Here is a 40960-nt window from a genome sequence, read left to right as displayed (position 1 = left end):
GCACGCCGTCGGCGTGGGCGCGCCCTGAAGAACAGCAGCGCCCAAACCGCACGACGCAACGAACAGCAGAGCAAGGCGTCATCTCAGGGGACCAGCTTCCACTGGCCCTTCTCGAGCTTCACGACCACACGCGAACGTTCATCCGATCCATATCGGTCGGTCGGCTTGAAGTTGTAGACCGAGTGCGTGCCCACCAACTCCTTGGTGCTCACGATCGCGTCGCGCAATGCCAGGCGGAACTGCGGCGTGCCCGGCTCGGCCTTGGTCGCCAGGGCGCGCTGGGCGGCGTCCAGGTACAACAGCCATGCGTCGAAGGTGTAGGCCGAGAACGCGTCGGTCGGCGGCGCGCCGTTGGCCTTCTGGTAGGCGGCACGGAAGTCCATCGAAATCTTGCGGATCGGGTTCTCGTTCGGCAACTGCTCGGCCACGATCACCGGGCCGGTGGGGGCCAGCAGCCCTTCGACCGCCGTACCGCCCACGCGCACGAAGTCCGGGTTGATGAGCGCGTGCATGCCGTAGATCTGGCCCTTGTAGCCGCGCTCCGCAAGCGCCAGGTAGGGCAGCGCGCCGGGCGTGCCCGAGGTGCCGGTGATCACCGCGTCGGGCCGCAGCGCCACGATCTTCAGCACCTGGCCCGTGACCGACGAATCGGCGCGCGCATAGCGCTCGTTCGACACGATCTTGATGCCCGCCGGACCCGCGCTCTTCTGCAGCGCGTCGTACACCAGGTCGCCCCAGGCATCCGAGAAGCCGATGTAGCCGACCGTCTTCACGCCCGACTTCTTCATGCGCTCGACCACCGCGCTCACCATCAGCGGCGCGGGCTGCGGCAGCGTGACCATCCACGCGCCCTCTTCGCCCGGCAGGTTCGCATTGGCAATGGAAATCAGCGGCGTTTTTGTCTCGCGCGCCACACCGGCAATGGCCAGCGCGCCCGGCGAGCCCGCGGTGCCGATGATGACGTCGACCTTGTCCTCATCGATCATCTTTCGGGCATTGCGCGCGGCCGTGGTGGGGTCGGACGCATCGTCGAGCTGCACCAGTTGGATCTTGCGGCCGCCCAGGTCTGCCTTGTAGGCCAGCGCTGCCTTCATGCCCTTCTCGTACGGAATGCCGAGCGACGACACCGGGCCCGACAGCGACGTGATGAAGCCGACCTTCAGATCGGCCGCCATCGCGCCTCCGGCTGCGCTCAAGGCACCCACGGCCGCGGCAATGCCCGCGAGGGCTCGGAATCGGGTCAGGACTTTCATGGCGATGCTCCAGAGGTGGTGAAGTTTTTTGAACGGAACTGAACGGAACGAACGAAAGGAAGGAGGAAAGGAAGAAAGAAACGCTGAAATGAAACCTAGAGCGCCAGGCTGCCGACGCTGGTGCCGCCGCAGACGTACAGCACCTGGCCGGTGACGAAGCTGTTCTCGGGGGCGGCGAAGAAACGCACGGCACGTGCCACGTCGGCCGATTCGCCGAGGCGCTTGACCGGCACGGAGGCCGCGAGCGCGCGCTCCTTCTCGCTGCCGGCTTCGACCACGTCGTAGAACATGTCGGTGCGAATCGGGCCCGGCGCCACCACGTTCACCGTGATGCCGTCCGCGGCGAGTTCCAGCGCCCAGGTGCGCGCCATGCCCAGCATGCCGGCCTTGGTGGCCGAATAGCTGGTGCGCGTGGCCAGTCCCAGCGCGGCGCGCGACGACAGCAGCACCACGCGGCCGAAGCGTTGCGCGCGCATGGCGGGCAGCGCGCCTTGCACGAGCTGGATCGCGCAGCCCAGGTGCAGGTCGACCAGCGCGTCGAGGTCATCGAGCTTCACATCGGGCAGCAAGGCCGCGCGGATGACGCCGGCGTTGTGGACGATGGTGGTCGGCGCGAAGCGCTCGACCAGCTCGCGCACGGCCTCGCCCGTGGCGGCCCGATCGCTCAGGTCGACTTCGATGCTGTGCAGCTTCGGATGCTTGATCTCGGCCTTGCGGCGCGCCAGCGACACGACTTCATAACCTTGTGCGAGCAGGTCTTCGCAGATGGCCTTGCCAATGCCGGCACTGCCGCCAGTAACGGCCGCGACTTTCGGTGAAGTGCCGCTCATGCGCACGCTCCCCGCATTGCTCCCTCTCCCGCTCGCGGGAGAGGGTTGGGGTGAGGGTGACCCCCGCAGCCTTCGCAAGCCCCCTCATCCCCCGCCTTCTCCCGCACGCGGGAGAAGGAGCCAAAACCAATGCGGGAACAGCAAGTCATAGCGATGCTCCCACCAGTGCCAGCACGCGCAGCGGGCTGCCGCTGCCCTTCTCGATCTTCAGCGGCGGGCAGATCAGCACCGCGCCCGACGGCGGCAGCAGGTCGAGGTTGCTCAGGCATTGCAGCCCATAGCGCCCCGCGCCATGCATGTAGTAGTGGCAGGGGTACGGCGGCCGCAGGTGGTAGCCCTGCCCGGCATCGGTGCCGATGGCTTCCGAGCCGAAGCCCAGCACGTCGCGCTGCTCCACCAGGAAGCGCACGGCCTCGGTGCTCGGGCCGGGCGTGTGTTGGCCAGTCTCGTCGAAATTCTGGTAGGCCTCGGGGTCGCTGCGCTTGGACCAGTCGGTGCGCATCAGCACCCACGCGCCCTTCGGAATGCGGCCATGCGCGGCTTCATAGCGTTCGATGTCGGCCACGCTCAGCAGGTAGTCGTCGTTGGCCTGCACGTCGGCCGAGCAGTCGATCACGCAGGCTGGCGCCACGAAGTTCTGCACGGGAATGGTGTCGACCGAGTTATTCGGCAGATCACGGCCCGAGATCCAGTGAATGGGTGCATCGAAGTGCGTGCCGGTGTGTTCGCCACAGGAAAAGTTGTTCCAGTACCAGCCCGGTCCGCGCTCGTCGTACTTCGACACTTCCTCGATGCGGAAGGGCCAGCACTGGCCCATTTCGGGCGGCAATGCGATCTGGGGAAACTCCGGCGTGAGCGTCTGCGTGAGGTCGATCACGCGGATGCGGCCGCTGGCCATCGCGGTCACGAGGCCGCCGAGAATTTCGGCGGCGGACATCAGTTCGGTTGTCGTGGTCATCGTGTGCTTCCTGTCTGTTCTCAACCGCCCGCGGCCAGCTCGCGCTCGAGCACCTTCGGGTTGTCGCGCCAGCGCTCCAGCCATTCCTGCGCCACGTCGCCCGGGTAGACGTCTTCGACGCCATCGCGCAGCGCCTTGACGATGGCGTTGGCCAGCGCGGTGGGCGCCAGCTTGGGCGGCGGCGTGTGCTGGTTCCATTCGTCGTCGATGGGCCCCGGAAACACGTTGATCACGCGGATGCCGGCCGGCCGCATCTCGGCGCGCAGGCACTGCGCGAGCGAATGCGCCGCGGCCTTCGAGGCGCTGAAGGTGCCGTGCGGCGGAAAGTTGCTGAGCGCGTAGATCGACAGCAGGTTGACCCACGCGGTCGCACCCGTTTCTCCATCGGCCGAGCGGCCCTTGAGCGCCGGACCGAACTCCTGCGCCAGGCGCAGCAGGCCGAAGTAGTTGATGTCCATCTCGGCCTTGGCCACGTCGGTGCCGCGGCGCGCGCCGATGCCGAAGGTGCGGTGCACCTCGGCGTTGTTGATGACGATGTCGACCTTGCCGCCGATGGAGCCCGCAAGCTCCGTCACCTGCCGGCCGTTGGTCAGGTCGAGCGGCACCAGCGTCACCTGCGGCAGCGCCGAGATGTCGTCCAGCCCGTCGCCCATCTTCTTCCAGGGCTCGGCATGGCCGACCCACACGATGTCGGCGCCGGCCTTCACCAGCGCGCGCACGATGGCCTGGCCGGTCTCGGTCTTGCCGTCGGTCACCAGCGCCTTGCGGAACTTGGGGTCGCTGGTCATTTCACGCAGCATCTTGTCGTCGGCCATGTGGGCACTCCCTTCATTCGGAAAACCAATGAGAACGGCCTGGCCCGCGCGGTCGAGCCGGGCGCCGACGCGAACGCGGGTGGGCGCGTCGCCGACCTCGCCGTGCAGGTGGACCATGAGCGTCGGGCCTGCGTCCAGGTGCACCAGCCCCAGCCGCCAGGGCAGCCGCTCGCGAAAGAACAGGTCGTTGCTGTGGTGCAGCGTGGTGCTGCCCAGCAGCTGGCCCTCGCCGCTCTGCTGGCGCCAGCGCAGGGCCGCCGACAGGCACTTGTGGCAGACCTCGCGCGGCGGGTACTGCACGGTGCCGCAGTCTTCGCAGGCCTGCAGTTCGAAGCGGCCTTCGGCGGCGGCGGCGGTAAGGCCGAGCGCCACGCGGCCCCGCGCGCCGGGCGGCAGGTTCATCTGCCGGGTGCGCAGCACCGGGTTCTTGCGGGGGGGCCGCATCATCGGCATGGTCATAGCGCCTCCGCCGGGCCGCCCCAAGGCAGGCGCGCGGCCCCCTCGGGGGGCAGTGCAGCCGCGAAGCGGCAAACGTGGGGGTACATCATTCCGGTCTCCCCAGGATGACTGCGCCTGTGCACAGGCAGCGGTCGTAGGTCACCATGCCGAAGCCGGCGACGAGGCCCAGTTGCGCATCGGGTACCGCGCGTTTTTCGGCCTGGTCCGTCAGTTGGCGGATCGCCTCGACCATGCCGAGAAAACCACCCGCCGCACCGGCCTGCCCGGCGGAGAGTTGTCCGCCGCTGGTGTTGTTCGGAAAGCTGCCGTCGAAGGTCATGGTGTTGGCCTGCACGAAGGCGGGGCCCTCGCCCTTCTCGCAGAAGCCCAGGTCTTCGAACTGCATCATCACGATCACCGGGTAGTCGTCGTAGGTCTGCACGAAGTCGAGTGCCGCGGGCTGCACGCCGGCCTGCGCGTAGAGGTCATCGCGGTCCTTGCGCCAGCCGCCCTGCACCATCACCGGGTCTTCGGCATAGGCGTTGTGGCGCTCGATGGCGCCGCGGATCACCACGTGCGCCAGGCCCAGGTCGCGCGCGCGCTCCTCGCTCATCACCAGGAAGGCATCGGCGCCGGCGCAGGGCATCACGCAGTCGAACAGGTGAATGGGGTCGGAGATGGGCCGCGCGGCCATGTACTCGTCGAGCGTCAGGCCCTTCTTGAACATCGCGTTCGGGTTGCCCAGTGCGTTGGTGCGCTGGTCCACGCAGATGCGGCCGAAGTCTTCGCGCCTGGCGCCATAGGTGCGCATGTAGTTGGCGGTGATGAACGCGAAGATCGAGTTCGGCCCGCCCGAGCCGTAGGGGTAGCTCGCATCGCGCGCAAAGTTGCTGAAGCTGCCGAGCGTCTGGCGGAAGGAGTCGACGTGGTTGGTGTCGGCGCCCACGCAGGCCACGATGTCGGCATCGCCGGCCTGCACGGCGCGCGCGGCGCGGCGCAGGCACATCACGCCCGAGGCGCCTCCGGTGGGCACGTGGTCGAGCCAGCGCGGCGAGAGCCCCAGGTGCTGCGTCACGCCCACGGCCGTGTCGGGCGCGAGCGAGAAGCTGCTCAGGCACAGGCCGTCGATCTGTTCCTTGGCAACACCGCTGGCCTGGACCAGCGCCTCGATGGCCTGCCCGATGAACCAGTGCGCGGTGCGCGTGGAGTAGCGAACGTAGGGCACGGTGACGGGCACCGCGACGGCAACGCCTTCGTAGGAGAGTCGGTTGCGGGTCATGCCTGGCCCACCTGTCGCTTCTTCATCGCGCGTGTGTCGATGCAATGGCCCTGCCCCGGCAGCGACTGCGCCATCTCGCGCAACTGGCCGCGCTGGATCTTCTGCGACGGCGTGAGCGGCAGCGCATCGACGAAGGCGACGTAGCCCGGCGCCTTGTAGTAGGCGAGCTGGTCCAGCGCATGCTGGACGATGCTCGCGGCGAGCTGCTCGCGCTGCGACGCGTCGGCGTCTTCGCGCATCACGATGCAGGCCAGCACTTCGTCGCCGCGCACCGCGTCGGGCGTGGCGGCCACGGCCGACGTCTTCACGGCCGGGTGCTGGTTGAGCACGCTCTCGACCTCGACGGCCGAGATGTTCTCGCCGCTGCGGCGGATCACGTTCTTCTTGCGGTCCACGAAGAAGAAGTTGCCCTCGGCATCGCGGCGCACGAGGTCGCCGGTATGGAACCAGCCGTCGGCCCAGGCCTCGCGCGTGGCCTCTTCGTCTTTCAGGTAGCCGGAGAAAAAGTAGCGCTTCGCATCGTCGCCCGCGGAACGCACCAGCAACTCGCCTGGCATGTCGGTGGCAACGTCGCTGCCGTCTTCGCCCGCCAGGCGGATCTGCACGAAGTCTTCCTGCCGGCCGAAGCAGCTGGTGCCCACCAGGCGCGGCTCGCGGTTGGCCATGATGCAGGCGGCCGCGCCGGTTTCGGTCATGGCCCAGGCCTCGACCAGCGGAAAGCCGAAGCGCTCTTCAAACGGTGCGTGGTTCTTGCGGTCCACGCCGGCGCCGAAGCCCCAGCGGATTGCATGGTCCCGGTCGGCCGCCGATGCCTGTGCGGACAACAGCATGGCCGGCATCACGCCCAGGTAGTGGACGATGGTGGCGCCACTTTCGCGAGCACTGGCCAGCCAGGTCTTCGGATGAAAGCGATCGAGTTGCACCAGGCAGCCGCCCGCAACCAGCACCACCATGGTGGAGAACGCCATCGCGTTCATGTGGTTGAGCGGCAGCGGCGTGATGACGCGCTCGGCATCGGGGCGGATGCTGCACACGCCATCAAGTGCGGCATACCACTGGCCGGCACGCAGGAAGTACGCGTTGCTCAGGATGCAGCCCTTGGGCCTGCCCGTGGTGCCGGAGGTGTAGAGCAGGCCGCATTCGGTGTCGACGCCGATGGCTTCGCTGGCACGCGGCGCTTTCGTCTTGGCAACAGGCACCTCGTCGTCGGGCCCCATCGTCTCGAAGCCCACGCCCGCCTGGGCGGCTGCCGCGCGCAGGTCGGCGGCGCGCTCGGGCAGCGTCACGGCAAGGCCGATCTCGCTGTGGCCGATCAGGTAGACCAGCTCGGCCGAGCGCATCTCGGCGTTGATCGGCACCACGCTCACGCCCAGGGCGTTGAGTGCGAACCAGTGGAAGAGAAAGGCCGGCCGGTTCTCCAGCAGCAGGCCGACGCGGTGGCCGTGCCCGTAGCCGGCCGTTGCGTAGGCCGTGCGCAGTCGCTCGACCTCTTGCACGGCCTCGCCCCAGCGAATGGCGCCGGGCGCGATGCCGTAGGCAGCCGCGGTGACCGATTCCGTGAACAGGAACTCGGCCTGCGGCGCGCGCGCGGCAGTGGCCGCGAAGACCTGATGGACGGTGGCGTGTTGCATCGCGTCCCTAGATGAAAAGCTGCACGGCCGGAAGCGCCGCGTCGCAGTTGAGAAGATTGACGCGCTTGAGCGTCATGCGCAGTGCGCCGTCCTGCACCGTGAGGTGATGGAAAACGGTGCCGACATAGAACTGCAGTTCGTCGCCCTGCGATTCGGTGTAGTGGAATTCGGTGCGCACCACGAAGCGGTTGCCCTCGGCGTCGAGCGTTTCGACCACCGGCATCTGCAGCAGGTGGTGGCAGCGGCTCGGCGGTTGCTGCGAAAACGCGCGCGGACTTTTCAGGCGCTCGATGCGCAGCTCGCGCAGCAGCTTGTCTTCGTACAGGTGCGAGGTGTGATTGAGGCCGTCTTCCTGGTCGGGCACCAGGGGAATCCAGTAGAAGGCGTCGTCGGTGAACAGCGCATTCCACTCTTCGTAGCGGCGCGTGTCGAGCAGGTGCGCTTCGTTCACGACGAAGTCGATCAGGTCCTGACGTGTCACTGCATTCATTTCAACAACTCCCCTTCCAGAAACACCGTGGAACCGGCTTCGCCGGGCCACTGGTGTTGCCCCCTGCAAGGGGGTTGGCGAAGCGACACAAAGTGCGCGAAGACTGGGGGTGTGCCATTACATCGTCTCCGTCATGCGTTGCACCCAGCTGCGGTACTGGTTGCGCATCGGCAGCTCGTTGGTGCCGCCGGTGGTGATCTCCCCGCCCTTCAGTTCCGACGGGTCGTAGTCGCGGTGCAGGCTCACCCATTCGTTGCCGCTGGCGTGCAGCCCGGCCTGCATGCCGCGGTAGGCCTGCAGGTCGTCGTGCCCCACCACCGAGAACGGCGAGTTGATGAGCCGGTTGTACATGGTGGTGCGCTGCAGCAGCTCGGGCGGCGCGCCCTTCAGGCGGAAGGTCCAGCTCTCGACCAGCGTCTTGTCGGCCGAGATCGGCTTCACCACGCGAATGGCCTGGATCGCGCCCTTGATCGTGAGGTTGGGGTAGTACACGGTGTTGTGCCGTGCCATGCCCAATATCTGCGCGGTCTTCTCTTCGCCGTAGCGTGCTTTCATGGCCTCGTCGTATTCGGGGATCGCCTTGTACTTGCTGTGGATGCTGAAGTGCACGCCCGTGAAGCTGTGGCCGTGGTCATAGGTGCGGATGCCCATGTCCTCGAAGAACTTGTAGTCGGACATGAAGGGCACGAACTGCTCGACCGCCATGGGCTTGGGCTCGTCGGCGGGCTTGTCGGCCCACATGCGCTTGGCGGTGCCGGCCGAAGACTCGTGCGCCACCATCGGGTGCATGGTGTCGTTGAGGTTCTCCACGAACATCTTCCAGTTGCACTGGTGCATGAAGCGCAGGCAGCCGCCCGCGATTTCGAGCTCGCCCTCGGGCGAGCGGTCGGCCATGTTGTCGATGGAGCTGAGCGAGTCGCCGAAGTATTCGTCGAAGTCCGGTCCCGCATCGTTGATCTTCACGAAGATGAAGCCGCGATGGCTGCGCACGTGCTTGACCGTGGTCAGGCCCTTGGCCGACTCGCACTCGTGCAGCGCGGTGTTCTCGTAGCCGGTCTTCAGCGGAATGGCGAGCAGCGAGCCATCGGTCTTGAAAGTCCAGGCGTGGTACGGGCAGCGGAAGAACTTGCCGGTGTTGCCGCAGGGCCCGCTGACCAGCCGCGAGCCTTTGTGGGCGCAGCGGTTCATCATCGCGCGCACGCTGCCGTCGGTGTGGCGCACGACGATCAGCGGGCGGCCCGCGATCTCGTTGCTGAACCAGTCGCCGGGCTTCGGTATCTGGCTCTCGTGGCCGGCGTAGTTCCAGGTGTTGGCGAAGAAGTGCTCCTGCTCCAGCTCGAACAGTTCCTGGCTGGTGTACAGGTCGCGGTGCACGCGGTCGTTCTGCACCAGCGCGCGGATGGCGTCGGGGTTGTCTCTGTACGAGGTCATGGTTCTCGTGGCTCCTGGCTTCAGATGTCGAGCACCAGCCGCGCACCCTTGGCGCGCGAGATGCAGATCTGCATGACGGTGCCCTCGGCCTTCTCGCGGGCGGTGAGCACGTAGTCGCGGTGGTCGATCTCGCCTTCGAGCACGGGCACGGCGCACACGCCGCATTCGCCGCGCTTGCAGTCGAACATGAGGTCGCATCCGTTCGCGATCAGGCAGTCGAGGATGCTCTGGGCGGCCGGCACGGTGAAGCGCTGGCCCGACTGGGCAAGCTCCACCTCGAAGGGCTGGTCGCCTTCTTCGGCGACCGGTTCGGTGAACAGCTCGAAGTGCACGCGGTCGTGTTCCCAGCCGCGCGCCTGGGTGCGGGCGAGCACGGCGTCGAGCATGACCTTCGGGCCGCAGACGTAGAGGCGGTCGCCGGCGGGCACGCCGTCGAGCAGCGCGTCGATGGCCAGCGGCGCACCGGCTTCGGCGTCGGCATGCACGTGCAGGTCGTCGCCCAGCAGAGCCTGCAGCTCGGGCAGGAAGGCCATCAGCTCGCGGCTGCGGCCGGCGTAGTGCAGCCGCACCGGGGCCTCTTCGGCGCGTCGCCGCGCGGCCATGGTGGCGAGTGGCGTGATGCCGATGCCACCGGCCACCAGCACCGTGCCGCCGGGGCCGGTGTGCAACGGAAAGTCGTTCTTCGGCGCCTCGATGGCGAGGGTGTCGCCCTCTTTCAGCTGCTCGTGCATGAAGCGCGAGCCACCGCGGCCTTCGGTTTCCTTGCGCACGGCAATGACGTACTCCGTCGGCGCGTTGGTGGCGTTGCGCGCCGTCGCGAAGTTGATGAGCGAGTAGTGGCGCCAGTCGGCCTTGCCGTCGGGCAGCGTCACCTGCACGCGGATGTGGGCGCCGGCCGCGAAGCCGGGCAAGGGGCGGCCATCTTCCGCGCGCAGCCGGAGCATGCGGATCAGCGGATTGAGTTCGCGCGCCTCGGCAACGCGCAGCTGAAGGGTGGCGGTGGGAGCAGTCATCGTGCGTTCGTTGTCTCTTCAGGCCAGGGCGTGCTGCGCCAGCGCGGCTTGCAGCTTGTGGCCGTGTTCGTCGGCAAGCGCCGCGTCGCGCAGCTCGCGCAGGGTGGCGGGCGCGAGCGCCGCGCCGGCGCGCTCCACCGCTCGCATCACGGTGTCGTAGTTGCGGATGCCGCGTTCATGCGTGTCGCTGTAGCCCTTGACGAGGCGCTGGCACTGGGCGAGCTCCACGGCCAGCTCGGGGTTGCGCTGCGCGGTGGCGGCAATGCGCTGCAGCCACTCTTCGATGCGGCGGTTTTCTTCGGCGTAGCGCATCGTCGAGAGACGCCAGCGCTTCATGGCGGCCACGGTGCGCAGCATCAGGTAGCCGCGCAGCGAACTGGTCTGGATCACGCGGCCGTGCTGCGTGAAGCGCTCGACGATCTTCTTGGGCAGCGTGGCGTTCATGAGCCAGCGGCCGATGCCGCCCGGCAGCGTCTCGCAGATTTCCTGCAGGCGCGGATGCATGTATTCGTTGATGGCCAGCACCTGGCCGGGCTGCACGCGGGCCTCGCCACGCACGCGGTCGAAGCGGGTGGCGCGGGTCTTGAGCGCGGCGACGCGGGCCGTGTCTTCGTACGACATCCACAGCGCAAGATGGCGCGCGGTCTCGCGCAACAGGCGGTGGCCGTCGTCGTTCGGCAGCGCCGCGATGACGGCCATGCGGTCGAGGTACAGGCTGGCGTACGCCGTGTCCTGGTAGTCGATGAGGCGGCGCACGCCTTCGAGCAGGAAGTCTTGCACCGCCACCGGAAAGTCGCGCTGCGCGCGCTCGACCAGCGCACGCACGGCCGGATGGCGCGGTTGCGGCGTGGGCGTGGCGAGCGGCGCGGCTTCTACCGTCTCGCCATCGTCGCCGCCCTGTGCGCGCGAGAACGCGGCGCCGAATGCCTTCAGGCTGGGCTTGACGCCCACGCCGCCGCGTTCGATGGTCGCCTCGAACTGCGCGCGGCTGAAGGGCAGCACGCCGGAACCCGACAAGGCGCCGAACAGCACGGCGCTGATTACGCTGCCCGAAGCCTCGGCGGCCTGCGCCATGTCGAAGCGGATGAAACGCTTGGCGGCCTTGGCCGTGTGCGCGAGCAGTTGCCCGCTGTCGACGCGGCCATCGCCCAGCGCGCTTTTCTCGGCGATGGAGTACACGCGGTGCGTGGACGCAATGAGCGTGGTGCGGTCCCTGGTGACGAGCCCGCGCTGCACGGCGCGGCCGGCCTCCATGAGCTCCGACGCCAGCACCACGTCGACGTCGCCCGGCAACGGCATCAGCGCCAGCACGGGCCTGCCGCCGTCCGCCTCGGCTTGCGCGATGGGATACAGCTCGACGTAGTAGATGGTGGCGCCGGTGCGCTGGGCCACGCCCGGCACCGAGGTCGTCTGCGCGACGTAGCCATTGGCCTCGCCCATGTCGACGATCCAGTCGGCCAGCACGCCACCGCCCTCCCCGCCCATGGCAAGGATGGCGATCTTGATAGGTTGCGCGGTGTGGGTCATCGCTTCAGAAGGCATAGGTTTCGCGGCGGCGCGCCTCGCCGCGCTGCAGCCAGCCGATGACGGCGCTGCGCAGGCGCTCGCGCAGCAGGTCCCAGCGGCTGGGGTTGCTCACGATCTGGGCCTTGTAGAACGAGGGGCACAGCACGGCGGCATGCGAAACCTCGCCGCACACGCCGCAGCCCACGCAGCTGTCGAGCACGGTGGCCACCGGGTCGGTGCGCAGCGGATCGGGGTTGGGCTTGATCGACAGCGACGGGCAACCCGACAGGCGAATGCACGAGTGGTCGCCGGTGCAGGTGTCGGAGTCGACGCCGAATTTTTCGCGCACCATGCGCTTGCCGTCGGCGATGGCCTTGCGCACCAGCGGCTTCTCGCGGCGCTGCTTGTTGAGCATGCACTCCGATTGCGCGATGAGCACCTTGGGGCCCTTGGTCTTGGTGGTGAGCGCGTCTTTCAGTGCATCGCGCATGCCGGCGACGTCGTAGGTGCGTCGCAGCGTCTTCACCCACTCCACACCCACGCCGCGCACGGCGCGTTCGATCTCGTGGCCGGTGCTGCGCGTCTTGTTGACGGCGGTCGACGAAAGAATGTCCTGCCCGCCCGTGGCCGAGGTGTAGTTGTTGTCGACGACGATGGTGAGGTTGTCGCTCTTGTTGAAGACCGAGTTCGCGACGCCGCTGGTCAGGCCGTTGTGCCAGAAGCCGCCATCGCCCATCATCGAGATCGCGCGCTTGCCGGCGGGGGCATTGAGCGCCGAGGAACCCGCGCCGCCCAGGCCATAGCCCATGGTGGTGTTGCCGATGTTGAACGGCGGCAAGATGGAGAACAGGTGGCAGCCGATGTCGGCGCTGACGTGGTGCGCACCCAGCTCGCGCTCGACCAGCTTCATCGCGCTGAAGATCGGGCGCTCGGGGCAGCCGGTGCAGAAGCCCGGGGGGCGGGCATGCACCACTTCGCCAAGCGACGTAGACGGCTGTGCGAGTGCAGGCTCGGGTGCGGCATCGACGCCGATGGCAGCCACTTCCTTCAGCGGGATCACCTTGCGCACCGGTACGGGCACGGGCAACGGCGCGAGCCGTTGGTAGCGCTCGCAGAAAGCGCGCGCGCCTTTCAGCAGCTCTGACGATGTGTACTCGCCGGCCACCGGAAGAATGTCCTTGCCGTGCAGCGCGGTGGTCGAGCCGGCCTGGCGCAGGATGGTCGCTAGGTTCTGCTCGACGAAGTTGGGCTGGCCTTCTTCCACGATCATCACCGCGCGCTTGCCTTCGCAGAAGCGCAGCACCTCGCTCTCGATGACCGGGTAGGCCACGTTCATCACATAGAGCGGCACCTGGGTGTTGCCGTAGACATCGGCCAGGCCCAGGCGTTCGAGCGCGCGCAGCATGGTGTTGTAGCTGCCGCCCTGCACGATGATGCCGATGTCGTCGGCGTCTTCGGAGAAGAACTCGTTGAGCTTGCGCTCTTCGATGAAGCGCACCGCGGCGGGCCATCGGTCCTTCACCTTCTCTTGTTCATGCACGAAGCTGGCGGGCGGCAGCACGATGCGGCTGACGTCGCGCTGCGGGTTTTCCATCGCTTCCTGCAGCGTGAACTTCGCGCGCTTGTTGTCGCCGGCAATGAAGTGGCCATGCACATGGCAGGCACGGATGCGCAACTGGAGCATCACGGGCGTGTTGCTGGCCTCGGAAAGATCGAAGCCCTGCTTCACCGCATCGACGATGCTGGGCAGGTTGGGGCGCGGATCGAGCAGCCAGATCTGCGACTTCATGGCGAAGGCGTGGCTGCGCTCCTGCATGATCGACGAGCCCTCGCCGTAGTCCTCGCCCACGATGATCAACGCACCGCCGGTGACGCCGCCCGAAGCCAGGTTGGCCAGCGCGTCGGATGCGACGTTGGTGCCCACGGTGGCCTTGAAGGTGACGGCGCCGCGCAGCGGGTAGTTGACGGAAGCGGCCAGCGTGGCGGCGGCGGTGGCCTCGCTCGCGCTGTTCTCGAAGCGGATGCCCTGCTCCGCGAGGATGTCCTGCGCATCGGCCAGCACGTCCATCAGATGCGAGATGGGTGCTCCCTGGTAGCCGGCGACATAGGAAACACCCGATTCGAGCAATGCCTTGGTGACCGCCAGAATGCCTTCACCGCGGAAGACATCTCCACCAGAAAGCCGCAGTTTCTTGACTTCTTCGACGAACGAACGCTCAGCCATGTGGGTCCTTGTTCTCTATCGTGGGACGATGCGCTTCACTGCCACACCATGCTTTCTATAATGTTGACAAATGAATGTATCCACAATCATGAATTACCCTAGACATGCAAACAGCGTGCCCGCGGCCGGTGTGATGTGTCTGGTTACGAGGTGCCTTCATGAATGAACAGAATGAACAACCTGTTGCATCGCATCGCTTCGTCGATGACTACCTGCCCGCGCTGCTGGCGCAGGCCAGCCAGCTGATCTCCTCCGAGTTCCACGAGGTCGCAAGGCAGCAAGGCTTCTCCGTGTCGGAGTGGCGCGTGATGGCGTCGCTGGCAGGCAGCGAGCCCATCAGCATCGGCCAGCTCGCGCAGGTGACGGTGACCAAGCAACCGACGGTGACGCGGCTGCTGGACCGCATGGAATCGCGCGGACAGGTCGAGCGGCTGCCCCACGAAAGTGATCGCCGCATCACGCTGGTGCGCATCACGCGCAAGGGCCTGAAGGCCGTCGAGCACCTGATGGAATTGGCGCGGGACCACGAAAGGCGCGTGCTGGAGCCCTTCGGACTGCGACGCGCCGAAGAGCTCAAGCAGACGCTTCGTCAGATGATCGACCTGCACGTGCATGTGCCTGTCGAGGCGCCTGAAGAAGAATAGGAAGAAGACTAGGGCACGAGCACGGCGCGGCCGCGATGGCCACGCTGCGCGATCCAGTCGAGCGCACGCGCCGCATCGGCCAGCGCGAATGCCTGCACATCGAGCTGCAGGCGGCCATCGGCCAGTCGTGCAAGCAACTCCGGCGCGGCGGCACGGCCAGCAGCCTCCCGCCTGAACATGTTGAGCGGCAGCAACGACACGTCGCGCTGCAGGAAGTGAGCGATGTCGAGCTGCAGCGTCGGGCCCGCGGTGTAGCCGATCAGCACGGCGCGGCCACCGGGACGCACCGAAGGCAATGCGGCAGAGAGAACGTTTCCGCCTACGGTATCGACCAGCAGGTCGCAGCTTGCGGGCGGCGGTGCTTCGGCATCGGGATCGACCGCTGTCACCGTGCAGCCTGCATCGCGTGCCAGTTGAACGACGAGCGAGCCCACGGCACCGCTCGCGCCCGTTACCAGCACCTGCTCTGCGGCCTGCAGCTTCGCGACGTCATGCAGCGCCACCCATGCGGATGTGGTCGGCGAAAAGAACGCGGCGCCGAGCGTCATCGGCAAGGCATCGGGCAACGCGCCCAGCGCCTCGTCGGGCGCATCGATCAGTTCGCACCAGGTGCCGTCGAACAGCGTGCCCAGGCCACTGCCGCGCAGCCACACGCGCTGGCCGATGGCGTGGCGCGTGCTTGCAACGACGATGCCCGCCGCCTCCACACCCGGCGTGTACGGCAACGGTGGATGCCGCAGGAAGCTGCCACGCCACACGGTGCGATCGATGTGGCCCACGGTCGCGGCCTGCATGCGCACGAGGGTGCGGCCAGCTCGCGGCACGGGGTCGGCCACTTCTTCCAGCACGGGCACCGCATCGAAGCCGTGGATGCGAACGGCCTTCATGTCGGCGCCGCCAGGAAGTCGAGCACGGTGCGCGCGAAGGCTTCGGGCATCTGGTCGGGCAGCGGCACCATGCCGCCCTCGATGTCGACGATGCGCGCCTGCGGCAGATGGTGCCGGAGCTCTTGCGCATGCGGCGCGGCGAACGGATCGCCGGTGGCACGGACGATGAGCGCGGGCTGCGTCACGCGGCCGATGCGCTCTTCCATGCGGTACGACGCCACGGCGCGGTGCCCTTCCTCGACGCGATGACCGACCTTCAGTGCGTCCAGCACGAAGGCTTCGAGCAGCTCGGGACGCCCCGGCGGATAGAAGCCCTGGCGCTTCTGCCACAGCGCCATGAGATGGCTGCCGTCTTCGCTGAGAGGGACCTCGTCGATGGCCGGCCTGTTCGCACGCGCATGGCGAAAGGCCTCGTCGGTGTACGGCGTGGAAGACAGCACGAGGCTGCGCACCCGCTCGGGAAAGGCCGCCGCAAGCTCGAGCGCCACGACGCCGCCGGTGTGGTGGCCCACGACGTCGGCGCGCGCAATGCGCAGCGCATCGAGCAGTTCGCAAGCCACGCGCGCCCACTGCGCGATGCTGGCGGGCACGCCGCCATCGGCGGAGTCGCCGAAGCCCGCGGTGTCCATGGCGATGGCGCGCCGCTGCGCACCGATCAGCGGCAACACGCCGCGGTACTCGGCCCAGCTGCGCGGCGACTGGTGCAGCAGCAACACCGCGGGCGCATTCGCATCGCCGCACGCGGCGTAGTGCACCTGCCCCACCGACAGGTCGGCGAAGGCACGGCGAATCGTCATGGCAGCGTCTCGTTGGCCGGTGCGCGCCACAGGCCCGCGTGCCGCAGTTCGCCGAGCGTGCGCGAGAGCACGTCACGGCGGTAGGCGGCGATGTCGCGGCCCTGGTAGTCGTAGAAGCCGCTGCCGCTCTTCAGGCCAAGGCGCCCTTCCTCGACCATGCGGCCGACGATGGCCGGCGCGGTGTAGCGGCCGGCATCGAGCGACGCCGACATCTCGCGGCTCGCGTGGTGCAGGATGTCGCAGCCACCGAAGTCGATGAACTCGACCACGCCGAGTGCCGCGAAGCGCAGGCCGAGGCCGTAGCGCGTGGCCTTGTCGATTTCTTCGGCTGTGGCAGCGCCTTCTTCGATCATGCGGGCCGCCTCGTTCATGACCAGCGCCTGCAGCCGCGGCACGATGTAGCCCGGCGATGCGCCGCACACCACGGGCAGCTTGCCGATGTCTTCCATCAGCGCCTTGGTGCGCGCGAGCACGCCGGCTTCGGTGCCGGGGTGGCAACTCAGCTCGACCACGGGAATCACGTACGCCGGATTGAGCCAGTGCATGTTCAGGAAACGTGCCGGCAGGCGCACCAGCGCCGCGAGTTGCGTGACGAGGATGCTGCTGGTGGTCGAGGTGAGGATCGCGTCGTCGCGGCAATGGCGGTTGAGCTGCTCGAAGGCTTCGCGCTTGGCTTCCATCGTCTCGGGCACGCCTTCGAACACCAACTCGGCGGCGGCCAGCGCTTGCGGTGCCGCGGCAGCATCGACCAAATCGACACGCGCGGCGATGGATTCGATCTGCCGCGCATCGAGCACGCCCAACTGCGCGAGGCCTGCAAGGCTGGCCTTGATCTCGGCCCTGGCTTCGTCGCGCAGGCGTTGCCACGCGTCTTCACTGCGCTGGCGCAGGTCGATCAGCGAGATGCGGTGGCCGGCATAGGCGAACGCGATCGCGATGCCGCGCCCCATGCGGCCCGCGCCCACAGCCGCGAAGCGGGGCAGCGCGGCGGCGTCATTCGCCATCGTGCAGCCTCTGCCGGAGCTGGGCGGTGCTCAATGCGGCCAGGCCCAGGCTCTCGAAGGTGCGCGGCCCGCGGCGCAGGTCGCGCCCGAGAAACCCGCCGACGATGGCCAACAGGCCATGCGCGATGGGCGCGTCGACGCCCGCATGGCGCGCGGCCGAGGCCAGGAAGGCCAGGCCGAGCTCGGTGTCTTCGGTGACGTAGCGGTGCGTGTGCAGGTCTATGTTCTCGCGCCAGTCGCCCGACTTGACGAGCTGCTTGTGGGCATCGCCGTACATCCACTGGTCGTTGTTGTAGTGGTCGGCCAGCGGATAGTGCGGCGCGCCCTGCCCGAAGGCCTCGCGCACCGCCACGCGCTCCTGGTCGAGCCGGTCGGTCACGTCGCGCACGGCGCGCTGCGTGCCTTCGTTGTGGATGTCCCAGCGCTCGAAGTGCTGCAGCGGCGCGGCGTTCATCACCATCAACGGCGGATGGATGACGGGGCCGGCATTCATGAGCGCGCCCGAGAGCGCGTTGCCGCAGCCATGCACGGCCGGGTAAGCCTTGCGGATCACCTCGATGGCCTCGGCCTCCTTGCGCGCCGGGTAGACGCCGGTCGGCAGGCGGATGGCGCGGATGGTGACGTTGACCTCGCGCTCGCCGTGCTTGCGCGCCAGATAGGGCAAGGTGCCTGTCTCGGCCCAGGCGACATCGGCGCGGCTGCCGGCCTGCTTGACCGTGCGGGCCATCACGTAGCTGCCGAAGGTGCCCGGCGGCAGGAACACGACCTGGCCATCGACCAGGTGCGGCGCCATTGCCAGCGCGATGTCGTGCTGGGCGATGGCGGGCGTGGGAATGACGACCAGCTCGGCGCCCTTCAGGGCTGCGCCGATGTCGGCCGTGGCGAGCGCGATGGGCACTTCGCGGGCGCCGGCCGCATCTTTCAGCGTGATGGCAGCGGCGCGCACCACGGGTTCCAGTGCCGCGGCATCGCGGCGCCACAGGCGGACCTCGTGGCCGGCTTCGGACAGGTCGGCGGCGGCCGCGTAGGCACCATGGCCACCCCCAAGAATCGCAATTTTCATGGTCGAAAGTTGAAAAGCAGGTGTCGATGAACCGGCGGCCGCTGGGACGGACCCGGGGAAGCAATGCGCTATTACATTACTTTTCATTGATTCAGGTGTCAATCAAATTTCAGGACAACGGCCCCCTCGGAAACCCGCAATGAAAAAGCCCGCGCTTCTTGCGAAGCGCGGGCTTTTTGGGGGCGAAGCGGCTTGTGGGCCGCTCTGCGGGAGATCAGCGCGTGGGCTTGAACGCGCGCTTTTGCGCGTCGCGGGGCACGAACACCTTGCCCGGGCCGCCGTGGCCTGCGCCATTGCCGCGCGGTGCAAAACCTTCGCGGGGAGCAAAGCCTTCACGGGGAGCAAAACCGCCGCCTTCGCCACGGCCACCGCCGTTGCCGCCACGCGGACCGTTGTCGCCCCAGCCCGGCTTGCGACCGTAGCCGCCACCGCCGTTGCCTTCGTCACGGCCACCGCCGAACCCGGCGTTGTGTCCGCCGCCATGGCCGTGGCCCTGGCCGCCGCCACCACCGAAGCCGCGCGGGCCCGGAGCGCCCGGACCACGCGAGCCGCGGTCGTTGAAGCCGCTGGCACCGGCATAGCCGCTGTTGCCGCCGCCGAAGCCGCCGGCATTGCCACCGCGAGGTGCGCCACCGCCGCCACCGAACTTGCGGTCGCGCGAATGGTTGTCGCGGCTGTCGCGGCCACCGCCACGGTACTCGCCCATCGGGGGACGCGATTGCGGCATGCGCTGTTGCGGCTCGAGGCCTGCAACCACTTCAGCCTTGAACTGCTGGCGGCTGTATTGCTCGATGTCCATGATCTTGCGGCGATCGCGGAATTCGGCAAAGGTGATGGCCAGGCCGTCGCGGCCTGCACGGCCGGTACGGCCGATGCGGTGGGTGTAGTCCTCAGCCTTCATCGGCAGGCCGAAGTTGAAGACGTGGGTGATGGTCGGCACGTCGATGCCGCGGGCGGCAACGTCGGTCGCCACCAGGATCTGCACCTGGCCCTGGCGCAGCGCCATCAGGCGGCGGTTGCGCAGGCCCTGGCTCAGGGCGCCGTGCAGCGCCACGGCGCTGAAGCCTTCTTGCTGCAGGTCGTTGGCGAGGCCGTCGCACTCGACTTGCGTGCTGGCGAACACGATGGCCTGGTTGATGCTGGTGTCACGCAGCCAGTGGTCGAGCAGCTTGCGCTTGTGCTGGCTGTTGTCGGCCCAGTACAGCGATTGCTTGATGTTGGCGTGCTTCTCTTGCGGGCTGTCGATGGTGATGCGCTGCGGCTCGCGCATGACGCGCTGGGCCAGTTGCTGGATGCGCGGCGCGAAGGTGGCGCTGAACATCATCGTCTGCTGGCGCTCGATGGTGAGCTGGTTGACTTCGGCCAGGTCGTCGGAGAAGCCGAGGTCGAGCATGCGGTCGGCTTCGTCGACCACCAGGAACTTGACCTGGTCGAGCTTGAGCTGCTGCGAGCGCTGCAGGTCGAGCAGGCGGCCGGGCGTGGCAACCACGAGGTCGGCGTTCTGCAGCTTGGCGATCTGCAGCTGGTAAGGCATGCCGCCCACCACGTTGGCGATGCGCAGGCCGCGGCAATGGCGAACCAGTTCGATGGCATCGTGCGCGACTTGCTGCGCGAGTTCGCGCGTCGGGCAAAGAATCAGGGCGCCGGGGGTGGCAGCCTTGAAATGACGGGCGTTGGTCGGGTCCTTGCGCTTCGGCTTCTTCGGCACGGCTTCGCCGCGGGCGGCGGCTTCGGCGGCCAGGCGCTGGAATTCGGCCTTGGCTTCGGCTTCCGCCTCGGCCTGGCGCTTGAGCAGCGTGTGCAACACGGGCAGCAGGAAGGCGGCGGTCTTGCCCGAGCCGGTCTGGCTGGAGACCATCAGGTCGACAAAGCGGGCCTTGCCGTCGTGGCCAGCTTCACCGCCCATGGCGAGCGGGATGACCTTGTCTTGAACGGTGGTCGGCTGGGTGAAGCCAAGGTCGGCCACGGCGGCGATCAGCTCCGGCGCGAGGCCTAGCTTGACGAAGCCGTTGGGCTGGGCGGGTTCTTCCACCACGGCGATCTCGGGTGCGGCTGCGTCGAGCGCATCGAGGATCGGCGCTTCGGACACAGTGTCCACGGCAGCGGTGAATTCGTTGTTGGTAGCGGATTGCACAGGCGCGAACTCGCCCTGCGCTTCAAAAGCGTCGGTCATGTAGATATCAATCTCAAACGCGAGCGCTGCCGTAGGCGGCGCCCCGTTGGTGGTTAAAAACATCAACCATCCAACGACATTCAGCTTCTGGCTAACGCCTGATGCTGTGGCCCTTTTTGATCAGCGAATGCGATCGGGCGCGGTGTGCAAGATAGGGAGATGCAAGAGACGCTGATTTCTGTCCTGTGACAAATGCAAATCAGCGAAGCCTGCGATTATGGCACGGCTTCGGGTTTTTACCTAATCCCCTGTCAATCAGTCAGGCGCAGGAAGGTTTCGCGGTAATGGGCGAGCTCTTCGATGGACTCGTGCACGTCGGCCAGCGCGGTGTGCGCCTGCTGTTTCTTGAAGGTGCTGTAGGCCGATGGCTTCCAGCGCTTGGCCAGCTCCTTGAGGGTGCTGACGTCGAGGTTCCGGTAGTGAAAGTACGCCTCCAGCTTGGGCATGAACTTGACCAGGAAGCGCCGGTCCTGCCCGATGGTGTTGCCGCACATGGGCGAGCCGCTGCGGGGGATGTATTTGGCGATGAATTCCAGCAGTTGCTGCTCGGCCGCGGCTTCGTCGAGCGTGGAGGCCTTGACCTTGTCGATCAGGCCGCTGCGGCCATGGGTGCCCTTGTTCCAGGCGTCCATGGCGTCGAGCACGGCGTCGCTCTGGTGAATGACCAGCACGGGACCGTCGATGCGGGGCGTGAGGTCGGGGCCGGTAACGACCACGGCGATTTCGAGCAGGCGCTCTTTCTCGGGGTCGAGGCCGCTCATTTCGCAGTCCAGCCAGACCAGGTTCTGGTCGCTTTTCTTGAGGGTGGCGGGGGCTGCGGGGGGCGTCGGGTCAAGGGATTCGGGCATCGCAGGATTGTCGTCGAAGGCCTGCGGCACGGTTTAGCGGGGACTAAACTCGCCGGTCAATGTCCTATTCGCTCATCTTCACCATTGCTTTTGCGGTCGCGCTGGTTGCGGGCCTGCTCGTGAAGTTCTGGCTGGCTTCGCGCCAGGTGCGCCACGTGGCGCAGCACCGCGGCGCCGTACCGGCTGCGTTCGCCCAGACCATCACGCTCGCCGCCCACCAGAAGGCAGCCGACTACACCATCGCCAAGGCGCGTTTCGGCCTTGTCGAAATGGCCTGGAGCGCGGCGCTGCTGCTGGGCTGGACCTTGCTCGGCGGGCTCGACCTGCTCAACAAGCTGCTGCTGGTGTGGATCGGCGGCGGCATGGTGCAGCAACTGGTGCTGCTGGCGGCCTTCGCTGCCATCGGCGGGTTGCTTGAACTGCCTTTCACGCTCTGGCAGACCTTCAGGCTCGAAGAGCGCTTCGGCTTCAACAAGATGACCTGGAAGCTGTGGCTGGCCGACACCGTCAAGTCGACGCTGCTGGGCGCGCTGATCGGGCTGCCGATCGCGGCGCTCATTCTGTGGCTCATGGGCGCGGCCGGCACGCTCTGGTGGCTGTGGGCGTGGGCTGCATGGATGGGCTTCAACCTGCTGCTGATGCTGATCTACCCGACCTTCATTGCCCCGCTCTTCAACAAGTTCAAGCCGCTCGACGACCCGACGCTGAAGGCCCGCGTGACGGCACTGATGAAGCGCTGCGGCTTTGCCGCCAAGGGCCTGTTCGTGATGGACGGCAGTACGCGCAGCGCACACGCCAATGCCTACTTCACCGGCTTCGGCGCCAGCAAGCGCGTGGTGTTCTACGACACGCTGCTGCGCCAGCTCAATGCAGGCGAAGTCGAAGCCGTGCTGGCCCACGAGCTCGGACACTTCAAGCACCGCCACATCGTGAAGCGGCTGATTGCGATGTTCGCGCTCAGCCTTGCGGGCTTTGCACTGCTGGGCTGGGTCTCGACACAGGTGTGGTTCTATACCGGCCTGGGCGTGCAGCCGAACATGTCGCCGGCCGCACCCAACAGCGCATTGGCCCTGTTGCTGTTCATGCTGGCCGTGCCGGTGTTCGGCTTCTTCGTCGCACCGCTGCCGGCCCGCCTGTCGCGCAAGCACGAGTTCGAGGCCGACGCCTATGCCGTGGCCCAGACCAGCGGCGCCGACCTGTCGGCCGCCCTGCTCAAGCTCTACCAGGACAACGCTTCGACGCTCACGCCCGACCCGGTGTTCGTGAAGTTCTACTACTCCCATCCGCCTGCCTCGGAGCGCCTTGCGCGCATGACGGCGGCGTGACCATCGACCGATCAACCTTTTCTTCCCCCGCGAGTCCCCCATGAGCAGCATGTTCAAGCCCAAAGACTGGAAAAACATTCCCCGCAAGGCGCTGAGCGCCACCGAGATCGTCTCGGGCCTGGCCCAGCTCGACGGCTGGAAGCTCACTGGTGACGGCGCCGATGTGGCCATCGAGAAGACCTTCACCTTCGCCAACTACTTCGAGACCATCGCCTTCGTGAATGCGCTGGCTTTCGTGGCGCACACGCAAGACCACCACCCCGACCTGTCGGTGCACTACAACCGCTGCGTGGTGCGCTTCAACACGCACGACGTGGGCGGCCTGTCGGTCACCGATTTCGATTGCGCGCGGCAGGCCAACGCGCTGGTTGAGGGGCCCGCTGCATGACGGAACACGCCCGTGGCTAAGCCGGGCCGCGCCGCCGCCTCTGCAGCCACTGCTGCAAAGACGCTCCACGACGGCCTCGTTGTTGCCAGCCATGGGCGTCACTGCCTTGTAGAAACGCCCACCGGCGAACGGCTGATCTGCCACCCGCGCGGCAAAAAGAGCCAGGCCGTGGTCGGCGACCGCGTGCGCTGGCAGGCCACCGAGGACGAAGGCACCATCGAAGAGGTGCTGCCGCGCCGCAACCTCTTCTACCGGCAGGACGAGATCCGCACCAAGTCGTTCGCGGCCAACCTCGACCACGTGCTGATCCTGATCGCGGCCGAGCCCGAGTTTTCGGAGCACCAGTTGGCGCGTGCATTGATTGCGGCGCAGGCCGAGCGCATCACGCCGATCATCGCGCTCAACAAGAGCGACCTGGTCGAGCCCTTCGGGCGCGCCTGGAACAAGCTGGCGCCCTATCGCCGCATGCATCACGGTGTGTTGCCGCTGTCGCTGAAGGCGTCGGGCGAAGCCGACTACGCCTCGCTGATGAAGCTGCTCGCCGGCAAGTCGACCCTCGTGCTCGGGCCCTCCGGCTCGGGCAAGAGCACGCTGACCAACCTGCTGGTGCCGGGCGCGACCGTGCTGACGCAAGAGATTTCACAGGCGCTGAACTCAGGCAAGCACACGACCACCAGCACCACCTGGTACTGGATCGACGAAGCGCGCACCACCGGCCTGATCGACTCGCCGGGCTTCCAGGAATTCGGCCTGAACCACATCGAGCCGATGCAGCTTGCCGGGCTCATGCCCGACATTGCGGAGCACATGGGCGACTGCAAGTTCTACAACTGCACCCACCTGCACGAGCCGGGCTGCGGCGTGATCGCGAATGTGGCATCGGCCAATGCCACGGAATCGGCGCCGGGCGCCATCAGCGCCAGCCGCTACAAGATCTACGGCGAGCTGTTCGCCGAGCTGAGCCAGAAACGGTATTGAGGCCGGCCGCGCTCAGGCCAACCAGGTGCGGTACGACTTCCAGGTCGGATCGAAGGCAAGGGCCAGCGTGACCGGCAACTCCGACTCTTCCTGAAGCGATTGCGCATGCGCAATGGCAGCCTCCGGGCTGGCCACATGGAAGTGGACGGTGCGAACGCCCTCTTCGAGCACGACGTGCGTGCAGCAGCCCTCGCCGTGCGTCTGCAGCAGCGCGGTGAGCCGGTCTTCGTAGACGCGCGCCTCGTCCAGCTCTTCACCCGATTCGACGGGAATGGCGGCCGAAAGCCGATGCCCCAGGTCCGCACGCCCGAGCAGCGCATTCGCGGCGTCGTTGCGCATGACCACCGCCTCGACCTCGCTGCCGTCCTCGGCCTCGCGCGTGGCGGTCAGGCCCGACCAGTCATGCTCGCCAGCGGGGAACACGCCGGTGTGGCCAAGATCCTCGCGCCAGCATGCGTCGAACAGAGGCACGAATTCATCGAGCGGCACGCCATCGAAATCGGCCTGCGCATCGGCCTCTGCATGATCGACAGGCCCGACCTTCACGGCAAAGTCGTACTCGCCCAGGATGTGGTCAAGCATGATCAGGCTCATGTGGCGCGCGTGGTCCTGCATGTCCATCGGAATGGGCTTGGCAAAGCCGAGTTCCAGCGCCACCTGCCCCCTGTAGGGCTCGTGCTTCACGAGAACGTCCGAGCAGGCGAGTTCGAAGTCGTTCATGCGCATGCTGAAACCTTCGCGCATGCGCTGCCGGAAGGCCTCCACTCGCACCTGGGGCAACGCGGGCGCGCTTTGCACCAGCGCCATGAGGTCCTCGAAATCGTCTTCGGCGCCATGCGCCGTCAGCACCAGCGTGAAGGCCGGCGGATCGCCCAGCACTTCGGCGGCCAGATTCGGAAAGAAGGGCTGCAGCAGCTCGTTCAGCGCCCCTACCAGTTCGTGGCCCGACAGGGCACCCAGGCTCTCGAGCCGTTCGCTCAAGGCTTGCCAGAAGGCTGCGCACGCCACGGCGCGCGGATCGGTGTGAATGGTCGACATCGACAAGCTTCCCTAGAGGATTTCAGGCAAGGGTTTCAGGCAAGAATTTCCTGCAGGCACCGCACCAGCACGCTGCATTGTTCGCGCGTGCCGATGCTGATGCGCAGGTACTCCGCAATGCGCGGCTGCTTGAAATGGCGCACCAGCACCGCGCGCTCGCGCAGCAGCGCCGCCAACTCGGCCGCGTCGCGCCGAGGATGCCGCGCAAACACGAAATTGGCTTGAGAGGGCAGCACTTCGAAACCCAGGTCTTCGAGTTGCAGGCTGAGCCCCTCGCGGGTGTCGGCGATCTTGTCGCAGGTGGTCTTGAACCACGCCTCGTCGCCAAGCGCCGCCACGGCGCCGGCCGAGGCCAGCCTGTCGAGCGGGTACGAATTGAAGCTGTCCTTGACGCGCACCAGCGCATCGATCAGGTGCGCCTGACCGCAGGCAAAACCGACCCGCAGGCCGGCCAGCGCGAACGACTTGGACAGGGTGTGTACCACCAGCAGGTTCGGGTACTTGCCGATCAGCGGCAATGCGCTCTGGCCGCCGAAATCGACATAGGCCTCGTCGACCAGCACCACGCGGTCGGGGCAAGCCTGGAGCAATTGCTCGATGCGCGGCAACGGCAGGCCGATGCCGGTGGGCGCGTTCGGATTCGCGAGCACGATGCCGCCGCAGCCCGACCGGGCCCTGGCCGCGAGGCCATCGACATCGATGCGCAAGCCCTCGTCGACCGGCTGCAGTTCGCAGGCGATGCCGTAGAGCTGGGCGTAGACCTTGTAGAAGCTGTAGCTGACGTCGGGCATCAGCAGCGGCTCGGCCTGCTGGAAGAAAGCGAAGAAGGCGTGCGCGAGCACTTCGTCGGAACCGTTGCCCGCGAAGACCTGGTCGGCCTGCAGGCCATGCCGGCGGGCCACGGCTTCACGCAGCGCGAGCGACGTGGGATCGGGGTAGCGCTCGAGGCCGTTCGCGGCCGCGCGCTGGATCGCTTCGACGGCGTCCGGCGACGGCGGGTACGGGTTCTCGTTGGTGTTGAGCTTGACGAGGTTTGCGATGCGCGGCTGCTCGCCGGGCACGTACGGTTCGAGCGCGCCGATGCGCGGACTCCAGAAGACCGGCACTGCGGTGGTGTTGTCGGACATGGCGTTCCCCTGCGCTTGCCGCTCAGCCGAGCAGGCGAGCGAGGGTGAGCAAGGCCAGCAGCACCATCCACATCACGACCGAGCGCCAGACCAGCCCGACCACGCTGCGCAGATGGCCGGGCTCGGGCTCGCGCCCCGGCGTGCTGCCGCTGTCCGGCGGCCGGCCATCGGCGATGGATTCACCGGCCTGGGCGCGCGACAAAGGGTCGAGCGTCGGGATGGGGCTCAGCGAGCCGCCGCCCAGGCGCACATTCACCGCGCCGGAGGTGGCCGCCAGGATCACGCCGTCGTTCTCGTTCGGGAAACGCCGCGCGTCGTTGCGCCAGCAGTCGATCGCTTCTTCGAAACTGCCGACCACGGCAAAGCCCAGCGCCGTGATGCGCGCGGGCAGCCAGTCGATGGCGTGCCAGGCGCTGTCGGCGGCTTGCTGCACCGACTCGCTCGAGGGCTGCACCGCGGCGCCGTTCTTGTGGGCCCAGTAGCGCGAGACGAATTCGCTCATGCGATAGAACACCGCGCCCGCCGGCCCGAGGCCGATGGCCGCGATCACCGAGAACCAGGCCAGCACGCCGAACACATGGCGATGCGCCGCGATGACCGAATGCTCGATGACGTGGCGCACGATTTCGCTGCGCGGCAGGTCCGCCGCATCGACGCCCTGCCAGTGCGCGAGCAGCGAGCGCGCAAGCGGCTCATCGCCTTCGTCGAGCGCATCACGGATGTCGGTGAAGTGATGGCTGAATTGCCGAAAGCCCAGCGTGACGTAGAGCACCGCAATGCTCCATAGCACCGCGAACGGCAGGCCCAGCGTGAGCACCAGCAGCCAGTGCACACCCAGCGCCACGAGCGTGGGCAGGAACACGGCGAGCCCCCACGCAATCCATCCGTGATGCGGCTTGCCCGCGTCGAAGTTGCGGCTGGTCCAGCGCGTCCACGCCAGAACACTGCCGTACACGGGGTTGCGCGGGCCCAGCGGGCGCACCTGCTCGATCAGCAACGCGCACAGGATGGCAAAGAAGCTCATCCTTCGATGATAGCGAGAGAGCCTGAAGGTTCAGGCCGAATTCAAGCCTGAATCAGGCCCGGTTCAAGCGGCGAGGAAACGATAGAGATTGCGCAGCATGCCGGCGGTCGCACCCCACACGAAGCGCTCGTCGGGTCCGTCCTGGTAGGGCATGGAATACCACTCGCGCTTGCGGCCGTCGGTGGCGCTCACGGCATGGCGGCGATGGTTGGCGGGGTCCATCAACCAGGCCAGCGGCACCTCGAAGGCCTGCGCCACTTCATAGGGGTTGATGGTGAGCTCGAAGTCGGGCCGCACCAGCGCGACCACGGGCGTGACGATGAACGAGGTCACCGTGGTGTAGGTCGGAAGGCTGCCCAGCACCTCGATGAACTGCGCCGAAAGGCCCACCTCTTCCCATGCCTCGCGCAATGCGGCGGCGGCGATGTTGGCGTCTTCGGGGTCGACGCGGCCACCCGGAAACGCCACCTGCCCCGAATGGTTCGACAGGTGCGTGGTGCGCTCGGTCAGCAGCACGGTCGCCCCCTGCGGGCGTTGCACGATCGGCACCAGCACGGCCGCTTGCGCCGGCGCACGGTCGATCATTCGCGGTTCGCGGCGCAGCTCGGGCGTCCACTCCGGAGGCGTGGCAAAGCGTGCACGCAGCGCCTGCGCCGCCAGTTGCGTGGGCGACACCGCCGGCAGACCATCGCTGCCGTCCACCCAGGGCGCCTCGCGCGGATCGAACTGCAGCAGCGTGGGCGGGACCACGGCATTGACGGGTTCGAGGGGCACGGATTGCATGGTGGGGGCGGAGGATGTGGTCAAGAGATGCGTTGGCCGTTCAGGGGGTAGAGGGAGTAGAGCGTAAAAAAGTGACGCTGTCTTTTGTGCGAAGCACCAATGCAAAAAGCCGCCAGAGCGGCGGCTTTTCTTGCACGACAGGCAGGCTGCTTACTTTGCAGCAGCCGTCGACTTGCTCGGCAGCTTTTCCTTGATGCGTGCCGAACGACCGCTGCGTTCGCGCAGGTAGTACAGCTTGGCGCGGCGCACATCGCCACGACGCTTGACTTCGATGCCGGCGATCAGCGGGCTGTAGGTCTGGAACGTACGCTCCACGCCTTCGCCGCTGGAGATCTTGCGCACGGTGAAGCCGCTGTTGAGGCCACGGTTGCGCTTGGCGATCACGACGCCTTCGTAGGCCTGCACGCGCTTGCGGGTGCCTTCGACGACGCTCACGCTGACGATGACCGTGTCACCGGGCATGAAATCGGGGATCTTCTTGCCGAGGCGGGCGATTTCTTCCTGCTCGAGGGTTTCGATGAGGTTCATGATTTCCTGATATTCGATCGTGTCGGGCTACACAAAAGGCGCCGTTGGTTTTGACCACCGGGGTGGAAAAAGGCCAGGCGCGGCCGGGCAGAGGATCGGGGAGCCCGAGATTATAGCTTTTTTTTCAGCGCCGTCTCATCGGCCTTGTCCAGGCGGCCGGCAGCACGGGCTGCGTCGATGAGGTCGGGGCGCCGGGCGGCCGTCATGGCCAGCCGTTGGTCGCGGCGCCAGCGCTCGATCTGCGCGTGGTGGCCCGAGAGCAGCGGCGCTGGAACGCCCTGCCCGTTCCACTGCTCGGGTCGCGTGTAGTGCGGGCAATCGAGCAGGCCGTCGAGCGCGGGATTGAAGCTGTCTTGTACGTGACTGGCCTCGTCGCCGAGCACGCCGGGCTGCAGCCGGGCCACGGCATCGAGCAGCGCCATGGCGGCGATCTCGCCGCCGGAGAGCACGAAATCGCCAAGGCTGATCTGGTGGGTGACGCGCGCGTCGATGAAGCGCTGGTCGATGCCTTCATAGCGGCCGCACACCAGCACCGCGCCCTCGCTGGCCGACCACTTTTCGACCGCCTCGTGGCGCAGCGCCTCGCCGATGGGCGAAAACAGCACGACCGGCGCCTGCGCCCCGCGCGCGGCCAACGCCGCATCGAGACAAGCGGTGAGCGGCTCGGCCATCATGACCATGCCGGGGCCGCCGCCGAAGGGACGGTCGTCCACGCGCTTGTAGTTGCCCTGCGCAAAATCGCGCGGATTCCACAGCACGACCTCGACCTGCTTCGATTCGTAGGCACGGCGCGTCACGCCGCTGGCCATGAAAGGCGCGAACAGTTCGGGAAACAGCGTGAGGACGTCGAAGCGCATGCGCGCAATGCCCTTAATGCCCTTTGGGGCGGAATCAGTAATCGGGTTGCCAGTCGACCGTGATGAGCCGGCCGGGCAGGTCGACCTTGTCGACGAAGACCGAGACGAAGGGCACCATGCGTTCGATGGCCTTGCCGTCTTCTTCGGCCGCCAGCACCAGCGTGGTCTGCGGGCCGGTGGCGAGCAACTCGCGCACGGTGCCGAGCACCACGCCTTCGCGGTTGACGACCGACAGGCCGATCAGGTCGACCCAGTAGTACTCGTCGACGCTGGCCGTGGGAAAGCTCGAGCGCGGCACGAAGATGCGCGCGCCGCGCAGAGCCTCGGCCGCATTGCGGTCAGGCACGTCTTCGGACGAAGCGACGATGCTGTCGGAATGTTCTTTGGCTTCGCGGATCGCGAGCCGGAAAGCGGTGTTCGCAGCAGCTCCGGGAGCCTGCAGGAACCAGCGCTTGGAAGAAAAAAGCGCCTCGGGTTGGGCGCTGTGGGGCAGGACCTTGAACCAGCCCTTGATGCCCCATGCATCGGCGATGCGCCCCACCTCGATCGCATCCGCCGGCAATTCGGCGGCTTCGAGTGTCGGCAACATCGCCGTGCTGGACGGCTTAGGCCGCCGCCTTGGGGGCTGCGGCTGCAGCTTGCTTGATCAGGCGCAGGACCGTGGGCGAGGCTTGCGCGCCAACGCTCTTCCAGTAGGTCAGGCGGTCTTGAGCAATGCGGATGCTTTCTTCGTTTTCCTTGGCGGTCGGGTTGTAGAAACCCAGGCGCTCGATGAAACGGCCATCGCGGCGAACACGCTTGTCCGACACGACGATGTTGAAGAAAGGACGGCCTTTGGAGCCGCCGCGGGAAAGTCGAATGACGACCATGATTTATCCTTGGGTGGTCAGCGAGCCAGTTGGATGAGAAAGAGGCCCGCTCACAATGTTCTTCCAGCGTCGAGACACGCGACATGGCCACCCGGCCAGCGACACGCTGAAAAGCCTGCGATTATAGCCCGCTCGGCGATTTCTCCGAATTTTCGGCCCCGCGCCGTCTTTTTTCGTCTCCTTCCGTCTCTTTTCTTCCACCGCATGCCCCTCACCATCCGCCCCAGCCGCGACGAAGACGTTGCAGCCATCACGGCCATCTACGCCCACCACGTGCAGCACGGCACGGGCACTTTCGAGACCGAGGCGCCCTCCGCCGCCGACATGGCCGCCCGCCGCGCCGACGTGCTCGGCAAGAACCTGCCCTACCTGGTCGCGGAAGAAGATGGCCAGGTGCTGGGATTTGCCTACTGCAACTGGTTCAAGCCGCGCCCGGCCTATCGTTTTTCGGCCGAAGACTCGATCTACATGTCGGAGTCAGCACGCGGCAAGGGTCTGGGTGCCAAGCTGCTGGCATCGCTCTCGCAGGCCGCCGAAGCCGTCGGGGTTCGCAAGCTCATCGCGGTGATCGGCGATTCGGCCAACGCCGGCTCGGTCGGCGTGCACCGCAGCCAGGGCTTCACTCACGTAGGTGTACTGAAGGATTGCGGCTGGAAATTCGGAGAATGGCGCGACGTGGTCCTGATGGAAAAGGTGCTTGGCGAAGGCAGCACGACAAAACCCGAATGAAAAACAAAACTACCGCAGCCTGGCTTTCCTTCCTGGGCGGCCCGTTCGGGCTGCACCGCTTCTACCTGCGCGGCATGGGCGACTGGCTCGGCTGGCTGCTGCCCATTCCCACGGCACTGGGCATCTACGGCATCGAGCGCGTGCGCATGTACGGCGTGGACGACGGCCTGAGCTGGGCGCTGATTCCGCTGCTGGGCTTCACCATCGCGGGCTGCGCGCTGATGGCCATCGTCTATGGCCTCATGACGCCGGAGAAGTGGAATGCGCGCTTCAACACGGCCGCACCGGCGGATGCAAAACCGGGGCAGACGAACTGGTTCACCATCGGCGCCGTGGTGCTGTCGCTTTTCTTCGGCAGCACGATCCTGATGGCCAGCATCGTGTTCAGCTTCCAGCGCTACTTCGAGCACCAGATCGAAGAAGGCCGGAAGATCTCGCAGTAAGCCTCGGCGGGCGCCCAGGCCTCAGAACAGCTGCATGCTGATCCAGTAGGCGATCGCGGCCACGAAGGCCGAGGCCGGGATCGTGAAGATCCACGCCCACACGATGTTGCCCGCCACGCCCCAGCGCACCGCACTCGCGCGCTGCGTGGCCCCCACGCCGACGATGGCCCCGGTGATGGTGTGGGTGGTCGACACCGGAATGCCCAGCGCCGTCGCCAGGAACAGCGTCAGCGCGCCGCCCGTCTCGGCGCAGAAACCGCCGACGGGCTTGAGCTTGGTGATTTTCTGGCCCATCGTCTTCACGATGCGCCAGCCGCCGAACATGGTGCCCAGCGCAATCGCGGCGTAGCAGCTGATGATGACCCAGCTCGGCGGCGCCGCGTCAGCAGCCGAGGCGTAGCCGGTTGCAATGAGCAGCATCCAGATGATGCCGATGGTCTTCTGCGCATCATTGCCGCCGTGGCCCAGGCTGTAGGCACCGGCCGAAACCAGCTGCAGCCGCCGGAACCAGCGGTCGACGCGCGAAGGCGTGGCACGCCGGAAGCCCCAGGCCACCACGACCATCATCATCGAGCCCAGCAGGAAGCCCAGCAGCGGCGACACGAAGATGAAGGCCACCGTCTTCCAGATGCCCGAGGCCACCAACCCGCTCGTGCCCGTCTTTGCGATCACAGCGCCCACGATGCCGCCGATCAGCGCATGCGAGGAACTGCTCGGAATGCCGTAGTACCAGGTCACGAGGTTCCAGCTGATGGCGCCAATGAGCGCACCGAACACCACATGCACATCGACCACGCCGGGATGGGCAATGCCCTTGCCCACAGTGGCCGCCACGCTCAGGTGAAAGATGAAGATCGCAATCAGGTTGAAGAAGGCGGCGAACACCACGGCCTGCCCGGGCTTGAGCACGCCGGTGGAAACCACCGTTGCGATCGAATTGGCGGCGTCGTGGAACCCGTTCATGAAGTCGAACAGGATCGCCAGCGCGACCAGCACTATCACCACCCAAAGGGCGACCTGAACCGTTTCCATCAGTCGCTACCCGCTCAGGAGTTCTCGAGGACGATGCCCTCGATGACATTGGCCACGTCCTCGCACTTGTCGGTGATCGTCTCGAGCAGTTCGTAGATCGCCTTGAGCTTGATCACCTCGCGCACATCAGGCTCCTCGCGGAACAGCTTGCTCATGGCGCTGCGCATCACGCGGTCGGCATCGGATTCGAGGCGGTCGATTTCCTCGCAGGTCTTGAGCACCGCCTCGGCCACCGCCGGGTCGGCGATCTTGCCGAGAAACTTGACGGCGTCCTTCAGCCGGTCGCAGCACTTCACGCTCAGGGCCGTGAGGCGCACGATCTCGTCGGTCATGTGGCGCACGTCGTACAGCGCCATGGTTTCCGCCGAGTCCTGGATCAGGTCGGCCACGTCGTCCATCGTGTTGATGAGCTTGTGGATCTGCTCGCGGTCGATGGGCGTGATGAAGGTCTTGTGGATCAGCCGGTTGACGTCGTGCGTCACGCGGTCGGCCGCGCGCTCGGCGTTGTCGACATCGCGGTTGTACTGCTCGCGCAGGTGCACGTCGCTGTAGTTGGCGACCAGTTGCTCGAACGCCCTGGCCGCCTCCACGATGCGCTCGGCGTGCTGGTTGAACATCTCGAAGAAATTGCCCTCGCGGGGCAGCAGCTTGCCGAACATGGAAACTCCTGGGGTGCGCCAATCACAATTTCATGACGCCTTCATGAAAAAACCGGCGAAGTTTAACGGGCGCGCGAGTCCGGTCCGGCCGGACCGGGTTTTCAAAGCCGTTGAAAGGCCCGAAATTCGGGCCGGCAAGCGCGGCGCCGGCTGGTGCCGACGGCCTCTGCGTCGTCAGACGATGCGCTTGACCACCTGGCCCGTGACGCGGGCCAGAGCCGCACGCGGCACCTTGTCGGGCGCAATTTCGGCAAGCGGCTTCAGCACGAAGGCGCGCTCGCGCATGCGGGGGTGCGGCAGGGTCAGCGCCGGCGTGTCGATCACCGAATTGCCGTGCATCAGCAGGTCGAGGTCGAGCGTTCGCGGCGCATTGGGAAAGGGCCGCTCGCGGCCGGCCAGCGTCTCCAGGCGTTGCAACGCCACGAGAAACTGCTCGGCATCCAGGCCGGTGCGCACGGCCACCACGGCATTGATGAAGTCGGGGCCTTCAGCGCCCACCGGCTCGCTGCGATAGAGCGACGAGCGCGCCGTGACCTGGGTGCGCTGCAGCGCACCGATGGCGGCCATGGCGGCCTTCACGGCCGCCTCGGCATCGCCCAGGTTGGCCCCGATGGCGACGAAGGCCTGCACGGTCGGGTAGTCCTCACGCGGACCGCGTGGGCGGCGCACCGGGGCACCGGCGGGCGCGCGGCGCGCGGGCGGGCCGCTCCTGGCACCGGCCGACGACGAGGCGGGCTTGCTGCCGGCGCCGCCAGCGCGAGGCGCCGCGGGCTTCTTGCCGGCGGTTGCCTTGGCCGCAGTTGTCTTGGCCGCGGGGCTCTTCTTGCCGTCCTTCGGCCGGTCAGGCGTGCTCATTCGCCCGCAGCGTTGCCGCCACCCTCGCCACCGCCACTACCGCCCGCGGGACGCGGCTTGCGGCGGCGCCGGCGCTTGCGCGGCGCTGCGACCTCGCCATCGGGCGGCACGGCGCCGGCTTCGACTTCAACCTCGTCGTCCGACTCGGCATCGTCGTTACGGCGGGGGGCCGGCTCGTGGCGAGCCCTGGCCGGTGCGGGTGCCGGCGCGGGGTCGCGCACCCGCACGCGCTGGCGCACCTTCTGTTCTTCGCGTACCTGCTCCAGCAAGTCCTGGCGGCGCAGGTCGTCCGCCGTGCTGAACTCCTGCCACCATTCGGCAATGGCTTCGCCGACCTCGCCCACGTCGGCACGCAGCCGCATGAAGTCGAAGGCGGCGCGAAAGCGCGCCTGCTCGACCAGGCTGTAGGGCGTGGAGCCGGTGCGCTTGTCGAAGCGCGGCTGCATCATCCAGATCTCGCGCATGTCGGCGGCCAGCTTGCCGCGGCCCGACACGTCGCCGATGCGTGAATTGAACACGTCGTCGATGGCGTCCTGCAGTGCCGGGAACGGCGCCTGCGGACGCTGGCCGCGCTGGCCTTCCTGGCGCTGGGCCCAGCCGTCGCGCACGTCGGCCCACAGCACGCAGGCCAGCAGGAAGCTCGGCGCCACCGGCTTGCCCTCGCCCACGCGGCGATCGGTGTCTTGCAGGGCGGCCTTCACGAAGGGCTGGTCGGCACGCTCCACCACCACGTCGAGCAGCGGGTAGATGCCCTTGGCCAGCCCGAGCTTGTTCAGCTGCTCGACCGTGGCAATGGCATGGCCGGTCTGCAACAACTTGAGCATTTCGTCGAACAGGCGACTCTGCGGCACATCGGCCAGCAGCTTGCTCGATTCGATCAGCGGCGCCGCCGTCTTGGCTTCCATCTTGAAGCCGAGGGCCGCGAGCTTGGCCGAGAAGCGAATGGCGCGAATGATGCGCACCGGGTCTTCGCGGTAGCGCGTGGCCGGGTCGCCGATCATGCGCAGCGTGAGCTTCTGGGCGTCCTTGATGCCGTTGTGATAGTCGACCACCACCTGGTTGGCCGGGTCGTAGTACATGGCGTTGACGGTGAAGTCGCGGCGCGCCGCGTCTTCTTCCTGCGGGCCCCAGACGTTGTCGCGCAGCACGCGGCCGCTGGCATCGACGGCGTGCTTCATGCTGGCCAGCTCGCCCTTGCTGGTGCGCTCGTTGCCGGCCACCTGCTCGGCGGCGGCGTTGTCCATGTAGGCGCGGAAGGTCGAGACCTCGATCACTTCATGCTCGCGGCCACGGCCGTACACCACGTGCACGATGCGAAAACGCCGGCCGATGATGAAGGCGCGGCGAAACAGCGACTTGACCTGCTCGGGCGTGGCATTGGTGGCCACGTCGAAATCTTTCGGGCGCAGCCCCAGCAGCAGGTCGCGCACCGCGCCGCCCACCACGTAAGCCTCGTAGCCCGCCTGCTGCAGCGTCGTGACCACGTTCTTCGCACGTTCGTCGACCAGGGCCGGATCGATCTTGTGAACCTCTGCCGGCACCTCCTGGCGCTTGCCGAAGCGGCTCTTGCCCTGCGTGCCGCCGGCGGTCTTGCCGAGCAGCTTGTCGATGAATTTCTTGATCATTGTTGGTTGGAAGCCTTGTTCGCTCTTTTATTCGTTCTCGAGCATGGAGCGGATCAACGGAATGGTGATCGCGCGTTGCGTCTGCAAGGCATAGCCGTCGAGCTGCGTGAGCAGCTCCATCAGGCTGCCGAGGTCGCGGCTGAAACGGTGCAGCATGTAGTCGAGCACGTCGTCGGACAGCATCACGCCGCGCGCATCGGCGGCCTGGCGCAGCACCGCGCGGCGTTCGCTTTCGCTCAGCACCTGCAGATGGAAGACATGGCCCCAGCCGAGGCGGGTGCGCAGGTCTTCGCGCAGCGGCAGGTCGGCCGGCGGCAAGGCGCCCGCGCCCACCACGCCGCGCTGCAGCGTCTGGGCGTTGACGAACCAGTTGAAGGCCGCGTGCTGTTGCACGGCGGTGTAGAGGTGCACGTCGTCGAGCAGGACGGCGCCCCAGCGCTCGTCGAACTCAGGAGGCTCCAGCAGGCCGGCGTGGAGCCAGCCCACGCTGGCGCCCTGCTCGCGCAGTGCGACACGCACCGATTCGAGCAGATGGGTCTTGCCACTGCCGCTTTCGCCCCAAAGATAGGTCGGCACCGGCGAGTGCAGCACAGGGCTGCCGGCGCTGCCCGCCCACAGTTGCAGGTGTCGCAGTGCCGCCTCGTTGGGGCCGGCAAAAAAGGCGTCGAAGCTGGGGCCCGTCGCAATGCCGATATCGAGCGCGAGCTGTTTCATCCCGGGAAGGTTCATGGAGGGGGCCGCTGGGGCCCTTAAAATCGTGAGGAATTCTATCGGCCCGGCCGCCTCGGTTACCGGCGCCGCCCCTTCGCCCTCTGTTCGCCCCCTTCTCGACCCCGACCGCCCATGACTTCCCCCACGCCTACCCCGCTCAGCTACAAGGACGCCGGTGTCGATATCGATGCCGGAGACGCCCTGATCGACCGCATCAAGCCGCTGGCCAAGAAGACCCTGCGCGAAGGCGTGCTGGCCGGCATCGGCGGTTTCGGCGCCCTGTTCGAGGTGCCCAAGCGCTACAAGGAACCGGTCCTGGTGAGCGGCACCGACGGCGTGGGCACCAAGCTCAAGCTGGCTTTCGAATGGAACATGCACGACACCGTCGGCATCGACCTGGTGGCCATGAGCGTCAACGACGTGCTGGTGCAAGGCGCCGAGCCCCTGTTCTTTCTCGACTATTTCGCCTGCGGCAAGCTGGACGTGGACACCGCCGCCGCGGTGATCGGCGGCATCGCCCGCGGCTGCGAGCTCTCGGGCTGCGCGCTCATCGGCGGCGAAACCGCTGAAATGCCCGGCATGTACCCGGCCGGCGAATACGACCTGGCCGGCTTTGCGGTCGGCGCGGTCGAAAAAGCAAAAATTCTCACTGGCCAGAACGTCAAGCCCGGCGACGTGGTGCTGGGCCTGGCCTCGGCCGGCGTGCATTCCAACGGCTTCAGCCTGGTGCGCAAGGTGATCGAACGCGCAGGCGCCGACCTGCCCGCCACCCTCGACGGCAAGCCCTTCCGCGAAGCCGTGATGGAGCCCACCCACCTGTACGTGAAGCCGGTGCTCGAAGCCCTGGCCAAGCACCCGATCAAGGCGCTGGCCCACATCACCGGTGGCGGCCTGCTCGAGAACATTCCGCGCGTGCTGCCCGAAGGCACGGCCGCCCACCTCAAGAAGGGCAGTTGGCCGCAGACCGAGCTGTTCGCCTGGCTGCAGAAGGTGGCCGGCATCGACGACATCGAAATGAACCGCACCTTCAACAACGGCATCGGCATGGTCGTGGTCCTCGACGCAGCCGAAGCCGCCGCCTGCGCCGCCACCCTGCGCGCCGCCGGCGAAAAGGTGCACGAGATCGGCGTGATCGCCGCGCGCGGCGACGGCGCTGCCGTGGTCGTCGGCTGACCGGCACCCGCGCCCACCCTTCCCCATCAAGCAAAGCCCTCGAACCCGGATGGCAAAGCCGCTGCCTGCTGCTCCCGACGCTCCCGTCACCGTCCGGCCCCAGGCCGCCTCCCGAAACGTGGTGCTGGCCAGCTACCTGCTGATGCCGGCCGCGCTGCTGCTGGTGATGTGGCAGCACCTGCTGCCGGGCCTGCTGTGCGTTTGCATCGGCTTTCTTGCCACGCGCTGGTTCGCCCGCCAGCTGGAGCGGCTCTTGTCGCGCTCCAGGTTCCTGCGCAGCCGGGCCCACGGGCTGGCCGGCGTGCTGGCGTTCGTGCTGGTGCTGGTGGGACCGATCGCGCTGGTGACCGTCGGGCTGTCGCAGGCACGCGAATACATCATCGACGCACCCGACCAGTACCGCGAACTGCTCGATTTCACGGCCCGCACGGTGCTCGAACTGCGCCTGAAGCTGCCGCCCGACATTGCCGTGTTCTTGCCCGAAGGCGCCGCCGAAGTACAGCGCGTGGTGGCCAACTACCTGCGCGCGCAGGCCGGTTCGCTGGCCATGGCGGGCCGCGCCTGGCTGGGCGCGCTGCTGTTCGCCTACGTGGGCCTGATCGTCGGCGGGCTGGCCGCCATTGCCCCGGCGCCGGCCCAGCGCCGACCGCTGGCCGAGCAACTGCACCGTCGCGTGACCATCTTCGGCGAGGCCTTCGGCCAGATCGTGGCGGCCCAGTTCTGGATTGCCGCGTTCAACACGCTGCTGACCGCCATCTTCCTGCTGTTCCTGATGCCGATGTGGGGCCTGAGCCTGCCCTACACGCCGGCACTGATCACCCTGACCTTCGTGGCCGGGCTGGTGCCCATCGTGGGCAACCTGGTCTGCAATTCCGTGATCACGCTGGTGGCGCTGTCGGTGTCGCCGGTCACCGCGCTGGCCTGCCTGGCGTTCCTGATCCTGATCCACAAGGCCGAATACGTGATCAACGCCAAGGTGGTCGGCAGCCGCACCAAGATGAGCGTGTGGGAACTGCTCGCCGTGATGTTCGTCGCCGAGGCGGTGTTCGGGCCGGCCGGGCTGGTGGCGGCGCCGCTGTTCTACGCCTACCTGAAGAAAGAGCTGCAGGCGGCAGCCCTGGTCTAGCCTTTAAGGCGCAAGGTGGCGGCGGGTCGGGGCGCGATGTCCTGATCTGATCGATTCTGGTCCGCTCCCGAACGGACCGCGGGCTGGCGGCCCAGAAGAATAGGCGGCATCATCCACCCCGCTCCCGCGAGCCCGCCACGCCATGAAAACCTGTCTGATTGTGATTGACGCCCAGGCGTCGTTCCGCCAGCGCCCGTACTGGGACGAGCGCCAGGCCGCGCCCTACCTCGCCGCGCAGAACGCGCTCATCGCAGGCTGCGCCGCCGCCGGCACGCCGATCGTGCGGGTCTTCCACGTCGACGAACCCTCCGACGCCAGCAACCCCTTCGCGGTCGAATCGGGCCACGTCCGCCCCATCGAGGGACTGGCCAATTTCGAGGCCGCGGCCACCTTCACCAAGCACCGCCACAGCGCGCTGGTGAACAGCGGGCTCGACATCTGGCTCACGCAGCAGGGCATCGGCCGGCTGATCGTCAGCGGCATCCGCACCGAGCAATGCTGCGAAACCACCACGCGCCACGCCTCGGACCTGGGCTGGGAGGTCGACTACGTGACCGACGCCACGCTGACCTTCGACATGACGCAGCCCGACGGCCGGCCACTCGCCGCCGCCGACATCAAGGCCCGCACAGCCACCGTGCTCCACGGCCGCTTCGCGACCGTCTGCAGCGTGGCGCAGGCGCTGGAACGCGCTGCTGCTGCAACGGGGACGGGGACGGTGACGGCATGAGCCCAAAGAGCCTGCGCGTACTGATCCTGGCCTACGACGGTGTCGAGGCCCTCGACTTCGCCGGCCCCTTCGAGGTGTTCACCACCGCCAGCCGCGTCGCCCAGCGAATGCAGCCCGACGCCGCCGCACCGTTCGAGGTCGCCTCGGTCGCGCAGACCTCGCCCGTTCAAGCGCGTGCCGGCCTGCGCCTGCTGGCCGATCACACGCTCCAAGACAGCCCGAAGGCCGACGTGCTGGTCGTTCCCGGTGGCGTGATCGATGCCCCCATGGCCAGCCCCGACACCTTGCACTGGATTGCCGACAGCGCAGCCGGCGCGCAGCTCGTCGCTTCGGTCTGCACCGGCGCCTTCCTGCTCGCGAAAAGCGGCGTGGTCACGCGCGATGCGGTCACCACGCACTGGGAAGACATCGCCGACCTGCGCGCGCAGTTTCCGCAACTCGACGTGCGCGAAGGCGTGCGCTGGGTCGACAACGGCCGCATCGTCAGTTCGGCCGGGATCAGCGCCGGCATCGACATGAGCCTGCACATCGTCGAGCGCCTGGCCGGGCGCGAGCTGGCCGAACGCACCGCCCGCCAGATGGACTACGCATGGACCCGGAACAACACCAGCACCACCAGCACCAGCCACCCATCCGCGTAGTCTTCGCGCTGCTCCCCGACAGCCTGGTGCTCGACTGGGCCGGCCCCGCCGAGGCCTTGCGCATCGCCAACCAGCGACTGCGCGCGATGGGCCAACCCGAGCGCTTCGCGATCGAGTTCGCGAGCCCGCGCCCGACCTCCCTCAGCTCGGTCGGCGTCACCCTCGCCGGGCTGGCACCGCTGCCGACGCAGTGGAGCGGCGGCCCGGCCTGGGTGGTGCTGGTCGGCCTGCCCGGCAACGCCATCGCGACCGACACGCCCGAAGCACAAGACCTGCTGCACTGGCTGCGCGGCCTGCGCTTCGAGCGCGGCCGGCTGGAGTTGGTGACGGTCTGCGCTGGCGCCGTGCTGGCCGCCCATGCAGGCGCGCTCGCGGGCCGGCGCGCCACCACGCATCACCATCACCTGGAAGAACTGCGCGCGGTGGAGCCGCGTTGCGACGTGGTGGCCAACCGGGTGTTCGTGATCGACCCGCCGCTCTACAGCAGCGCGGGCGTCACGACGGGCATTGACCTGATCCTGCATCGCATCGCCGAGATCTGCGGCGAAGCGCTGGCGGCCCAGGTGGCGCAAACGATGGTGGTGGCGTTGCGCCGAGGGCCGCACGACCCGGAGCTGTCGCCGTTTCTCGCCTACCGGAACCATCTGCACGCAGCACTGCATCGCGTACAGGACGCGGTGAGCGAACAACCGCAAGCCGACTGGAGCGTGCCGCGCATGGCGGAGGTGGCGCACACGTCGGCGCGGCATCTGACGCGGCTGTTCGTGGAACATGCGGGCGTGGCGCCGTTGGCGTATTTGCGTCGGCTGCGATTGGCGGCGGCACAACTCGCGCTGGCTTCGGGCGCGAACGTCACGCGGGCGGCGGAGTTGTCGGGCTTCGGTTCGGACACGCAGCTGCGTCGCGCGTGGCACCAGTTCGGGTTGCCTGGGTCGCCGTCTGAAGCGAACGCGCCTTTGAAGACTTAGCTGTGGCTCGGGTTGTTCGAAGGAGATAGCTTCTTGGCGCGTGCACAGGACACCGGGTACTTCCCTC

Annotated in this window: 41 protein-coding genes; 11 read left to right on the top strand and 30 right to left on the bottom strand. The window is 67.3% G+C overall.

Annotated features, from left to right (window positions below; all coding sequences use genetic code 11):
- Positions 1-83: 83 nt before the first annotated feature.
- The 11 genes from DBV14_RS25680 to DBV14_RS25625 all read right to left on the bottom strand — a co-directional run bounded on the left by DBV14_RS25680 (position 84) and on the right by DBV14_RS25625 (position 13868).
- Positions 84-1253 carry an ABC transporter substrate-binding protein gene (locus DBV14_RS25680; RefSeq protein ID WP_124463459.1) on the bottom strand — a complete coding sequence of 390 codons (1170 nt, stop codon included), beginning with the start codon at positions 1251-1253 and terminating at the stop codon, positions 84-86.
- A gap of 95 nt (positions 1254-1348) precedes the next feature.
- Positions 1349-2083, bottom strand: coding sequence for an SDR family NAD(P)-dependent oxidoreductase (locus tag DBV14_RS25675; protein WP_124463457.1), 735 nt, complete (start codon positions 2081-2083; stop codon positions 1349-1351).
- A 145-nt stretch (positions 2084-2228) separates the two neighbouring features.
- Positions 2229-3041 (bottom strand): cyclase family protein, encoded by an 813-nt coding sequence (locus DBV14_RS25670; RefSeq protein ID WP_124463455.1) that lies wholly within the window; start codon positions 3039-3041, stop codon positions 2229-2231.
- A gap of 20 nt (positions 3042-3061) precedes the next feature.
- A complete protein-coding gene (locus tag DBV14_RS25665; protein ID WP_124463453.1) occupies positions 3062-4315 on the bottom strand; it encodes an SDR family NAD(P)-dependent oxidoreductase in 1254 nt (417 codons plus the stop codon).
- Positions 4316-4400: 85 nt separating this feature from the next.
- Positions 4401-5573, bottom strand: coding sequence for a thiolase family protein (locus DBV14_RS25660; RefSeq protein ID WP_124463451.1), 1173 nt, complete (start codon positions 5571-5573; stop codon positions 4401-4403).
- Positions 5570-7204 (bottom strand): AMP-binding protein, encoded by a 1635-nt coding sequence (locus DBV14_RS25655; protein WP_124463449.1) that lies wholly within the window; start codon positions 7202-7204, stop codon positions 5570-5572. Before DBV14_RS25655 ends, DBV14_RS25660 begins: the two co-directional genes overlap by 4 nt.
- A 7-nt stretch (positions 7205-7211) precedes the next feature.
- Entirely contained in the window at positions 7212-7694 is a 483-nt protein-coding gene (locus DBV14_RS25650) for an aromatic-ring-hydroxylating dioxygenase subunit beta (protein WP_124463447.1), read from the bottom strand.
- Between the two features lie 117 nt (positions 7695-7811).
- The gene (locus DBV14_RS25640; RefSeq protein ID WP_124463445.1) at positions 7812-9125 is read right to left on the bottom strand and encodes an aromatic ring-hydroxylating dioxygenase subunit alpha; all 1314 of its coding nucleotides are present in this window, start codon (positions 9123-9125) and stop codon (positions 7812-7814) included.
- A gap of 20 nt (positions 9126-9145) precedes the next feature.
- On the bottom strand, positions 9146-10138 hold the full coding sequence (locus DBV14_RS25635; RefSeq protein WP_124463443.1) for a PDR/VanB family oxidoreductase: 993 nt from the start codon (positions 10136-10138) through the stop codon (positions 9146-9148).
- Between the two features lie 18 nt (positions 10139-10156).
- Positions 10157-11665: an indolepyruvate oxidoreductase subunit beta family protein gene (locus DBV14_RS25630; protein ID WP_124463441.1), complete on the bottom strand. Its 1509-nt coding sequence runs from the start codon at positions 11663-11665 to the stop codon at positions 10157-10159.
- A 4-nt stretch (positions 11666-11669) separates the two neighbouring features.
- Complete coding sequence (locus DBV14_RS25625) at positions 11670-13868, bottom strand: indolepyruvate ferredoxin oxidoreductase subunit alpha (RefSeq protein WP_124463439.1); 2199 nt, start codon at positions 13866-13868, stop codon at positions 11670-11672.
- Positions 13869-14026: 158 nt separating this feature from the next.
- Here DBV14_RS25625 and DBV14_RS25620 point away from each other — a divergent pair, with 158 nt between their 5' ends.
- Positions 14027-14512 carry a MarR family winged helix-turn-helix transcriptional regulator gene (locus tag DBV14_RS25620; RefSeq protein ID WP_124463437.1) on the top strand — a complete coding sequence of 162 codons (486 nt, stop codon included), beginning with the start codon at positions 14027-14029 and terminating at the stop codon, positions 14510-14512.
- Between the two features lie 8 nt (positions 14513-14520).
- Here DBV14_RS25620 and DBV14_RS25615 read toward each other — a convergent pair whose 3' ends face one another.
- From DBV14_RS25615 to orn, 6 genes are all read right to left on the bottom strand, one after another.
- A complete protein-coding gene (locus tag DBV14_RS25615) occupies positions 14521-15399 on the bottom strand; it encodes a zinc-binding alcohol dehydrogenase family protein (RefSeq protein ID WP_124463436.1) in 879 nt (292 codons plus the stop codon).
- Complete coding sequence (locus tag DBV14_RS25610; RefSeq protein ID WP_124463434.1) at positions 15396-16196, bottom strand: alpha/beta fold hydrolase; 801 nt, start codon at positions 16194-16196, stop codon at positions 15396-15398. The genes DBV14_RS25615 and DBV14_RS25610 overlap by 4 nt, the downstream gene beginning before the upstream one ends.
- Positions 16193-17200 (bottom strand): 3-hydroxybutyryl-CoA dehydrogenase, encoded by a 1008-nt coding sequence (locus DBV14_RS25605; protein ID WP_124463432.1) that lies wholly within the window; start codon positions 17198-17200, stop codon positions 16193-16195. The genes DBV14_RS25610 and DBV14_RS25605 overlap by 4 nt, the downstream gene beginning before the upstream one ends.
- Positions 17190-18263, bottom strand: coding sequence for an NAD/NADP octopine/nopaline dehydrogenase family protein (locus tag DBV14_RS25600; RefSeq protein WP_124463430.1), 1074 nt, complete (start codon positions 18261-18263; stop codon positions 17190-17192). The genes DBV14_RS25605 and DBV14_RS25600 overlap by 11 nt, the downstream gene beginning before the upstream one ends.
- 214 nt (positions 18264-18477) lie before the next feature.
- Positions 18478-20436 carry a DEAD/DEAH box helicase gene (locus DBV14_RS25595; RefSeq protein ID WP_185546124.1) on the bottom strand — a complete coding sequence of 653 codons (1959 nt, stop codon included), beginning with the start codon at positions 20434-20436 and terminating at the stop codon, positions 18478-18480.
- Positions 20437-20687: 251 nt separating this feature from the next.
- Positions 20688-21284, bottom strand: coding sequence for an oligoribonuclease (orn, locus tag DBV14_RS25590; protein WP_124463427.1), 597 nt, complete (start codon positions 21282-21284; stop codon positions 20688-20690).
- Positions 21285-21343: 59 nt separating this feature from the next.
- Here orn and DBV14_RS25585 point away from each other — a divergent pair, with 59 nt between their 5' ends.
- From DBV14_RS25585 to rsgA, 3 genes are read left to right on the top strand one after another with little or no spacing between them, the layout of a single operon-like run.
- Positions 21344-22609, top strand: a complete 1266-nt coding sequence (locus DBV14_RS25585) for a M48 family metallopeptidase (RefSeq protein WP_124463425.1) — start codon at positions 21344-21346, stop codon at positions 22607-22609.
- 40 nt (positions 22610-22649) lie between these two features.
- Entirely contained in the window at positions 22650-22997 is a 348-nt protein-coding gene (locus DBV14_RS25580) for a 4a-hydroxytetrahydrobiopterin dehydratase (RefSeq protein ID WP_124463423.1), read from the top strand.
- Positions 22998-23009: 12 nt separating this feature from the next.
- Positions 23010-23975, top strand: a complete 966-nt coding sequence (rsgA, locus tag DBV14_RS25575; protein ID WP_124463421.1) for a ribosome small subunit-dependent GTPase A — start codon at positions 23010-23012, stop codon at positions 23973-23975.
- Positions 23976-23987: 12 nt separating this feature from the next.
- Here rsgA and DBV14_RS25570 read toward each other — a convergent pair whose 3' ends face one another.
- The 8 genes from DBV14_RS25570 to rpsP form a co-directional block, all read right to left on the bottom strand.
- The gene (locus DBV14_RS25570) at positions 23988-25013 is read right to left on the bottom strand and encodes a hypothetical protein (RefSeq protein ID WP_124463419.1); all 1026 of its coding nucleotides are present in this window, start codon (positions 25011-25013) and stop codon (positions 23988-23990) included.
- A 35-nt stretch (positions 25014-25048) separates the two neighbouring features.
- Positions 25049-26140, bottom strand: a complete 1092-nt coding sequence (hisC, locus tag DBV14_RS25565) for a histidinol-phosphate transaminase (protein ID WP_124463416.1) — start codon at positions 26138-26140, stop codon at positions 25049-25051.
- Between the two features lie 22 nt (positions 26141-26162).
- Entirely contained in the window at positions 26163-27164 is a 1002-nt protein-coding gene (locus tag DBV14_RS25560; RefSeq protein WP_124463414.1) for a CobD/CbiB family protein, read from the bottom strand.
- Positions 27165-27227: 63 nt separating this feature from the next.
- Positions 27228-27947: a CoA pyrophosphatase gene (locus tag DBV14_RS25555; RefSeq protein WP_124463412.1), complete on the bottom strand. Its 720-nt coding sequence runs from the start codon at positions 27945-27947 to the stop codon at positions 27228-27230.
- A 150-nt stretch (positions 27948-28097) separates the two neighbouring features.
- Complete coding sequence (rplS, locus tag DBV14_RS25550; protein ID WP_124463410.1) at positions 28098-28475, bottom strand: 50S ribosomal protein L19; 378 nt, start codon at positions 28473-28475, stop codon at positions 28098-28100.
- Between the two features lie 110 nt (positions 28476-28585).
- Positions 28586-29332, bottom strand: a complete 747-nt coding sequence (gene trmD, locus DBV14_RS25545) for a tRNA (guanosine(37)-N1)-methyltransferase TrmD (protein ID WP_124463408.1) — start codon at positions 29330-29332, stop codon at positions 28586-28588.
- Positions 29333-29366: 34 nt separating this feature from the next.
- A complete protein-coding gene (rimM, locus tag DBV14_RS25540; RefSeq protein WP_124463407.1) occupies positions 29367-29921 on the bottom strand; it encodes a ribosome maturation factor RimM in 555 nt (184 codons plus the stop codon).
- A 16-nt stretch (positions 29922-29937) separates the two neighbouring features.
- The gene (gene rpsP, locus DBV14_RS25535) at positions 29938-30201 is read right to left on the bottom strand and encodes a 30S ribosomal protein S16 (RefSeq protein ID WP_013540078.1); all 264 of its coding nucleotides are present in this window, start codon (positions 30199-30201) and stop codon (positions 29938-29940) included.
- Between the two features lie 204 nt (positions 30202-30405).
- On the opposite strand from rpsP, the gene DBV14_RS25530 reads away from it, so the two are divergent.
- Positions 30406-30930, top strand: a complete 525-nt coding sequence (locus DBV14_RS25530) for a GNAT family N-acetyltransferase (protein ID WP_124463405.1) — start codon at positions 30406-30408, stop codon at positions 30928-30930.
- Positions 30927-31373 carry an NINE protein gene (locus DBV14_RS25525; protein ID WP_124463403.1) on the top strand — a complete coding sequence of 149 codons (447 nt, stop codon included), beginning with the start codon at positions 30927-30929 and terminating at the stop codon, positions 31371-31373. The genes DBV14_RS25530 and DBV14_RS25525 overlap by 4 nt, the downstream gene beginning before the upstream one ends.
- Positions 31374-31394: 21 nt before the next feature.
- On the opposite strand, the gene DBV14_RS25520 is transcribed toward DBV14_RS25525, so the two are convergent.
- The 5 genes from DBV14_RS25520 to hda form a co-directional block, all read right to left on the bottom strand.
- Positions 31395-32405 (bottom strand): inorganic phosphate transporter, encoded by a 1011-nt coding sequence (locus DBV14_RS25520; RefSeq protein ID WP_124463401.1) that lies wholly within the window; start codon positions 32403-32405, stop codon positions 31395-31397.
- Between the two features lie 14 nt (positions 32406-32419).
- Positions 32420-33064 (bottom strand): DUF47 domain-containing protein, encoded by a 645-nt coding sequence (locus tag DBV14_RS25515; RefSeq protein ID WP_124463399.1) that lies wholly within the window; start codon positions 33062-33064, stop codon positions 32420-32422.
- Between the two features lie 174 nt (positions 33065-33238).
- Positions 33239-33919, bottom strand: a complete 681-nt coding sequence (gene folK, locus DBV14_RS25510; RefSeq protein ID WP_124463397.1) for a 2-amino-4-hydroxy-6-hydroxymethyldihydropteridine diphosphokinase — start codon at positions 33917-33919, stop codon at positions 33239-33241.
- Entirely contained in the window at positions 33916-35544 is a 1629-nt protein-coding gene (gene pcnB, locus DBV14_RS25505; protein WP_124463395.1) for a polynucleotide adenylyltransferase PcnB, read from the bottom strand. The genes folK and pcnB overlap by 4 nt, the downstream gene beginning before the upstream one ends.
- Before the next feature lie 27 nt (positions 35545-35571).
- Complete coding sequence (hda, locus tag DBV14_RS25500; protein ID WP_311732865.1) at positions 35572-36258, bottom strand: DnaA regulatory inactivator Hda; 687 nt, start codon at positions 36256-36258, stop codon at positions 35572-35574.
- A gap of 129 nt (positions 36259-36387) precedes the next feature.
- On the opposite strand from hda, the gene purM reads away from it, so the two are divergent.
- The 5 genes from purM to DBV14_RS25475 all read left to right on the top strand — a co-directional run bounded on the left by purM (position 36388) and on the right by DBV14_RS25475 (position 40893).
- A complete protein-coding gene (gene purM / locus DBV14_RS25495; protein ID WP_124463391.1) occupies positions 36388-37428 on the top strand; it encodes a phosphoribosylformylglycinamidine cyclo-ligase in 1041 nt (346 codons plus the stop codon).
- A gap of 49 nt (positions 37429-37477) precedes the next feature.
- Positions 37478-38554 carry an AI-2E family transporter gene (locus DBV14_RS25490; protein WP_124463388.1) on the top strand — a complete coding sequence of 359 codons (1077 nt, stop codon included), beginning with the start codon at positions 37478-37480 and terminating at the stop codon, positions 38552-38554.
- 142 nt (positions 38555-38696) lie between these two features.
- Positions 38697-39284: a cysteine hydrolase family protein gene (locus DBV14_RS25485; RefSeq protein WP_124463385.1), complete on the top strand. Its 588-nt coding sequence runs from the start codon at positions 38697-38699 to the stop codon at positions 39282-39284.
- Positions 39281-39925: a DJ-1/PfpI family protein gene (locus tag DBV14_RS25480; RefSeq protein ID WP_124463383.1), complete on the top strand. Its 645-nt coding sequence runs from the start codon at positions 39281-39283 to the stop codon at positions 39923-39925. Before DBV14_RS25485 ends, DBV14_RS25480 begins: the two co-directional genes overlap by 4 nt.
- Positions 39874-40893: a GlxA family transcriptional regulator gene (locus DBV14_RS25475; RefSeq protein ID WP_124463380.1), complete on the top strand. Its 1020-nt coding sequence runs from the start codon at positions 39874-39876 to the stop codon at positions 40891-40893. The genes DBV14_RS25480 and DBV14_RS25475 overlap by 52 nt, the downstream gene beginning before the upstream one ends.
- Positions 40894-40960 lie beyond the last annotated feature (67 nt).

Source organism: Variovorax sp. KBW07 (assembly GCF_003852515.1).
Taxonomy (GTDB): domain Bacteria; phylum Pseudomonadota; class Gammaproteobacteria; order Burkholderiales; family Burkholderiaceae_C; genus Variovorax.
The sequence above is the reverse complement of the archived record's forward strand: the minus strand, read 5'-3'. Positions and strand labels throughout refer to the sequence as shown.

Bases quoted from the DNA above. Each gene is read 5' to 3' on its own strand.
- DBV14_RS25625 (WP_124463439.1), bottom strand. From the start codon at position 13,868: ATGGCTGAGCGTTCGTTCGTCGAAGAAGTCAAGAAACTGCGGCTTTCT.
- purM (WP_124463391.1), top strand. From the start codon at position 36,388: ATGACTTCCCCCACGCCTACCCCGCTCAGCTACAAGGACGCCGGTGTC.
- DBV14_RS25600 (WP_124463430.1), bottom strand. From the start codon at position 18,263: ATGAAAATTGCGATTCTTGGGGGTGGCCATGGTGCCTACGCGGCCGCC.
- DBV14_RS25490 (WP_124463388.1), top strand. From the start codon at position 37,478: ATGGCAAAGCCGCTGCCTGCTGCTCCCGACGCTCCCGTCACCGTCCGG.
- DBV14_RS25615 (WP_124463436.1), bottom strand. From the start codon at position 15,399: ATGAAGGCCGTTCGCATCCACGGCTTCGATGCGGTGCCCGTGCTGGAA.
- DBV14_RS25620 (WP_124463437.1), top strand. From the start codon at position 14,027: ATGAATGAACAGAATGAACAACCTGTTGCATCGCATCGCTTCGTCGAT.
- rpsP (WP_013540078.1), bottom strand. From the start codon at position 30,201: ATGGTCGTCATTCGACTTTCCCGCGGCGGCTCCAAAGGCCGTCCTTTC.
- hda (WP_311732865.1), bottom strand. From the start codon at position 36,258: ATGAAACAGCTCGCGCTCGATATCGGCATTGCGACGGGCCCCAGCTTC.
- DBV14_RS25560 (WP_124463414.1), bottom strand. From the start codon at position 27,164: ATGAGCTTCTTTGCCATCCTGTGCGCGTTGCTGATCGAGCAGGTGCGC.
- DBV14_RS25665 (WP_124463453.1), bottom strand. From the start codon at position 4,315: ATGACCATGCCGATGATGCGGCCCCCCCGCAAGAACCCGGTGCTGCGC.
- pcnB (WP_124463395.1), bottom strand. From the start codon at position 35,544: ATGATCAAGAAATTCATCGACAAGCTGCTCGGCAAGACCGCCGGCGGC.
- DBV14_RS25585 (WP_124463425.1), top strand. From the start codon at position 21,344: ATGTCCTATTCGCTCATCTTCACCATTGCTTTTGCGGTCGCGCTGGTT.
- DBV14_RS25570 (WP_124463419.1), bottom strand. From the start codon at position 25,013: ATGTCGACCATTCACACCGATCCGCGCGCCGTGGCGTGCGCAGCCTTC.
- orn (WP_124463427.1), bottom strand. From the start codon at position 21,284: ATGCCCGAATCCCTTGACCCGACGCCCCCCGCAGCCCCCGCCACCCTC.
- DBV14_RS25655 (WP_124463449.1), bottom strand. From the start codon at position 7,204: ATGCAACACGCCACCGTCCATCAGGTCTTCGCGGCCACTGCCGCGCGC.
- DBV14_RS25475 (WP_124463380.1), top strand. From the start codon at position 39,874: ATGGACCCGGAACAACACCAGCACCACCAGCACCAGCCACCCATCCGC.
- DBV14_RS25515 (WP_124463399.1), bottom strand. From the start codon at position 33,064: ATGTTCGGCAAGCTGCTGCCCCGCGAGGGCAATTTCTTCGAGATGTTC.
- DBV14_RS25675 (WP_124463457.1), bottom strand. From the start codon at position 2,083: ATGAGCGGCACTTCACCGAAAGTCGCGGCCGTTACTGGCGGCAGTGCC.
- DBV14_RS25555 (WP_124463412.1), bottom strand. From the start codon at position 27,947: ATGCAATCCGTGCCCCTCGAACCCGTCAATGCCGTGGTCCCGCCCACG.
- DBV14_RS25480 (WP_124463383.1), top strand. From the start codon at position 39,281: ATGAGCCCAAAGAGCCTGCGCGTACTGATCCTGGCCTACGACGGTGTC.
- rimM (WP_124463407.1), bottom strand. From the start codon at position 29,921: ATGTTGCCGACACTCGAAGCCGCCGAATTGCCGGCGGATGCGATCGAG.
- DBV14_RS25605 (WP_124463432.1), bottom strand. From the start codon at position 17,200: ATGGCGAATGACGCCGCCGCGCTGCCCCGCTTCGCGGCTGTGGGCGCG.
- DBV14_RS25525 (WP_124463403.1), top strand. From the start codon at position 30,927: ATGAAAAACAAAACTACCGCAGCCTGGCTTTCCTTCCTGGGCGGCCCG.
- DBV14_RS25610 (WP_124463434.1), bottom strand. From the start codon at position 16,196: ATGACGATTCGCCGTGCCTTCGCCGACCTGTCGGTGGGGCAGGTGCAC.
- DBV14_RS25680 (WP_124463459.1), bottom strand. From the start codon at position 1,253: ATGAAAGTCCTGACCCGATTCCGAGCCCTCGCGGGCATTGCCGCGGCC.
- folK (WP_124463397.1), bottom strand. From the start codon at position 33,919: ATGAGCACGCCTGACCGGCCGAAGGACGGCAAGAAGAGCCCCGCGGCC.
- DBV14_RS25520 (WP_124463401.1), bottom strand. From the start codon at position 32,405: ATGGAAACGGTTCAGGTCGCCCTTTGGGTGGTGATAGTGCTGGTCGCG.
- DBV14_RS25650 (WP_124463447.1), bottom strand. From the start codon at position 7,694: ATGAATGCAGTGACACGTCAGGACCTGATCGACTTCGTCGTGAACGAA.
- DBV14_RS25580 (WP_124463423.1), top strand. From the start codon at position 22,650: ATGAGCAGCATGTTCAAGCCCAAAGACTGGAAAAACATTCCCCGCAAG.
- DBV14_RS25635 (WP_124463443.1), bottom strand. From the start codon at position 10,138: ATGACTGCTCCCACCGCCACCCTTCAGCTGCGCGTTGCCGAGGCGCGC.
- DBV14_RS25630 (WP_124463441.1), bottom strand. From the start codon at position 11,665: ATGACCCACACCGCGCAACCTATCAAGATCGCCATCCTTGCCATGGGC.
- rplS (WP_124463410.1), bottom strand. From the start codon at position 28,475: ATGAACCTCATCGAAACCCTCGAGCAGGAAGAAATCGCCCGCCTCGGC.
- DBV14_RS25485 (WP_124463385.1), top strand. From the start codon at position 38,697: ATGAAAACCTGTCTGATTGTGATTGACGCCCAGGCGTCGTTCCGCCAG.
- DBV14_RS25640 (WP_124463445.1), bottom strand. From the start codon at position 9,125: ATGACCTCGTACAGAGACAACCCCGACGCCATCCGCGCGCTGGTGCAG.
- trmD (WP_124463408.1), bottom strand. From the start codon at position 29,332: ATGCGCTTCGACGTCCTCACGCTGTTTCCCGAACTGTTCGCGCCTTTC.
- DBV14_RS25595 (WP_185546124.1), bottom strand. From the start codon at position 20,436: ATGACCGACGCTTTTGAAGCGCAGGGCGAGTTCGCGCCTGTGCAATCC.
- DBV14_RS25530 (WP_124463405.1), top strand. From the start codon at position 30,406: ATGCCCCTCACCATCCGCCCCAGCCGCGACGAAGACGTTGCAGCCATC.
- DBV14_RS25660 (WP_124463451.1), bottom strand. From the start codon at position 5,573: ATGACCCGCAACCGACTCTCCTACGAAGGCGTTGCCGTCGCGGTGCCC.
- DBV14_RS25670 (WP_124463455.1), bottom strand. From the start codon at position 3,041: ATGACCACGACAACCGAACTGATGTCCGCCGCCGAAATTCTCGGCGGC.
- hisC (WP_124463416.1), bottom strand. From the start codon at position 26,140: ATGTCCGACAACACCACCGCAGTGCCGGTCTTCTGGAGTCCGCGCATC.